The organism is Pectobacterium sp. CHL-2024 (assembly GCF_044751765.1).
GTDB lineage: Bacteria > Pseudomonadota > Gammaproteobacteria > Enterobacterales > Enterobacteriaceae > Pectobacterium > Pectobacterium brasiliense.
In genome coordinates, this window is the sequence record NZ_JBIXKO010000001.1 from 1 (window position 1) to 57,671 (window position 57,671).

The following is a 57,671-nucleotide window of genomic DNA, read 5'->3' on the forward strand; positions in this document are numbered from 1 at the left end:
CAGATTCACCCTGTTTCAGGTGATGGTAGCTAACCATCACCCACTACCTAGTTCAAGATACAAGGGATGTACTTGCAGCGTCTTTACGATCTACCCATTACCACCGCTCGACCGCCGCTGATCGTGAGCCGTGCTGAAAATCACGGTGCCGCAATCAGGAAGGATTTAAACTGTGGCGTCATTACCGCGCTAAAGCCCTTATCCGTTTTGGTAATCAGATAAACCGCTAGCCCCTGCTGTTCTGCCAGTTTTAACGCCTTCTCTGTTCCCAACACCATCAAACCGGTATCCCAGCCATCCGCTTCCAGCGCGGTCGGTGCAATCACGGTCGCAGAAACCAACTGATGAGTAATCGGTCTGCCCGTCTCGGGATCGATAACGTGAGAATAGCGTTTGCTGTCCTCTTCAAAATAATTCCGATAGCTGCCGGAAGTACTGATCGCATACCCCTGCAAATTCACCGCCGCCTGTGCGGCATTTTCCTGATCGGTGGGTTTCTGTATCGCCACGCGCCACGGTGTACCCTCGGCGTTCACCCCACGGCTGGAAATCGCACCACCGACGGAAACCAGATAATTGATGATCCCTTTACGCGTCATTAACTGCGCGAGAACGTCTGCGCCGTACCCTTCGCCCAGCGTGGAGAGATCGACATACAAATCCGGGAGATCTTTCTGAATCCATTCTCCTTTTTCGTCACCGATCAGCTTCAGATGACGCAGCCCGACATTTTGCCGCGCTACATCGATCTGCTGCTGGCTGGGAACCCGCGTAGGCTGCTTCTGCGGGCCGAATCCCCAGAGATTAACCAACGGGCCGACGGTGATATCCATCGCACCGTGTGTGGCTTTACCGATACGTAGCGCGGCCAGAATAATATCCGCCATGCCATTGCTGATGGGCTGGGGATCCGTTCCTTGGTATTGATTAAAACGCGACAGGACTGAATTGTCACGGTAGGTGGAAATCTCGTCATTGGCCTGTTCGAGCAGAACATCGATTTCCCGTTGCAACTGCTGTTTGTCTTCGGTGATGTCGCCGCTAATTTTTACGCTGTAAAACGTCCCCATGGTTTTGCCTTCAATGGTCAACAAAGGGCGCTGTGTCGTCGGCGTTGGATTATCGCAGGCTGTCAGAAGACTGAATAAACCACAGAGTAGCAATCTCTTCGCGGCAAGAGGCATCATGAAAAACTCCTGAAAAACTGAACTGAGGGTAGGCAGACAGGAGAGTAACAAAAAAGGGATGAAGCGTAATTGAATGGAAGACAAATGAAAGGAAAAAAAAGGCCCATCTCAGGGGATGGGCAAAGACTACACACAGCAATTCGTTACTAACTCTGACGAGGAGGAAACCTCATTGACAAACAGTAGGTTAATACTAGCTCCGGTATTTATCCTATGGATTATGCCCTATTCAGTCATTAAGAATCATCCTAATAGTTAATTATCTTTTAAGGATTGGCTTCTCAGAGTTTTTGTATTGTCAATAATATTGATGCATTAGAGAAATGATATCAAAATTTTTAGGACTAATCCCTAAGAATAGAGGGTTAATCATTAGCTATTTTTACCTATTGAAAAAGTAAGGGAATGATAGCGCCGAAAAATAATACCGAAGAAGCGATGCCGAGAGAGGGAATGCGTGGGCGGCGTACCGCCCATGGGAAGAGAAAACGGTGACTGCCGGTCTTACTCTTTATCTGGCGTGTTAGATGTATTAACAGAGAGGATGTTTTGCGGTTCGGGGATTTCACGCATCCAGGCAAACAGCAGACGATAGGAAACGGCGAGGACGACCGGGCCAATAAATATCCCTATCATGCCAAACGCCAGCAAGCCGCCAATCACGCCGGAAAGAATCAGCAACATAGGAAGATCGGCACCCATTTTGATTAATACCGGGCGGATAACGTTATCGATGGTGCCAACGACGCAGCTCCAGACCAGCAAAATGGTGCCCCAGGTGTTATCGCCCGTCCAATACAGCCAAATAATGGCAGGAATCAATACCGGAAGCGGCCCTAACTGTGCCAGACAACACAGAAACATCAGAACGGTTAATAGCGTGGTGTAAGGAATCCCAGACAGCCCCAGACCCACTCCGCCTAATACCGATTGCACGATGGCTGTTACCACCACGCCGAGCGCGACGGCGCGAATTGACTGCGCGGCCAGAATCACCGCGGCATCGCCGCGCTCCTGTCCCAGCCGGATAGCGAAATGTCGCACGGCCTTCGCGACGGCTTCACCCTTGTAATAGAGCAGGGCGCTGAAAATAAGCATCAGAGAACAGTGCATTAGAAAACGCCCAACATGCGCCGCCTGTGCAACCAGCCAGGTTGCGGTTTTACCAAAATAGGGTTGCACCTTGGCGAACAAACCGCTGCCGCCGCTTTGTAATAGCGCCTGCCAGCTGTTGAACAATTTCTCACCGACTAAAGGAATGGATGTCAGCCACTCCAGCGTTGGCGGCGAAAAGTTTTCCTGTCTGGCTCCCCAACTCATTAGCGCCGAACTGTTCTCCACCACGCTACTGACAAGAACGGCAATCGGGACAATAAATAGCAGGATGAGCAGCAGCGTCATCACGAGCACGGCCAGAGAACGTCTCCCCCATAATAACGCCTGAAATTTAATCAGCAGCGGCCAGGTGGCAATCACCACCATACACGCCCAGGCGAATCCCAGAATAAAAGGCTGTACCACCCAAAAACAGGCAATAATCATGATGGTAATAAACACCAGACTGAACAGGATTCTGGCCAGATCAAATCGTGGTGGCTGGGAATATTTGCTCAATGAATCATTCCTCAATAGCAAAAGAAAGGGCTTAGGCGAGGTCGCTTGGGTGAAACCATGTAGTCATCCGTCATCATGAGATATTTCCGGGGGTTTTGACAGCCTATTGAACATTTTGTTGGTGAAACGGCCATTAGCCAACACGCTGTATGTTTTTGCCGATCCGGGAGCGCACACGATTGCGAAATGTGATAAAACGTGATGTCCCCGATGACAGAGCGGCTATATCGGGCTCTTCACAGGCATATCACGACATATTGGCAAACACATCATGTACGGACAGGGTCAAAAAATAATGATCCCACAGATCACGCAATCTCCCGGGCTGGTCCAGCCGGTGCTTAATTTTCTGGAAGCATTGAAGAAAAATGGATTCACGGGCGATACGGCGACTAATTATGCCGATCGTCTGACGATGGCAACGGATAACAGCATCTATCAACTTTTGCCGGATGCGGTGGTTTTCCCCCGTTCAACCGCCGATGTCGCGATCCTCTCGCGGCTGGCGGGCGAGGAACGTTTTTCAGGGCTGACCTTTACTCCACGCGGTGGCGGGACAGGAACGAACGGGCAGGCGCTGAATCGCGGCATCGTGGTCGATATGTCGCGTTATATGAACCGCATTCTGGAGATCAATCCTGAGCAAGGCTGGGTGCGCGTCGAAGCGGGCGTCATTAAAGATCAGCTTAACCAGTACCTGAAGCCTTATGGTTACTTCTTCGCACCCGAGCTGTCGACCAGTAACCGGGCGACGCTGGGCGGCATGATCAATACCGATGCCTCAGGGCAAGGTTCGCTGGTGTACGGCAAAACTTCAGACCATGTGCTGGGGCTACGTGCTGTCCTGCTGGGTGGCGAAATGCTGGATACGCAGGCGATGCCGGTAGAGCTGGCAGAGAAACTGGCGTTAGAAGATTCCGCCATCGGCCGTATTTACCATACGGTGCTGCACCGCTGTCGCGAACAGCGTGCGTTGATTATCGACAAGTTCCCTAAGCTGAATCGTTTTCTGACGGGTTATGACCTGCGCCATGTGTTCAGCGACGATCTCCGCACCTTTGACCTGACGCGTATTCTGACCGGGGCGGAAGGCACGCTGGCGTTTATCACCGAAGCGAAGCTCGATATCACGCCGCTGCCAAAGAGCCGCCGTCTGGTCAATATCAAATACGACTCCTTCAACTCCGCGTTGCGCAATGCGCCGTTCATGGTGGAAGCGAAGGCGTTGTCCGTTGAAACCGTGGATTCCAAAGTCTTAAACCTTGCTCGCGAAGATATCGTCTGGCATTCCGTTAGCGAACTGATTACCGATGTGCCTAATCAGGAAATGCTTGGTCTGAATATCGTTGAATTCGCGGGTGATGATGAAGCACTGATTAACGGGCAGGTCGACGCGCTCTGTCAGCGGCTGGATACGCTGCTGGCAAACGGAGAAGGCGGAGTAATTGGTTACCAAACCTGTAACGACCTGTCCGGCATCGAGCGTATTTATGCCATGCGGAAAAAAGCCGTCGGGCTGCTGGGCAACAGCAAAGGGCAGGCGAAGCCCATTCCGTTTGCGGAAGATACCTGCGTGCCACCACAGCATCTGGCCGATTACATCGAAGAGTTCCGTGCGCTGTTAGATAGCCACAACCTGACGTATGGCATGTTCGGCCACGTTGACGCAGGAGTGCTGCACGTTCGTCCGGCGCTGGATATGTGCGACCCGCAACAGGAAATGCTGATGAAACAGCTTTCCGACCAGATTGTCGCGCTGACGGCCAAATATGGCGGTCTGCTGTGGGGAGAGCACGGGAAAGGCTTCCGCGCTGAGTACAGCCCCGAATTCTTTGGGCCGGAACTGTATGCCGAGCTGCGCCGCATTAAGGCCGCGTTCGACCCTGATAACCGACTTAATCCCGGGAAGATTTGTGCGCCGCTGGACGTGGATGCGCCGATGATGAAAGTTGATGCGGTCAAGCGCGGCACGTTCGATCGCACGATCCCGCTGACGGTGCGCACGGCGTTCCGTGGCGCGATGGAATGTAACGGCAATGGTCTGTGCTTTAACTTTGATGCCCGTAGCCCAATGTGCCCGTCGATGAAAATCAGCGGCAACCGTATTCATTCCCCGAAAGGCCGTGCGACGCTGGTGCGTGAATGGTTACGCCTGCTGGCGGAGCAGGGCGTCGATCCCGTCGCGCTGGAGAACGCGTTGCCGCAGCAGAAGCTGAGCCTGCGCGCCTTTATCCAGAAGACCCGTAATACCTGGCAGGCGAAGCAAGGCGATTACGATTTCTCGCACGAAGTCAAAGATGCGATGTCGGGCTGTCTGGCGTGTAAAGCGTGCTCAACGCAGTGTCCTATCAAGATTGACGTGCCCGGTTTCCGCTCTCGCTTCCTGCAACTTTATCACACGCGCTATCTGCGTCCGGTGCGTGACTATCTGGTCGCTGGTGTCGAAAGCTATGCGCCGCTGATGGCGCGCAGCCCGAAGACGTTTAACTTCTTCCTGAAAATGCCGCTGCTGAATAACCTGAGCCGCAGCCAGATCGGCATGGTCGATTTGCCTCTGCTGTCATCGCCGTCGCTGCGCCAGCAGTTTGCCGGGCATAGCGGCGTCAACACCACGCTGGAACAGCTGGAACAGTTGCCGGAAGCGGCGCGCCAGCAGTACGTGCTCATCGTGCAGGATCCGTTTACCAGCTATTACGATGCGCAAGTGGTGGCAGATTTCGTCCATCTGATCGAAAAATTGAAGCTGAAGCCAGTTCTGTTGCCGTTCTCGCCGAACGGGAAGGCGCAGCACATTAAAGGCTTCCTGCAACGCTTTGCCAAAACGGCTTCGAAGACGGCAGATTTCCTGAACCGCGTCGCTAAATTAGGGATGCCGATGGTGGGTGTCGATCCGGCGCTGGTGTTGTGCTATCGCGACGAATACCGTGAAATTTTGGGCGAGAAGCGTGGCGATTTCCAGGTGCAACTGGTGCATGAATGGCTGGTGACGGCATTGGCAGACAGCACGCCGCAGCCTGCCACTGGCGAATCCTGGTATCTGCTGGGGCACTGTACGGAAACCACGGCGCTGCCGATCAGCACGAAACAGTGGTCCGACATTTTCTCGCGCTTTGGTGCCAAACTGGAGAATGTCAGCGTCGGCTGCTGCGGCATGGCGGGAACCTACGGGCATGAAACCAAGAACCTTGCCAACTCGCAGGGAATCTATGCGCTGTCCTGGCAGCAGGTGTTGCAGAAGTTACCGCAGAAACGCTGCCTGACTACCGGCTATTCGTGTCGCAGTCAGGTGAAACGCATGGAAGGCAGCGCATTGCGCCATCCGCTACAGGCCTTGCTGGAGATTATCTGATGCTATGGAAACGACAGGTTACGCTTGAGCAGCTTAACGAACCGAGCCAAACGTGTATGGTGGGCCATGTCGGTATCCGCTATACCCACATCGCAGAGGATTATCTGGAAGCGGTGATGCCAGTGGATTCTCGCACGCGTCAGCCATTTGGCTTATTGCACGGCGGTGCCTCCGTTGTGCTGGCGGAATCACTGGGTTCCGTCGCGGGCTATTTGTGTTCTGAAGGCGATCAGCAGGTGGTGGGGCTTGAAATCAATGCCAACCATCTGCGAGCCGTGCGTGAAGGGGAAGTGCGGGGCGTATGCCGGGCGCTTCACGTTGGCCGCCGTAGCCAGGTATGGCAGATTGAGATTTTTGATAATCAGAATCGCCTGTGCTGCATTTCACGTCTGACGACGTCGGTCATTACGCCGTAAGCATGAAGCACGAAACCAGATTGCTGGTCGGTCTGGTTTCGTTGCTCCTTAGGGGAGAAACGGCACGCGCTTAACGAAGTCGGTCTGAAACGCGGTGGCTTTATCCCACGAGCCCTGCATGCTTAACTGATGGCAAATTGATTTCAGCGTGTTACGGGCAAAGTAGTAGCTTTGCACGCGAAACAGGTGGCAACGCCCTTCATTATTAATCTCTTTAATCAACCGATTGTGCAGCTTGACCAGCGCATGCAGATAGCTCTCGTCATCGCCATTTCTCAGACAGAGTTCAACCATGTCCATGCAGGCGTTATGATAGCGACGTAAATGGTCAATATTGCTTCCCGGACGGTTTAAGCGAGCTTCCGCCATATAGAAATCAACGGTGGCATCGCGAATCTGAAATTTATATTCGTCAATTTGATGGTGCAGCCAGGCATTCACGGAAAGCATGGTTATCGATCCTGAACATGAAATGATAATCATTATCATATTGATAAAAAAGGTCATGATCAATGGGCAAAACGTGCTTTAACGTCAAAAGTCCGATCGGAAATCACATAAATCTTCATATACCTTCCCTGTTTTACAAATAGGTATCGCCGATAAATGTTATAATAATGATAACGAGATGATAATTTTCGCCTTCCCGAAAGGGACCGAGGTGATACTATTAATTCATTTATTATCAATTGGTTAGTTGATTTATTGCCGCATTGTTTGGCGCGTCAGAGACGTGTAAAATAGCGCTATTGGCTCGCTAAAAACCGAAATGTTACGAATAGCCCTGCGAAACAAGAGGTTGAAGCTAGTTTCATTATCACTAACATTAGGGGAAACCAGCCTAAAACTGGTACCACACGCAATGAGGTATTCCATATGCAAGCGGAAAATGTAGGGACGTTTTCACTGGATGAAAATGTCTGGCAAGGATTGACGCTGACCGACAGCGCCGTGAAGCAGATTAAGAATCTGATGAAGCAGGATGAAGCCGTGCAAGGACTACGGCTCGGCGTTAAACAATCAGGCTGTGCAGGGTTTGGCTATGTGCTGGATCTGGTACAGGAGTTCGAGACCGACGATCTGGTATTCGAACGTGATGGTGCAAAACTGTATGTCCCACTGAAAGCGATGCCTTTCATTGACGGCACAGAACTTGATTTCGTCCGTGAAGGGCTGAATCAGATATTCAAGTTTAATAATCCCAGAGCGCAGCATGCTTGTGGATGTGGCGAAAGCTTTGGCATTTAAGTGATGAAAAATTATGGCACGTAGCACGGTAGATGTACCTGATGATGTCCAGATCTGGATGGGTGATGGACGCTATAAAGAAGGTTTCTTCACGCAGTTGGAAACCGATGAGCTGGCGCACGGCATCAACGAAGATGTCGTACGGGCGATCTCGGCGAAGCGTAACGAACCTGAGTGGATGCTGGAATTCCGTCTCAACGCCTACAAAGCGTGGCTGGAGATGGAAGAACCGCATTGGCTGAAAGCCCATTACGAAAAACTGGACTATCAGGACTATAGCTATTATTCCGCGCCTTCCTGCGGTAACTGCGACGACAGCTGCGGCTCTGAGCCCGGTGCCAAGCAGCAATCCGGGATTACGGACGTGAATAATTACCTGACCAGCGAAGTAGAGAATGCGTTTAATCAGTTGGGTGTTCCTGTCCGTGAAGGCAAGAAAGTGGCGGTTGATGCGATTTTTGACTCCGTCTCTGTTGCGACCACGTATCGGCATGAGCTGGCTGAAAAAGGCATTATCTTCTGCTCATTCAGCGAGGCGATTCAGGAGCATCCCGATTTGGTGCGCCAGTATCTCGGTACAGTCGTCCCAGCGAACGACAACTTCTTTGCGGCGCTGAACTCGGCGGTCGCCTCCGACGGCACGTTTGTGTACATCCCGAAAGGCGTGCGCTGCCCGATGGAACTGTCGACGTATTTCCGCATTAACGCGGCGAAAACTGGCCAGTTCGAGCGTACGATCCTGATCGCCGATGATGACAGCTACGTCAGCTACATCGAAGGCTGCTCCGCGCCCGTTCGTGACACCTACCAGCTGCACGCTGCGGTGGTGGAAGTCATCATCAACAAGAATGCCGAAGTGAAATACTCCACGGTGCAGAACTGGTTCTCCGGTAAAGATGACGCCGAAGGCGGGATTCTGAACTTCGTGACCAAGCGCGCGCTGTGTGCAGGCGAGCATTCGAAAATGTCCTGGACGCAGTCAGAAACTGGCTCCGCGATCACCTGGAAATACCCGAGCGTTATTCTGCGTGGTGACTACTCCGTCGGTGAATTCTTCTCTGTCGCGTTGACCAATGGTCGTCAGCAGGCCGATACCGGCACCAAGATGATTCACATCGGTAAAAACACCCGTTCGACCATCATCTCTAAAGGGATTTCCGCCGGATGTAGTGAGAACACCTACCGCGGTCTGGTGAAGATCATGCCGAGCGCGACCAACGCCCGTAACTTCACCCAGTGTGACTCCATGCTGATCGGCAGCGAGTGCGGCGCGCACACTTTCCCGTATGTGGAAGTGCGCAACAATACCGCGCAGTTGGAGCACGAAGCGACGACCTCGAAAATTGGCGAAGACCAGCTGTTCTACTGTCTGCAACGCGGTATCAGCGAAGATGACGCCATCTCGATGATCGTGAACGGATTCTGTAAGGACGTCTTCTCTGAATTACCGTTGGAATTTGCGGTAGAAGCACAAAAGTTACTGGCGATTAGCCTGGAACACAGCGTGGGTTAATTCGGCGGTTACCGGGATTTTCACAGAGAATAATGAGAATCATCGGTCCCGGAATTCATTAAGCGCTCGCCACATTGGGCGTTGGAAGGAATAAGCATGTTAAGCATCGAAAATTTAAAAGTCAGCGTAGAAGGCAAAGAGATCATCAAAGGGCTTAATCTCACCATTAAGCCGGGTGAAGTTCACGCAATTATGGGCCCGAATGGCTCAGGAAAAAGTACGCTCTCCGCGACGCTGGCTGGACGCGAAGAATATGAAGTGACCGACGGTTCGGTGAACTTCAAAGGGAAAGATCTGCTGGAATTGTCTCCAGAAGATCGTGCGGGCGAAGGCGTCTTCATGGCGTTTCAGTACCCTGTCGAGATCCCCGGCGTCAGCAACCAGTTCTTCCTGCAAACCTCCGTTAACGCGGTGCGTAAATACCGCGAGCAGGAACCACTGGATCGCTTTGACTTCGCCGACTTTATCGAAGAAAAGATCAAGTTATTGAATATGCCGGAAGATTTGCTGACCCGTTCGGTCAACGTGGGCTTCTCCGGCGGTGAGAAAAAGCGTAACGATATTCTGCAGATGGCGGCGCTGGAGCCGGATTTGTGCATTCTGGATGAAACCGACTCCGGTCTGGACATCGATGCACTGAAAATCGTCTCTAACGGCGTTAACTCCCTGCGCGACGGCAAACGTTCGTTCATCATCGTCACGCACTACCAGCGTATTCTTGATTACATCAAACCGGATCACGTCCACGTTCTGTATCAAGGGCGCATTGTGAAATCCGGTGATTTCTCGCTGGTGAAACAGTTGGAGGAGCAAGGCTATGGCTGGCTTACCGACGAGCAATAAGGTGACGAGCGATAACGCGACGGGTAAAACCAGCATCGCACAGAAACAAGAGCAGGCGCTGCAGCAATGGCATGGTCTGTTTGAACGCGATACATCGCGCCGTTCTGAAGGGGCGAACCAGCACTGGCAGGACGTGGTGCGCCTTGGCTTACCGCACCGTAAGCATGAGCACTGGAAATACACGCCGCTGGATGGCTTGCTGAGCAACGAATTTGTCGCACCACAGGCACCGTCTCTCGATCGTGCAGCGGTAGATGCCCTGGCTTTAGCGGTAGATAGCTGGCGTCTGGTGTTTGTCGATGGCGTATTCAACGCAGAACTCAGCGACAGCGCCTGGGGCCCTTATCAGGTTGACGTACAGGCGTCGCGTGCGCATGGCGTGCTGCCTGCGGCTATCCAGTCTGAAGTGTTCCTGCACCTGACCGAAAGTCTGGCTAGCACAAGTACGCTGATTCATCTGGCGGCCGGACAGCAGGCGGAAAAACCGCTTTACCTGTTGCACATTAGCAGTAGCCAGGAAGCCGCGTTGAACACGGTTCACCATCGTCATCACCTGAACGTTGAGCGTGGCGCGAGTGCGGAAATTATCGAGCACTACGTCAGTCTGGATGAGCATGCGCACTTTACTGGCGCTCGTCTGACGGTGAATGCGGCAGAAAATAGCCAGGTTAGCCATTATAAGCTGGCGTTTGAAGCGGCGGCTGGCTACCACTTCGCGCATAACGATCTGGTTCTGGCGCGTGATGCTCGGGTTCGTAGCCACAGCTTCTTGCTGGGGGCGGGTCTGACGCGTCATAACACCAGCGCCCAGTTGAATGGCGAAGGCACCAATCTGTCCATGAACAGCCTGATCCTGCCGGTTGGCAGCGAAGTGTGCGATACGCGGACGTATCTGGAGCATAATCAGGGCTATGGCGAAAGCCGCCAACTGCATAAAGTCATCGTCAACGATCGCGCCAGAGCGGTGTTTAACGGCATGATCAAAGTTGCGCCACATGCGCTGAAAACTGACGGGCAGATGACTAACAACAACCTGCTGCTGGGGCGACTGGCTGAGGTTGATACCAAGCCGCAGTTGGAAATCTACGCAGACGACGTGAAATGCAGCCACGGTGCCACGATTGGCCGTATGGACGAAGAACAGCTGTTCTATCTGCGTTCTCGTGGTATTACGCAGCAGGATGCACAACAGATGATCATCTTCGCCTTTGCGGCGGAAGTCACAGAAGCGATTGAAAACGAGTCTCTGCGAGATGTGGTTCTGGAACGTATCGCGCAGCGTTTGCCAAACGCGCTGGCGAATGCCGGCAAGGCGGTATGATGAGTTATCCTATTGAACGGGTTCGTGCCGATTTCCCGCTGCTGGCAAGTGAGGTTAACGGTCAACCGTTAGCCTATCTTGATAGCGCCGCGAGTGCGCAAAAACCGCACGCGGTTATCGATCGCGAAGCCGAATTCTATCGCCATGAATATGCTGCTGTGCATCGCGGCATTCACACGCTGAGCGCGCAGGCGACCAGCGCGATGGAAGCCGTACGCGAGAAGGTTGCCTCCTTTATTAATGCGGCCTCAGTGGAAGAGATTGTCTTTGTTCGCGGGACGACGGAGGCCATCAATCTGGTGGCTAACAGCTATGGCCGCACCTTCATCCAGCCGGGCGATAACCTGATCATCACCGAGATGGAACACCACGCGAATATTGTTCCCTGGCAGATGCTGGCGGAAGCGCGTGGCGTTGAGGTTCGCGTATTGCCACTGGCCGAAGATGGTTCACTGGATGTTGCGCAGCTTCCGGGATTACTGGATGAGCGAACTCGTCTGCTGGCAGTAACGCAAATCTCTAACGTACTCGGTGCCCTAAACCCAGTTAAGGCCATGATCGCACAGGCAAAAGCGGCTGGCGCGGTTACGTTGGTCGATGGTGCGCAGTCGATTATGCATCAGACGGTCGATGTGCAGGATCTGGACTGCGACTTCTTTGTCTTTTCAGGACATAAGATCTACGGCCCATCGGGTATTGGCGTGCTGTACGGCAAACGTGACCTGCTTCAGGCCATGCCGCCGTGGGAAGGTGGCGGGGCGATGATTCGTCAGGTGAGCCTGCGTACGGGCACCACCTATGCCGATTCGCCGTGGCGCTTTGAAGCCGGCTCACCCAACACGGGCGGTATCATGGGCTTAGGCGCTGCGTTGGACTACGTGACGGCGCTGGGACGTGAAGAGATTCAACGTTATGAATCTTCTCTGATGCAGTATGCGCTGGAAGCGCTCACGCAGGTGCCCGATCTGACCTTGTACGGGCCTGCTGAACGCCACGGTGTTATCGCGTTTAATCTTGGGCAGCACCACGCCTATGACGTTGGAAGTTTCCTCGATCGGTACGGTATTGCGATTCGCACCGGCCACCATTGCGCGATGCCGCTGATGGAACACTACGGTGTTCCTAGTATGTGCCGCGCCTCGCTGGCCGTTTATACTACACGCGAAGAAATTGACCGGCTGGTTGCCGGATTGCAACGTATCCATCGATTGCTGGGCAGCTAAGCGCCGCGCGCGGATCTGTTCGGGGAGGAAAACATGGCGAGTCTGCCAGAACCGCAGAAACTGGCGCGCAATTTTGCGCGCTGTAATGACTGGGAAGAAAAATATCTTTATGTCATCGAGTTAGGAGAGCGTCTTGACCCTCTGCCCGACGAGTGGCGTAATCCAGAGAACCTGATTTCGGGGTGCCAAAGCCAGGTTTGGATTGTGACACAGCCCGATGAACAGGGCATTATCACCCTACACGGCGACAGCGATGCCGCCATCGTGAAAGGGCTGATTGCCGTGGTTTTCAGTCTGTATCAGGGGCTGACAGCGCAGGAGATTGTTGAGCTGGATGTGCGGCCATTCTTCGAATCGCTGGCGTTGAATCAACACCTTACGCCATCCCGCTCTCAGGGGCTTGAGGCGATGCTGCGCGCGATTCGCGCACATGCCGCGGCACTGCTTTAATTTTCTTCTCTGTTTTCTGCTTTCCTGAAGTATAAAAAAGCGCTGTGACGGAAAAAACGTCCAGCGCTTTTTTGTTTTTTCATTTACTGATTTTTACCAACGGCACGTTATTGTTTTTTGGTAGATTTATTAACTCGCTGATATTTCAGAATTCGTCCCGTATATTTATTTCCCATTAAATTTTATGCTGGCTCTGCTTTGTAAAGAATTGAATATCAATGCTTTGATTTTTAAATAAAATATTCTTTTGTTACAACAATGCTAATATATACCCACGCTCGGTGGAAAGGGGCAACAATAGCCGCATTGACACCAGATATCCCCGAACCATTCAGGTTGCAGAAACGCGAATGCGCAGGCAGCTTGAGGGCATGGCGGGGTAAACAGGGTATAGCCAGCCGGATACTGCATTCTGGGTACAGAACCGGATGTTGTTGATAAATTACTTATGTTAGTTGTGATGTAGGGAACCTAATATGAAACGCGCGTTAACTTTACTTGGTATGGCCTTCGCGGCATATCTGGCCAGCACCGCCGCTAAAGCGACGGAATACCCGCTACCGCCACCCAATAGCCGACTTATTGGCGAAAATATCGCTTATACGGTCCCCAATGATGGTCGTCCGCTGGAGGCTATCGCTGCGGATTTCAAGATTGGTCTGTTGGGCATGATGGAAGCGAATCCAGGGGTGGATCCTTACCTGCCGACAGCGGGTTCCACGCTCACGATCCCAACGCAAATGCTGCTGCCGGATACCCCACGTGAAGGCATTGTGGTCAATCTGGCGGAGCTGCGCCTCTACTACTACCCGAAAGGGAAAAATACCGTCATCGTTTACCCGATCGGCATCGGTCAACTGGGGCGTAATACGCCACTGATGACGACCAGCATTAGCGAGAAGCGTGAAAATCCGACCTGGACGCCAACAGCGAACATCCGTAAGCATTATCTTGAAGAGCAGGGCATTAAACTGCCTGCCGTCGTTCCGGCTGGCCCAGATAACCCGATGGGATTACATGCATTGCGTCTGTCAGCGCACGGCGGCGTTTATCTGCTGCACGGTACGAACGCGGACTTCGGTATCGGTATGCGCGTAAGTTCCGGCTGTATCCGTCTGCGTCCGGATGACATTAAGGCGTTATTCGACAACGTGCCAGTCGGCACGCGAGTGCAGATTGTTAACGATGCGATTAAAACGTCCGTTGAACCAGACGGCAAACGCTACGTTGAAGTGCATCAGCCTCTGTCGAAAACCGATAAGGACGATCCACAAACCATGCCGATTCCGCTGACGGCGAAGACGCAGAAGTTTGTTAAGGATGCGGAGACGGACAGTAAAGCGGTTGCTGATGCGATTGTGCGTCGTTCAGGCATGCCAATCGTGGTTAGCGTAGGGCAAGACATCAATACCTACCAACCACCGGTAGAATCGGCTCCAGAAACGCCTAAGACGCATCAGGTTGCGCCGATCACGGCGATCAGTACCACCGCTCGGTAATACTGAAATAAATCGGCCAGATGCGTTTAGGGCGCATCTGGCTTGGCCAGGGATAGGGCAGAAGGATGAAGATACCTGACAAAGCGAAAAAGGGATTGAAAGAGAACGCTGAAAAGGTAAAATGCAGGCAAAAAAAATGGCGCACAGTGTGCGCCATTTTCACTACTTAACCAGTTCGATTACTTTTTGTAAGTACGAACTTGGTTGTCCAGACGCTGGTTAGCACGAGCTGCGTCATCTTTAGCAGCTTGTACGTCAGAGCGGATTGCGTTCACGTCGTTGCTCAGTTGGTCAACTTTAGCGTTCAGAGTCTGAACGTCAGAAGACAGCTGATCAATTTTAGCGTTGCTTGAACAACCAGCAAGCAGAGTAGAACCCAGGATTACCGCGCCCAGTACCAGTTTAGTACGATTCATTATTAATACCCTCTAGATTGAGTTAATCTCCATGTAGCGTTACAAGTATTACACAAACTTTTTTCTAATGAGAATAAATTTTTGATGAGAACATGCTTAATTTTGATCGTTCGCTCAAAGAAACAGCGAGTTTTACATATTCATTAAAAAAGTAAGGAAAACAGTGCTATTTTTATCGGATAACTCTGAGGCTTTAAGCTATTAAATGACGTGTTACACAGACGCATTAATTAGGTTATCGCACTGTAGAAAGTCGTTTCAGAATATAAAAAAAGCGCCATTAAGGCGCTTTTTACCGATCTGATCGTTGGGATTAGAGACGGTGTACGGAAGCGGTGTTGGTTGTGCCGCTGGAAACCAGTGCACCAGACACCATAACCACAACATCGCCAGCTTGCGCATGACCGCTGTTCAGCGCAGCTTCTTTACCGATACGGTAGAAATCATCAGTAGAAGCGATTTCCTTCACCAGCAGCGTATCAATGCCTTTGCTCAGCAGCAGCTGACGTGCAGTCACGTCGTTCGTCGTCAGTGCCAGAATACGGGCGTTCGGGAAATATTTACGGATAGACTTGGCAGACTTACCGCCGCTGGTCGCAACCACAATCAGTGGTGCATCCAGTTTCTCTGCAGTTTCAACTGCGCCACGGCAGACCGCTTCAGTGATACGCAGAACCGGAGGCGTCTTGATGGTATCCAGACGGCTTTTCATCACGGAGTCGGTACGCTGACAGATCGTTGCCATAATGGTAACGGATTCCAGCGGGTATTTACCTTTCGCACTTTCGCCAGACAGCATCACGGCATCGGTGCCGTCGATGATGGCGTTCGCCACGTCGCCAGCTTCAGCACGGGTAGGGCGTGGGTTTTTGATCATGGAATCCAGCATTTGCGTCGCGGTGATCACCACTTTGCGTGCCAGGTTACATTTTTCGATCATCATTTTCTGTGCGAAGATCACTTCTTCAACCGGGATTTCAACGCCCAGGTCGCCACGAGCAACCATGATGCCGTCGGACGCTTCCAGAATTTCGTCGAAATTGTTCAGACCCTCCTGGTTTTCGATTTTGGAGATGATCTGGATGTGCTCGCCACCGTGAGCTTTCAGGTGAGCGCGGATTTCTTCAACGTCAGAACGTTTACGAATAAAGGATGCCGCAACGAAATCGACGCCTTGTTCGCAACCGAAAATCAGGTCACGTTTGTCTTTTTCAGCCAGAGCAGGTAACTGGATGGAAACGCCAGGCAGGTTGACACCTTTATTCTCGCCCAGATCGCCATTGTTCAGTACTTTACAAACGACGTCGTTACCGTTGATTGCGGTAACCTGCATACCGATCAAGCCGTCATCAACCAGAACGGTGTTACCGACGCTCAGGTCTTCGGTAAATCCAGCGTAGGTTACTGCGACGCGATCTTTGTTACCCACGATGCTTTGATCGGTGGTGAACGTGAACGTTTGACCTGCGGTCAGCGTAACGTCAGCGCCGTTTTCCAGCTTCATGGTACGAATTTCTGGACCTTTGGTGTCAAGCAGGATTGCGGCTTTCTTGCCGGTTTTTTCCATAACGGCACGCAGATTCTTGATGCGCTGACCGTGTTCTGCGTAATCCCCGTGAGAGAAATTCAGGCGCATAACATTCATGCCGGCAGACAGCAGGTTGCCAAGCATTTCTTCCGATTCTGTTTTCGGCCCGATGGTACAAACAATTTTTGTCTTTTTCATACGATAGTTTCTACAAGTTGTGATGGATTAAAAAACGAGTGAACCAGTGGCAAGGCGAGACAGGCCGCTGGAAAGAATGTATGAGGAAACAGTATAGGAGGTAAGTATAGATGGTCGTCGTGAATGGGTGATGAAGTGCGCAGCCGCTCGTCGCATGAGATTAGCGGGAGTCGCGTTGGCGATGCCGTTGATAATAATGTTATTGATAGTGGCACGTTGTTTAGCTGAAACCATTCAATTGAAACGACGTTCCGTATTATAGTTATTAAGCGACGAGAAACAAGGTGGTAAAAGGGATGAAATTGAATATTTTGTCGTGTTTACGCAAAAAACTGATCGATTTGGTGTTTTTACCTAACTTTGTTGCGCAACTGCCTAAGAAACCCACCGTATCAATACGGTATGACGGCGACTGACGGCAAGTGGTTGATTCTTGTAACGGCACACAATAAATAAAGAAAACGCGTGTAAGCGGCATGTTTTTCTGTCGATCCGTATCACGTTTTTGTGTCATGCTCCTTGAGAAGATGAATGCAGATGGTAGTTTACCTGCCATTGCGGATTGTTACTGCGTAAGCAGGCAAAACCAGATGCTCGTTCTTGCTACGGGTGTCTGGTTTTTTTGTTTCCAGGGTTTGAAAAATGAAGATTGCCAAAATACTCAACAATAATGTCGTCACCGTAATCGACGAAAACAATAATGAGTCGGTTGTGATGGGACGCGGGCTGGGCTTCAAAAAGCACTCTGGCGACCTGCTGGACGAAACGCTGATTGAACGTGTGTTTGTGATGAAATCCGGCGAGCTGACATCGCGCCTGCAGGAGTTGCTGTCAGAGATTCCGATGGATGTCATCACGACGGCAGACAAGATCATTCTGCTGGCAAAAGACCGTTTGCCTGGGAAACTGCAAAACAGCGTCTACATCTCCTTAACGGATCACTGTCACTTTGCGATAGAGCGCCATAAGCAAGGGGTGGATATCCGCAATGTGCTGCTATGGGAAATAAAGCGCCTGTATCCAAAGGAGTTTGCTGTTGGTCTGGAAGCGCTGGATATTATTGAGCAGCGTCTTGCCGTGCGGTTACCGGAAGATGAGGCGGGGTTTATTGCGCTGCATTTGGTGAATGCACAGCTTGACAGTGAAATGCCGGAGGTCTTGCAGATTACCAAAATCATGCAGGAAATACTGAACATTGTAAAATATCAGCTGAGTCTGGATTATAATGAACAGGCGTTAAGTTATCATCGTTTTGTGACGCATCTGAAATTTTTTGCGCAGCGGCTAATAGGAAAAAGCACGGTATTTAGTGATGATGAATCATTACATGATGTCGTGAAGGAAAGATATCAATTATCTTATCGTTGTGCAGAGAAAATACAGATTCATATTGTTCAAAAGTATCAGTATACGTTAACGAAAGAAGAGTTGATGTTCTTAACGATTCATATTGAACGTGTACGGACAGAAGGTCAGGATAAAATAGAACCAGGTGATGGAGAATAATTTCTGTTAATTTGCTTTTCGTCACAAAATAACAGTATGGCAAGATAAATGTCCTTGCATACGGTGAAAGTGAAAGCATAAAGTATGTGGAAAGTAAATTATCAGATGAAGTTGGTTTTATTGTCGGCGTAGTAATCACGCTGGCAAACAAGCAGGATTGTTACTGTCAGGCTAGTCTAGGCGGACAGGCAAAACCTAAATCGTTTTCTCAATGCTTATTGGGAAAAGCGATTTAGGTTTTTTTTTGTCTCAAACACAGCTAGCAATCTTAAATTATTGATATTTAGGTCTGTTTAGTATTAAGGATAGACGATGGAATACAAAGTATTAGCAACAGAGATACTCGATGGTGTCGGTGGACGTGGCAACATCATTAGCGTGATGCACTGCGCAACCCGATTACGCTTTAAATTAAAAGACGACAAAAAAGCGGATTCCGCTGCGCTGAAAAGTAATTCAGGCGTGATCATGGTGGTTGAAAGTGGCGGGCAATTTCAGGTCGTCGTCGGCAATCATGTCAGTGACGTCTATCGTAGTTTACAGAATATTGCTGGATTGACGGATCAGGCCGACTCTTCAGGCAATGAAGACGGTGATGAGAAAAAAGGAAATATCTTCTCTCGTTTCATTGATATTATTTCTGGAATATTTACGCCGCTAATTGGCGTGATGGCGGCGTCGGGTATTTTAAAAGGTTTTCTGGCACTCAGTCTGGCGTGTGGTTGGATGGTTGAAAGCAGCGGAACTTATAAAGTTCTGTTTGCAGCAAGCGATGCATTATTCTTTTTCTTCCCGGTAGTATTAGGCTATACCGCAGGGAAGAAATTTGGTGGTAATCCATTTGTTACCATGGTAATTGGTGCCACGCTGGTGCATCCATCGATGATTGCTGAATTTGGTGCCATGCAAAATGCAGGTTACCAACAGCTGTATTTCCTGGGCATTCCTATCACGTTTATTAATTATGCCTCTTCCGTTATTCCGATTATTTTCTCGGCCTGGCTTGCTTCACGTCTGGAAAAACCGCTGAATGCCATTTTGCATATCAATATCCGCAATTTCTTCACGCCGTTGCTGTGCCTCTGCATTACCGTTCCCGTCACGTTCTTGCTGATTGGTCCGGCGGCAACCTGGCTTGGGCACATGCTGGCCAGTGGTTACCAACTGATCTACGGGCTGAACTCCATGATTGCAGGCGCGTTGATGGGGGCGCTGTGGCAGGTATTTGTTATTTTTGGTCTGCACTGGGGCTTAACGCCGCTGATGATCAATAACCTCAGCGTACTGGGGCATGACACCATGATGCCGCTACTGGTTCCTGCGGTGTTAGGGCAGGCAGGGGCGGTGCTGGGCGTGTTGCTGCGTACCCGTGATATGAAGCTGAAAGGGATTTCTGGTTCAGCGTTCTCGGCGGCAATCTTTGGTATTACGGAGCCAGCGGTGTATGGCGTCACGCTGCCGCTGAAACGTCCTTTCATCTTTGGTTGTGTGGGTGGCGCAATGGGCGCCGCCATTCTGGGGTACTTCCATACCACTATCTATTCCTTCGGCTTCCCGAGCATCTTTACCTTTACTCAGGTTATCCCGCCGACCGGTGTCGATAACACGGTCTGGGCTGCCATTATTGGTACGGTGATTTCATTTACCTTTGCCGCCGCCGCGAGCTGGGCATTCGGGATTCCCGCGCAAGAAAAAGCGACAGACGCAAATGCACCTGCGGCGGCACCACAAGCCACACAGCGTCAGAATGATGCAACGCGCAAGCAAGAGATAAACAGCCCGATCGACGGTATGGTTCTGCCACTTGAACACGTCGGCGATGAAACCTTCGCCAGTGGCTTAATGGGGAAAGGGATCGCGATTAAACCGCTGGCTGGGCGCGTGGTTTCCCCGGTAAACGGTACAGTTGCTTCGCTGTTTAAAACCAACCATGCGATTGGACTCGAATCGGAAGACGGAGCCGAGGTGCTCATTCACGTCGGTATCGATACGGTGAAATTGGACGGCCAGTATTTCACTGCACACATTAAGACCGGCGATGTCGTGAAGCAGGGCGATCTTCTGGTGGAGTTTGATTATCTGGCGATTGAGAAAGCCGGCTATGACACCACAACGCCCGTCATTATCACCAATAGCGAAGATTACGTTGATGTTCTGCCTACTGCCGGAGACACCGTGCAGGAGCAGGGCGCGTTACTGACGTTAATTCGCTGACATTGAAATTTACGACCCAATTGGGAGGAGAAAAGATGAGTCATCAGTTTCCGAAAGAATTTTTGTGGGGCGGCGCGATCGCAGCTAATCAGGTTGAAGGCGCGTATTTAACTGACGGTAAAGGGCTATCAACGTCCGATTTACAGCCACAGGGGATTTTTGGCGAGATCGTCACGCGCACGCCGGGTGACAGCGGAATCAAAGACACGGCGATCGATTTTTATCACCGCTATCCCGAAGATATCGCGCTCTTTGCTGAAATGGGTTTCAAATGCCTGAGAACCTCGATTGCCTGGACGCGTATTTTCCCGCAGGGCGATGAAACCCAGCCGAATGAGGCAGGGCTGGCATTTTACGATCGCCTGTTTGATGAAATGGCGAAGTACGGCATTCAGCCATTGGTGACGCTGTCCCACTATGAAATGCCGTATGGCCTGGTGAAGAATTACGGCGGCTGGGGAAGCCGTGAAACGATCACCTTCTTTGAACGTTACGCTCGCACGGTATTCCAACGCTATAAAGACAAAGTAAAATATTGGCTGACGTTCAACGAAATCAACTGCGCATTACATGCACCATTTACAGGTATTGGTTTACCTACCGAGAGTAGTAAGCAGGATATTTATCAGGCGATTCATCACCAGCTCGTTGCGAGTGCAAAAGCGGTGAAGGCGTGTCATGACATCATCCCTGATGCCAAAATCGGCAATATGATGCTGGGTTCCATGTTTTATCCATTAACCTGCAAGCCTGCGGATGTCATGGAAACAATGCAGCAGAACCGCGACTGGCTGTTCTTCGGTGATGTCCAAGCCCGAGGATACTACCCAGCATACATGAAGCGCTTCTTTGCACAGCACGATATTACGCTGACGGTAACGGAAGACGATCGCCAGTCGCTGAAAGAAACCATCGATTTCATTTCTTTCAGCTACTACATGACGGGCTGCGTAACCACCGATGAAGAAGTGAACCAGAAAGCCCGTGGCAATATTCTGAATATGGTGCCGAACCCGCATCTGGAAAGCTCGGAGTGGGGCTGGCAGATCGACCCGGAAGGGCTGCGCTATATCCTGAACTATCTGTATGACCGTTACCAAAAACCGCTGTTCATTGTGGAAAATGGTTTGGGTGCCAAAGATAAACTTGAGAGTGATGGCAGCATTAACGATGACTATCGCATCAAATACCTGAACGATCACCTGTATCAAGTTGGCGAAGCGCTGGAAGATGGCGTTGAGGTGATGGGTTATACCTGCTGGGGGCCTATCGATCTGGTTAGTGCATCAAAAGCCGAAATGTCAAAACGCTACGGATTTATTTATGTCGATCGTGATGATGAAGGGTACGGCACATTAGAACGTCGACGTAAGAAAAGTTTCTACTGGTATAAAGAGGTCATTTCCTCTAATGGTGAAACGTTGAAATAAACTCTCGCATCGATGAGTCATTTACGCATTCATTCTCAGAAAAATAAGCTCTGGAATGAATGCGAACTCTATTTTTTACTACCCATGGGAAAGATGGCGAGGAAATAATATGAAGCAGGAGGAAATGGACTAGCCATTAAATTGTATAAACGGTTATATGGATTTTACAAAAAGCTTTTTATAAATAGACGAACCATCGGCTGGCGTCGGAATGGTTTCGTTTTAAATCTAATAATGTACCCTACTCGGATAATAAATATGCGTAAAAAATTCCCTGTAAAGATGATGGTATTACTGATGTCCGCAGCGTTTTTGTCTAATGGTGCTATGGCCGCGAAATTGACCGTAGAAGAAAGGCTGGAACTATTGGAGAAAGAACTGGCGGCAAATAAAGCCGAATTGCAGTCAACGAAAAAAGAATTTCGTGAATATAAGACGAACGCAGAAAATAAAGCACGTCTTGCAGCAAACTCTGCGGCAAAAGATAAACCGCTGGTTGTTGCGTCTTCTGGCACATCATCGGCTAATCAGGTGGTTCTTTCGCCTGTTGTCCAACCCGCCACAAATACGACTGATGCCGCGACAAGTGCACAACAGAAGCCATTAACGTTAGCTGAAGTGAGTAAATTCGTTAAGGATGATATTGGCTTTAGCTATACGGGGTATTTCCGTTCTGGATGGGCAACGGCCGATCATGGCGCACCAAAATCGTATGCGATTGGTTCATTAGGGCGTTTTGGTAATGAGCACAGTGGTTGGTTCGATCTCATACTGAGCCAAAAAGTGTATGCAGAAGGGAATAAACGTGTCGATGCCGTCATCCAATTGGATGGTAACGTGGGTATGCAGTACAACAGCGCCTGGTTTGGCGAAGACGCCGATAATGAAAACAAACTGCAATTCTCCCAGATGTACGTCAATACAAAAGGGTTTTTACCATTTGCCCCAGAGGCTGATTTTTGGGTAGGTAAAAATACCCTGCCAGTCTATGAAATTCAGATGCTGGACTGGAAAAGCCACCGTTCAGAAGCGGCGGGCGGTGTAGGTATTGAGAACTGGCAGTTGGGCGTGGGTAAACTTGATGTCTCTTTGAACCGTGAAGACGTTAACGCACGGCGATTCGTATATAATGATCCGAAGAAAGATAAAAATCAGGTCAATACCAATGCGGTTGATATCCGTTATAAAGGTATTCCGCTGTGGGATGATGCTACACTGTCTCTGATTGGTAAATATGCGCAAGCCAATAAGAGCAATGTGCAGAATAATAATGAAATCGATGGTTTATCGTATAAATTGAAAGATGCCTGGACCGCGGGTGTCATTTTACGCCAAGGATTATATAACGGTGGATTTAATGAATTCACCGTGCAAGGCGCGAGTAATTCTATTGCTAGTGGTTTTGCTAATATCTCTGATGCTAATCCGACGTATAGCCGTAATGGTGACTACTATGGTAATCATTCAGGTAATGCCTTCCGCGCGATCTCGCAAGGAGAAATGTATCTGCGTGATGATGTCATTATGGCGAATGCGCTGGTTTATTCACAAGGTAATGACATATACAGCTATGACACGGGAGCGCATACCGATTTCAACAGCATCCGTGCGGTATTACGTCCTGCTTATATTTGGGATAAATTTAACCAGACTGGGGTCGAATTGGCATATTTTAACCAAACCAATAAGGCCAATGGTGTGAATTATCACGAGTCAGGTTATAAAACCACGCTGTACCATGCGCTTAAAGTTGACACGAGTATCCTGAATTCTCGTCCAGAGATTCGGTTCTATGGTTCTTACCTGAAAATTGAAGATAACGATATCAGTAAAGCCACCTTTAACGACAGTAAGAGCGATCAATTCTCCGTGGGTGTTCAAGCGGAAGTTTGGTGGTAATTGCTGTCACCACATCGGCATCGCTTCGGCGGTGCCGCTACATTTAGCAAAAACAGACTCGATAACGTGATATTCGGGATGGAATTATGCGAATGAACATGAAGAAAATATCTTTATCATTATTAGCTCTGGGTGTCTTAACGGGTGTTTCTATCAACGCTTCTGCGCTCCCTGCCGATTTTCCTGTTATGCCCGCGGCAACTGTCCCCATGAGTGAATACGTCACGGCGGTGAACGTGGATAGCAGCATCACTTTCCGCCTGTTTGCGCCGACGGCGAAGCAGGTCAGTGTTTTTACCGGTTCGACGCCCGATAGCATCGTGTCCCATGCGATGACGAAAGATGAATCTGGCGTATGGTCGTTCAAAACGCCAGCGCTGGCACCGAACCTGTATGAATATTTTTTCAGCGTAGATGGTTTTCGCACCATTGATACCGGTACGGCGTTTACCAAGCCGCAGCGTCAGGTGAATACCAGCCTGATTCTGGTGCCGGGAAGTATTCTGGACGTGCGTCAGGTGCCACACGGTGAGCTGAGAACGCTGACCTACCACTCGAAAGCCTTGAAATCAGAACGTCAGGTGTATGTCTGGACGCCGCCGGGCTATAGCGAATCGTCAAAACCGCTGCCGGTGCTGTACTTCTACCATGGCTTTGGCGATACGGGCGCATCGGCCGTGGTGCAGGGGCGGATACCGCAGATGATGGATAACCTGCTGGCAGAGAAAAAGATTGAGCCGATGCTGGTCGTCATTCCTGATACGGAAACGGATGTTCCTGGCATTATCCCGGAAGAGTATCCCCCGCAGGAGCGCCGCAATGTGTTCTATCCGCGCAATGCGTTAGCGGCGGACAGGGAACTCATTCATGACATCATCCCCGAAATCGGCAAACGCTTTAACGTCCGTCAGGATGCAAACAGCAGGGCGCTGGCCGGGCTGTCGCAGGGCGGCTATCAGGCACTGGTATCCGGCATGAGCCACTTGGATCATTTCGGCTGGCTGGCGACGTTCAGCGGCGTGACCACCGAAACGGTGCCAAACGCGGCCGTTGCTGCACAGCTTGAGCGGCCGGAGCAGATTAATCAGCAACTGAATAATTTCACGGTGGTGATTGGCGAGACCGACAACATTACGGGTAAGGATATTGCGGGTCTGAAAACGACACTGGAGCAGAAGAATATCCGGTTTGATTACCGCCATTATCCCGATCTTGGTCATGAAATGGATGTCTGGCGACCAGCCTACAGTGAGTTTGTTCAGAAGCTTTTTAAATAGCGTCTTCATGCTGCGGGCAGCGTCGTCGCATGCCCGCTTCTTTGATGGCAGCCCGAATCGCTGGGCTGCCATATCAACGACCGCCAAGCACCGTTAGCGTTAAGGATAATCATGTCTATTCGCAGATACTTTTCCCGTTTTGCCCTGTTGATCGCGGCATTGCCTTTCCTCAGTGCGTTCAGCGCACAGGCCCAAAATTCCCCTTTTGACGTTGCTGACCATAAGCAGATTCGCGTCATTATTAGCGCCGATGCTAAAAACGAGGCTGACGATGATTTTGCCGTGGCCCATGCGGTACTGACGCCGACGATGCAGGTGAAAGGGCTAATTGCTGCCCATTACTCCCGTACCGCGCCGTTGATGAAACGTGATGGCGAAAACAGCATGATGGAAAGCTACCACGAGCTTCAGCGCCTGATGAACGTGATGGGAAAAACGGACATTCCTGTTTATCGCGGTGCGACGCACGCCCTGAAAGCCGACGGTAGTGCGCCTGTGTTGAGTGAAGGGGCGCAAATGCTGATCAAGGAAGCGTTAAAAGACGACTCACATCCGCTGTTTGTGCTAGTCATGGGGCCGATTACGGATATCGCTGCTGCATTGCAGGCTGAACCAAAGATCGCCAGCAAAATGACGGTGGTGTGGATTGGCGGCATGCCTTATCCGAAAGGCGGCTGGGAATACAATATGTTCAATGATCCGGTTGCGGCGAACAGCGTATTCAAGTCTCAGGTGCCGTTGTGGCAGGTGCCGCATAATGTCTATATGTCCGTGCGCGTCTCGCTGTCTGAGCTTGCCGTGCGCGTTAAGCCGCAGGGGAAAGTCGGGGAGTACCTGTGGCAACAGTTGATCGAGTTTAACCGTGCGATTTCCGAAACCATCAAAGACGTTCCCTGGCCGAAAAGTGAAGTCTGGGTCTTAGGCGATAACCCCGCGGTTTCGCTGCTGCTGGATGACCATGAATACCACTACACGCTGGTCAACGCACCGCAACTAAACGACGATCTGACCTATGCACCGCAGGACAAGGCGCGCCAGATTCGGGTGTATAACGCCGTTGATGCCCGATTTACGCTGGAAGATTTCTACGCCAAGCTGGCATTGACCTATGGCCAAGGGAAATAAAAATTACATAAGGGCATACTCTGGGGCAATATTTTTCACTTAAGCCCCACTTATTGAGCGCCTAAACTTTTTCTATCAGGCAAAACGCCACGCTTTATCAGCAAATACACTGGGATGAATGATCGACATGGACACGTCATCCCAGTGCTCTCGCCACCTACCTTGATACGTAAGTACCCAGTTTTTAACTGCTTAATTTTAAAGCCATCAGCGTTTAAGTCCCTCATCCCACCTGGTGATATCCACTCTCCATGACTGAGATACGCCTCATATAACTTTCGATACGATTCATTACTTTTCTTTACCTTTGATCAAAAACAATATTTTGAATGCATCTTTTTGTTATTCATAGGGCGAGTAATGTCACGACAGTTGTTGTGGTTTCTGTCAAATGGATAACTAAAATGACCGCCGGTAGGCGGCTTAAATTGGACACAAACGCATGGTCAGGATAAGCATGTCAGTCTCCTATCTGTGGGGCATGGTAGCCAGTCTCTTTCTAATGATGCCAGCCTATTCCGCTGATGCTCCGGCGTCACCCCCTCCCGCCCCGATAGAAGCACGAAACTCCGTATTCACCAATCAACACCCCGATCAGTTCAACTCGTGGAAAGCAACCAGTGAACAGTCTGAGCGTCACGATGCGCTGGCAGAAGACCCCATGATGGTAATCCTCTGGGCGGGTTATCCCTTCTCCAGAGACTATAACAAGCCGCGCGGCCACGCCTATGCCATAACGGATGTGCGCGAAACGCTGCGTACCGGCGCACCAAAGACGGCAGAAGATGGCCCTCTGCCGATGGCGTGCTGGAGCTGTAAAAGCCCGGACGTCGCCCGCTTGATTCAACAGGAAGGTGAGGACGGTTACTTCAAAGGCAAATGGGCACGAGGCGGGCCGGAGATTACTAACGATCTCGGCTGTGCGGACTGCCATGATACCGCGTCCCCGGATTTTGCTCAGGGCAAACCGGCGCTGACGCTGTCCCGTCCTTACGCTGAGCGCGCAATGGAAGCGATTGGTAAGCCGTTTGATCAAGCCAGTCGGTTTGGCCAGCAATCTATGGTCTGTGGACAATGCCACGTTGAGTATTATTTTTCCGGTAAAGACAAGGCGGTGAAATTTCCATGGGATAACGGCACCAAAGTCGAAGACATGGAAAAATACTACGACGCGATCTCCTTCTCCGATTGGACCAACTCCCTTTCCCGCGCACCGATGCTGAAAGCCCAACATCCAGAATATGAAACCTGGAGCATTGGTATTCACGGTAAAAACAACGTGACCTGTATCGACTGCCATATGCCGAAAGTGAAAAACGCGGACGGCAAATTGTATACCGATCACAAGATAGGTAACCCTTTCGACAATTATGGCGAAACCTGTACCAATTGCCACACGCAGGATAAAGCGGCGATGCAGGCGGTTGTTGCTGAACGCAAAACGGCCATTCAGGACTTAAAACTGAAAGCAGAAGCGCAACTGGTTCACGCGCACTTTGAGGCGAAAGCGGCCTGGGATGCCGGTGCAACCGAAGCAGAAATGCAGCCGATTCTGATGGATATCCGCCATGCGCAATGGCGCTGGGATCTGGCGGTTGCCTCTCACGGTATTCACATGCATGCGCCGGATGAAGGCTTACGGATGCTTGGCACTTCGCTGAGTAAATCCGCCGAGGCGAGAACCAAGCTGGTGCGTCTGTTGGCCCAGAAAGGGATAACAGGAGAAATCAAGCTGCCGGATATCTCGACGAAAGAGAAAGCGCAGCAGGCAATTGGGCTCAACATGCAGCAAATCAAAGCCGAAAAACAGGATTTCCTGAATACGGTAGTGCCGCAGTGGGATGAGCAAGCGCGTAAAGCGGGACGACTGAACTAATAACCCCTCATCGCCCGTGGACGCGGGCGATCATAAAGTGGAGTGGATATGAGCGTATTACGTTCGTTATTGACTGCCGGGGTGCTGGTATCAGGCATGCTTTGGGCATTGCCAGGGCTGACACAGCCCGCACCTCAGGCGGAAAAAGGAGAGCGCTGGGAGGTCATGCCGCAGCGCAATCCTGATGAGGCTTGTCTACAGTGCCATAAACCGGAAGAGGATGGCATGCAGGGCAAGCATGCCTCCGCCGTCAACCCGCATAATCAAAAACAGCTGACCTGCACCAACTGTCACGGCAAGCCATCGCCGATGCACCGCGAAGGCGTTAGAGATGTCATGCGCTTTAACTTCCCGATGTACAAGGTGGAAGAGCAAAACAGCGTCTGTATGTCATGCCATACGCCGGAACAGTTGCAGAAATCGTTTTGGCCACACGATGTGCACGTCGCGAAAGTGGCCTGTGCCAGTTGCCATCAACTGCACCCCACGCAGGATAGTATGCAGACGCTGAACGACAAGAGTCGCATCAAACTGTGTGTGGATTGCCATAGCGATCAGCGCAATAACCCAGACTTCAACCCAGCCTCAGTTCATCTGGGTAATAAGAGGCAGCCATGAGTTGCTCTCGTCGTCAATTTCTTGCCCGTATGGGGGGGCTGATTGCCATCACCAGTACGGCGGGGCAGGTCGTCGCACAGACGCTGAATATCAACGGCGTCCGCTACGGCATGATCCACGATGAATCGCTCTGTATCGGCTGTACGGCGTGCATGGATGCCTGCCGGGAAGTTAATCAGGTGCCGGAGGGCGTCTCGCGCCTGACGATCGTTCGCAGCGAACCAATCGGGACGTTTCCTGACGTGAAATATCGTTTTTTCCGTCACTCTTGTCAGCACTGCGATCATGCACCTTGTGTTGACGTGTGTCCTACCGGGGCGTCGTATCGCGATGCGGCAAACGGCATTGTAGATGTGAATCCCGATCTGTGCGTAGGGTGCCAATACTGTCTTGCTGCCTGTCCTTATCAAGTGCGCTTTATCCATCCGAAGACGAAAACGGCGGATAAGTGCGATTTTTGCCGCAAGACCAACCTGAAGGCCGGAAAACTGCCCGCCTGTGTGTTGTCTTGTCCGACTAACGCGCTGACGTTCGGCAACCTTGACGATCCTGACAGCGAGATTTCCCGCTTGCTTCGTCAACAGCCGACGTATCGCTACAAAATCGCGCTCGGCACTCGTCCTAAGGTTTATCGCGTACCGTTTAAATACGGGGAGGTTCATCAATGACGCCCGTGTCTTCAAGCGCATTCCATTTTGATTCGTTAGTCTGGGACTGGCCGATTGCGATTTACCTGTTTTTGGTGGGCATTTCTGCGGGGCTGGTGACGCTGGCGGCCCTGCTGCGGCGCTACCACCCCGAGCAGGCAACCGCCGACAGTACGCTCATGCGCACAACGCTGATTCTTGCACCGTGCACCATCATCTTTGGATTGCTGATTCTGATCTTCCACCTGACGCGCCCCTGGACGTTCTGGAAACTGATGTTCCATTACAGCTTTACCTCGGTAATGTCCGTTGGGGTCATGCTGTTTCAGGTCTATATGGCGGCGCTGGCGGTCTGGCTGGTCAACATTTTCAGCGAGCAGGTTATCGTGCTGCAACAGCGCTGGCTACCGAAGCTGACCCTCGTTCCCAAGGTGCTCGGCTGGCTGGCACCGCTGCAGAAATCGCTGGATATCGTGATGTTGCTGCTGGCGGTGATGTTAGGGGCTTACACCGGATTTTTACTCTCCGCGCTGAAAACCTATCCGCTGCTGAATAACCCGATCTTGCCGGCTTTATTCCTGTTTTCGGGGGTGTCCTCCGGTGCAGCCGTGGCGCTGATCGCCATGGCCTGCCGCTATCGCGGCAATCCGCATAGTGAAGAAGCGCACTTTATCCATCGTGTCGAAACGCCAGTCGTGTGGTTAGAGATCTTCTTACTGTTCGCGTTCTTTATCGGCCTTGCTTTAGGGGACGATGGGAAGCAGCGGGCGCTGGTGGCCGCCGTGGGCGGGGGATTCTGGGCCGTGTGGTTCTGGCTGGGCGTGGTAGGGATTGGATTAGTTATTCCCTTGCTGCTCAAGTCATGGGCTAGCCGACAGCATTCACCTTATGGCGTGTTGGCGGTGTGCGGCCTGAGTCTGGTGGGCGTTTTGCTACTGCGCTTCTTTATCCTCTATGCGGGGCAGTTAACCGTTGTCTAATTCCCAGCAAAAGGCCCGTTGATGTTGCTATTGCCAGAATTTGGGTATGTCGCGCTGTCGCTGGCGGTTTGCGTCGGTGTGGCGACGGCGTTGCTGACATTTTCAGGTTACTCCCTGCGCTGGTCGGGCACTTACCGGCTGGCGCGGTGCTGGACGTTAGTACTGTTTGGCCTTGTGCTGTTCGCGTTTATCGCGCTGACGCTGAGCGTGGTGCAGGATGATTTCTCCGTTAACTACGTCGCCCAGCATAGCCATCGTGATTTACCGCTGGGGCTAAAAATTGCGGCGGTCTGGGGCGGGCATGAAGGATCGCTGCTGCTGTGGCTGTTATGTTTAACTGGCTGGAGTGCCGCGTTTGCCTGCCGCTATCGCAAGGCGACGAGCGATCTGTTTCCACTGACGCTGGCGATGCTGGCCGTGATTTCGACCGCGCTGCTGGTGTTCATTCTGTTCTTTTCCGATCCTTTTGTGCGTCTCTTCCCGCCAGCGGTGGCGGGGAGGGATCTCAATCCCATGTTGCAACACATTGGCCTCATCCTCCATCCGCCGTTGCTCTATCTGGGCTATGGTGGGTTAACCGTGAGTGCGGCGCTGGCGCTAGCCGCCCTGATTCACGGTGAGTTTACTGCGCCAGCCGCCTGGATTTGCTGGCGCTGGACGCTGCCCGCCTGGAGTCTGTTAACGCTGGGCATCATCCTGGGATCGTGGTGGGCTTATAACGAGCTGGGCTGGGGAGGGTGGTGGTTCTGGGATCCGGTAGAAAACGCCTCGCTACTCCCGTGGCTCACGGCCAGCGCGTTACTGCACAGCCTGTCTGTCACCCGCATGCGCGGCATCTTCCGCCATTGGTCGCTGATATTGGCGCTGCTGACGTTCATTTTATGCCTGCTGGGCACGCTGATTGTGCGCTCCGGGATACTGGTTTCTGTCCATGCCTTCGCCCTCGAACATGACCGCGCAGTGCCTCTCTTTATCCTGTTTGCCTGCTTAAGTATGGCGGCGCTGGCGGTTTACGGCTGGCGTGCTCAGCTTGTCCGCTCTGCTGCCCGCTTCTCCGGCTGGTCGCGGGAAATGGCGATACTGCTGGTGCTGCTGTTATTCAGCGCTGTCGCACTGGTGGTACTGCTCGGCACGCTTTACCCGATGATCTATGGGCTGTCGGGCTGGGGGAAAATCTCCGTCGGCGCGCCTTACTTTAACCGCGTGCTTTTGCCTTTCGGTGGCCTGATGCTGCTGCTCATCGGGGTAGCGGCGGGAGGCTACTGGAAACGTAGCACGCGATGGCCCGTCCGGCGTTTAGGCATGACGCTGGCCGTCGGCATTATTACCGCTCTGGTCTTATGGCCGTATGGGTATGCCGTTGCACTGGCTGCGGGTTTGATCGGTTGGGCTATGGCTGCGCAGTGGTTACAAGCGCTGTCGGCGATACGTCAGCAACTTCCTGCGCTGCTGGCGCATACGGGCGTGGCGCTATTTGCCCTGGGGATTGTGTTCTCTGCGGGCAGCAAGCAGGAAATCAGCGCCAATGTCGGTCAGGGAGAACAGGTCACGCTGGGCGACTACCATTTCCGATTTTTACAACTGGAGTTAGTGGCAGCACAGAACTACACCGCAGAGCAGGCCGTGATTGCGATTTATCGCGGCGATTCACCGATCGCTCAGGTCATGCCGGAACGTCGTTACTACAACGCACGCAAACAGCAGATGGTTGAGCCGGGCATTGCCTGGGGGCCGATCAGAGAATGGTATGCCGTGATGGGAGAGAAAACGGGCGAGAACCGCTATGCGATGCGTTTCTATGTGCAAACCGGTGTTCGCTGGGTGTGGGGCGGCGGTTTACTGATGGTCGCGGGTGCACTGCTGGGATGGTTCAGGGGGAGACGGGCCTATGACTAAATACCTGGCGCTCCTTTTCATGTTGCTGGCTTTTTCTGTGCCGGCTCAGGTGGTTGATACCTGGGCATTCTCCAGTCAGGCACAGCGGCAGGAAGCTATGGCGATTGCCGGTGAGTTACGCTGTCCTCAATGCCAGAACCAGAGCCTGCTGGAATCGAATTCGCCTGTGGCGGTCAGCATGCGCCATGAGGTCTTTTCCATGGTGGAGCAGGGCAAGAGCAAGTCAGACATTATGGCATTTATGAATCAGCGCTATGGTGACTTTGTTCAGTACAACCCGCCGATGAAAATGCAAACCGGCATCCTCTGGCTTACGCCACTGCTTTTGCTATTAGCGATTGCGGTTATCGCGTGGCGGGTGATACGGCGACAGAACCGTGGGGCAAGCCTATGAGCCTGTTAAGCGTGAACCTGTTGGACCTGAACGTATTAAGCATGGTGTTTGTCGCCATCGCGGTTGTCGTTCTGGCTGCCGGACTGTTATGGCCACTGTTGCCTCTGCGCAAGACGGAGGGGGATGACAAGCTACCGCGTTTAGCCGAGCGCATCTGGCATTTCCAGTGCGAGCAGGCAGAGAAGCACCTTTCTGAACATGAAGCCAGGATGCTGGGGCGCGAACTGTCTCACGACCTGCCGTTAACGTCATCCTCTTCTTCTGCACCGCGCCCAATGCCTGTCATCGCCGTTGTGGTCGCGATCGTCGCTATCCTGTTGGGCAGTGCGGCGTTCTACATGCTAAGTCCGCGTGCAGCGCTGGTTCAGACGGAACGCCTGCGGCTTGCCGATCCGCTACATGATTTTAGCGACGCACAGCAGCAGGAGAAACAGCTTGTTACCTTGCAGGACAACATTCGTAAAACGCCGGGCAACAGCGTCCTCTGGGCTGAGCTGGGTGAATATTATCTTTACCGTAACGCCTACGACAACGCGCTGCGCGCTTATCGGCAGGCGATTGCGCTGAAGGGCGACAGTGCTGAGCTGTATTCGGCGCTGTCGACGGTGTTGTATTACCAGGCGGGTCAGGCCGTCACGCCCCCAATGCAAGAGATGGTCGATAAAGCGCTGGCGCTGGATGCCAATGAAGTGACGGCGCTGATGCTGCTGGCGTCTGATGCGTTCCTGAAAGCGGACTATGCGCGCGCGATTACGATTTGGCAGCGCTTGCTGGATACGTACAGCCCGCGGGTTAATCGCGTTCAGTTGATCGAAGCAATCAACACGGCAACGCTGCTGAAGAACAGCCAGAAATAGTGCGTGATACCCCTTGAATCAGAGGGACAAGCGCGGCTTTTTGCACCGTCATGATGACGAGAATAACCGGAATCACCGGTTTTATTGATCTCAATAAAACAGATTAACTCTTTATGGTTAGGGTCCCCGAGAGGGGGAGTAAGGGCACCATGTTATTCTATAGCCGTCATACTTCAAGCTGCATGTGCGTTGGCTTTTCTCGCTCACCCCAGTCACTTACTTATGTAAGCTCCTGGGGATTCACTGCGTCGCCGCCTTCCTGCAACTCGAATTATTTAGGGTATATGGCATTAGAAAGTAGGAGTACACCCCGATGTTAGAAGCGCGCGATGTGGTTTGCATACGCGATGAGCATGTGCTGTTCAGCGCGTTGTCGTTTACGGCCAGCGCGGGAGAAATGGTGCAGATTGCCGGTGCCAACGGGGTGGGCAAAACGTCGCTGTTGCGCATGTTAAGCGGTCTGGCGACGCCAGAATCAGGGGAAATCTGCTGGCAAGGGCAACGCATCAACCGTATGCGCGAGCAGTTTAATCAGCAGCTTCTGTGGCTAGGCCATCAGCCGGGCATCAAGAGCGCCCTGACCGGTGAAGAGAACCTGCGCTTTTTCTATCCGCACCAGCAGCAGGATGCACTTTGGCAGGCGCTGGCCTCAGTCGGGCTGGCTGGGTATGAAGACGTGCCCGTGGCGCGTCTTTCGGCAGGGCAACAGCGTCGCGTCGCGCTGGCGCGTTTGTGGCTTACCGATGTTCCGCTATGGATTCTGGATGAGCCGCTGACTGCGCTTGATGTGGCGGGCGTCGACATGCTGACGCAGCGTATGGAACATCATACTGCGCGCGGCGGCATCATCATTTTAACCACCCATCAGCCGCTGCGTCCGTTCGCTCAGCGCATTCGCTGTATCTCGCTGACTCCAAGTGAGGGAACCCCATCATGCAGCGTCTGATTGCCCGAGAATTGCGCGTCGCGTTGCGCAATAACGCGGAAATTCTCAACCCGCTGTGGTTCTTCCTGATCGTCATCATTTTGTTCCCTCTGGCTATTGGGCCAGAGCCGCAGCTATTGATGCGCGTGGCCCCCGGCGTGGTGTGGGTGGCGGCGTTGCTCGCTTCGTTGCTGGGGATGGATCGTCTTTTCCGCGATGACTATCAGGACGGTTCACTGGAACAGTTGACGCTGCTGCCGTTGCCGCTGCCGTTAGTGGTGCTGGCGAAAGTGGTGGTGCACTGGATGGTCAGCGGGCTACCGCTGTTACTGCTTTCGCCGCTGGCGGCGCTGCTGTTTGGGCTGGACAGCCACGGCTGGCGGGTGATGGCGCTCACGCTGTTGCTCTGCACGCCAACGCTCAGTTTTCTGGGTGCCATTGGTGCGGGATTAACGGTCGGGCTGCGCCGCAGCGGCGTGTTGTTAAGCCTGCTGGTCTTGCCGCTCACCATACCGCTGTTGATTTTTGCGACGGCGGCGGTCGAGGCCGCCATGATGCAACTGCCGGTGGGCGGGTATCTGGCGATCCTCGGTGCCTTTCTGGCAGGCAGTGCCACTCTGAGCCCGTTTGCTACGGCGGCGGCGTTGCGGGTGAGCATACAGTAATTTTCCGATCTCAGGATCGCCTTCATCGTCCCGTTGGGATGAGTTTTACGCAGAGTGAGCACACGTTATGTTGAAAAAGAACTATCAGCTTACGCAGCCGGATCGCCTCTATGGCCTTTGCGGCAGGCTTATCCCCTGGTTTGCCCTGCTTAGCGCGGCGCTGTTGATCGGCGGTTGCCTACTGGGATTTGGGTTTGCGCCCGCGGATTATCAGCAGGGGCAAGGGTATCGCATCATGTACCTGCATGTGCCGGCGGCCGTGTGGTCGATGGGCGTCTATGCCGTGATGGCGATGTTTGCGCTGATCGGGATAATTCGGCAGTCAAAAACGGCGGAGCTTGCCGTAGCGGCAATGGCACCGGTCGGCGCGGTGTTTACTTTTATTGCGTTAACGACAGGCGCAACCTGGGGCAAACCAATGTGGGGAACCTGGTGGGTCTGGGATGCGCGTCTGACGTCGGAACTCGTTTTGCTGTTTCTGTACGTGGGCATCATCGCGCTCTACAACGCGTTTGACGATCGCCGTCTTGCCGGTCGTGCGGCGGCGATTCTGGTGTTGGTAGGCGTGGTGAATTTACCCATCATCCATTTCTCGGTCGAGTGGTGGAATACCCTGCATCAAGCATCGACAAAAATGCAGAAAACGATCGATCCCGCCATGCGTCTCCCGCTGCGAATCATGATGTTAGGATTTATGAGCTTATTCGTGACGTTGTCACTGATGCGGTTGCGTAACTTGATATTGGTACAGCAGCGCCGCGCCCCTTGGGTGGCTGCGCTGCTTAATAAAGGAGGAATAGCCCGATGAACATCGCTTTCACGAGTTGGCAGGATTTCTTTGCGATGGGCGGCTATGCCTTTTACGTCTGGCTGGCCGTGGTGCTAACGCTGTTACCGCTGAGTGCGTTGGTCGGTCATACCCTCTTGAATCGTCGCGCATTGCTGAGTGATATTCGTCGCCAGCAGGCGCGTGAGCAGCGCAAGAATACGGCTCGCCAGTCGGAAACGATGGAGGTGGCGCAATGAGTGCCCCGCGTAAAACTCGCCTCTATGCCATTCTGGCCGTCGTCTGCGGCGCGGTGTTAACGGTAGCGCTGACGCTCTATGCGCTGAGCTCAAATATCGATCTCTTTTATACGCCCAGCGAAATTCTTTACGGCAAGAACGAAACGCAGGAAAAACCGGCGATCGGGCAGCGTTTGCGCGTCGGCGGCATGGTGATGCCGGGCAGCGTGCGTCGCGACAGCCAAAGTCTGGAAGTTCGCTTCACCGTTTATGATGCGCAGGGCTCCGTGGATGTGACCTATAACGGAATGCTGCCGGATTTGTTCCGCGAGGGGCAAGGGGTTGTGGCGCAGGGCATTCTGGATACCGACGATCACATCATGGCGAAAGAAGTGCTTGCCCGACATGACGAAAACTACACGCCACCGGAAATTAAGGCGGCGATGGAAGGGCAAAACGGTCATGCAACGGCAGCGGGCACAGAGGGTAAACGGTTATGATGCCTGAAGTAGGCAATTATCTGCTCTGTCTGGCGCTGGGCGTCGCGCTGTTGCTCAGCGTGTATCCGCTGTGGGGCGCGTCGCGTCAGGATACGCGTCTGATGGCGCTGGCGCGTCCTCTTGCCTGGGCGCTGTTTGCATGCATTTTGGCTTCGTTCCTCGTGTTGGTGCATGCGCTGGTGATCAATGATTTCACCGTCCTCTACGTAGCCAACAACTCGAACCGCGCGTTGCCGGTGTGGTATCGCGTGGCGGCAGCGTGGGGCGCACATGAAGGATCGCTGCTGCTCTGGGTACTGTTGATGAGCGGCTGGACCTTCGCGGTGGCAGTATTCAGCCGCGGGATGTCGCTGGATGCGGTCGCCCGCGTGCTGGCCGTCATGGGGATGATTAATGTCGGCTTCCTGCTGTTCATCATTCTGACGTCTAACCCGTTTACGCGCACGTTGCCGGACTACCCGATTGACGGGCGCGATCTTAATCCGCTGTTGCAGGATGTCGGGTTAATCTTCCACCCGCCATTGCTCTACATGGGCTATGTCGGGTTCTCCGTGGCGTTTGCGTTTGCGGTCGCTTCGCTACTGGCGGAACGGCTGGACAGCGCATGGGCACGCTGGTCCCGACCGTGGACGCAGGCGGCCTGGTCGTTCCTGACGTTGGGTATCGTGCTGGGTTCGGGCTGGGCGTATTACGAACTCGGCTGGGGCGGCTGGTGGTTCTGGGATCCGGTGGAGAATGCGTCATTAATGCCGTGGCTGGTGGGCACGGCGTTGCTGCACTCGCTGTCGGTTACCGAAAAGCGCGGCAGCTTCAAGGCCTGGACGGTTCTGTTGGCTATCGGTGCGTTCTCGCTTTGCCTGCTGGGGACGTTTCTGGTGCGTTCCGGCGTATTGGTGTCGGTGCACGCGTTTGCCTCCGATCCGGCGCGCGGCATGTTTATTCTCGCGTTTCTGGTCATTGTTATCGGTGGTTCGTTGCTGCTGTTCGCCATCAAAGGCAACCGGGTCAGGGCGCGGGTCACGAACTCGCTCTGGTCGCGTGAGACTTTCCTGCTCGGCAATAATCTGATCCTGATGGCGGCGACGCTCGTGGTGCTGCTGGGAACGCTGCTGCCGCTGGTGCATAAACAGCTGGGCTTAGGCAGCATCTCGATTGGCGCACCCTTCTTCAACACCATGTTCACCCTGTTAATGGCACCGTTTGCCTTACTGCTGGGCGTGGGGCCACTGGTTCGCTGGCGGCGCGATGAACCGCAAAAGCTGCGTAAGCTGCTGTTGATTGCTCTGGCCGTGACCGCCGCGCTGTCGCTGCTGCTGCCGTGGTTGTTACAGGATTCCATTGTTGCCATGACGGTAGTTGGCCTGTCGATGGCGCTGTGGGTGTTCTTCTTAACGGTGTACGAGTTGCATACCAGCTCCACCCGTCGTCATGGTCTGCTGCGCGGTTTGACCACGCTCTCACTCAGCCAGTGGGGCATGGTGTGCGGTCATATTGGGCTGGCGGTGACGGTGGTGGGGATCGCCTTCAGCCAGAATTATAGCGTTGAGCGGGATGTGCGGATGCGGACTGGCGACAGCATCGCGATCCACGATTACCGTTTTACGTTTCAAGGCGTGCGTGATGTCGTGGGGCCTAACTGGCAAAGCGCGAAAGGGACGATTGAAGTGACGCGCAACGGCAAACCGGAAGCGACGCTGAAAGCGGAAAAACGCTTCTACAATACCAGCGGCGCGATCATGACGGAAGCCGCGATTGATGCAGGCGTGACGCGCGATCTCTATGCGGCCTTGGGTGAAAAGCTGGATGACGGTAGCTGGGCGGTGCGGCTGTATTACAAACCGTTTATCCGCTGGATTTGGTACGGCGGGGGGCTGATGGCGTTAGGCGGCATCCTGTGCATGTTTGATCCTCGCTATCGCCTGCGTCGCGCCGTTAGGGAGACAGCATCATGAGCCGTAAGATTTTGTTAATCCCGCTCGCCCTGTTTTTACTGCTGGCCGTGGCCTTGCTGTGGCAACTGGTGCGCAACAGCGACGGTGACGATCCGATGCGGCTGGAGTCGGCCCTGATCGGTAAACCGATTCCCGCGTTTCGGCTGGAATCGCTGGATCAGCCGGGAAAGATTTATAGCCAATCTGAGCTGAGCGATGGCAAACCGCTGCTGCTGAACGTCTGGGCGACCTGGTGCCCGACGTGCCGCGCGGAGCACCAGTTTCTCAACACGCTGGCGGCGCAGGGAATTCGCGTCGTGGGCATGAATTATAAAGATGAACGCCCCAAAGCGGTTGAATGGCTGAAGACGCTGGGCAACCCCTATGCAATGAGCTTATTTGATGGCGACGGCATGCTGGGGCTGGATCTGGGCGTGTACGGCGCGCCAGAAACCTTCCTGATCGACGGGAAAGGCATCATTCGCTATCGCCATGCGGGCGATCTCAACTTGCAGGTATGGCAAGAAACGCTGCAACCGCTGTGGGAAAAATACAGCAAGGAGGGCGGCGCATGAGAGTGCTGAGTTTCCTTGGTGCGCTGCTGCTGTCGTTCAGCGTGCTGGCGTCATCCGAAGTCTTGCGTTTTGACAACGACGCGCAGGAGCAGCAGTTTCGTGAGTTGACGATGCAGCTGCGCTGCCCGAAATGCCAGAACAACAGTATTGCCGATTCCAATTCGATGATTGCGTCGGATATGCGGCAAAAAGTGTACGAGCTGATGCAGCAGGGGCAAACGAAAGAGCAGGTTGTCGATTATATGGTGGATCGTTACGGTTATTTTGTGACGTATGAACCGCCGATCACGCCGTTTACCATTCTATTATGGCTGCTGCCTGCGCTGTTTCTGGCCGCAGGAGCGTGGATGATTATCCGGCGTGCACGCCGCATCAGAAGCGCCAAAGAACCGATGAGCGAACAGGATAAAAAGCGCTTGCAGACGCTGTTGGGACGTGAGGAGAAATCGGAATGATGTTACTGACAACCGTCATTGTGCTATCGCTGATTGCGCTTTCCGCGCTGCTGCTTGCACCGTGGTCGTCACGGGGCGAATACGATCGCGATGCGATCAATCAGGCGCTGTATCGTGACCGCCTGCGTGAGCTTACAGCGGATATTGCCAATGAGCAGGAGCGTGCTCAACTGGTTGAAGAACTCCAGCATACGCTATTGCAGGATATTCCCGGCGGCGCGAAGGCACAACAGCGTCCGCTGAACAGTTGGGTTTTGCTGCCTGGCGTGCTGTTGCTGGTCATTGTCAGCCTCGGTGTGTTTTGGAAAACCTCGGCGGTTAATCGCGTGCAGGAGTTGCAACAGGTTGTGGCGTTAACGCCGGACCTGATGAAGCGAGCGTTGGATGCTGATGCTGAACCGCTGACCATTGAAGAAGTCGCGCGTCTCGGTCTGGGATTACGTAGCCAGTTGGAGACGCAGCCGGACAATCCACAAGACTGGTGGATGCTGGGGCGTATTGCGGGCTTACTGAATAACTACGACATGTCCGTACAGGCGTTTGCCAAGGCGTTCCAGCTCGATCCGAAAAATACGGATCTGGCGCTGGACTATGCCGACCTGCTGTCGCGATCTACCGATCCGCGTGATAGCCAGCGCGGTGGTGAGATGCTGCGTGAACTGATGAATTCCGGCTCGACCAATGTGCGCGTGCTGAGCCTGCTGGCTTTCAATGCCTATGAAGCCCAGCGCTATCAGGATGCGATTGATGCCTGGCAAATGATGCTGAAACTGTTACCGCAAAACGACACACGCCGTGCGGTCATCGAGCGCAGCGTCGGACAGGCGAAAGCATCGCTGTCGGTGCAGGCGACAACAGGGAAGTAAATTCTTTTTATCTTCATCATCAATAGCAGAGGGGCGATATATCGCCCTTCAGACCGTTGACAAACCTATTTGCCGAATGAAAACGGGCGTAACGGAATAGAAGAGTAAAGCGTTTGCGCCATGGATGGCGCAATCCGAGCGTACAGGGATGTATTTACAGCGTCTTTACGATCTATCCGTTACTCCCGCTCTACGGACTGTGTCAGCAACTTCGCCCTTTTGTTGTTTCTGTTGTTACGGTGAAGGTTTCGTGCGCAATAAGCAGGGTAATTCTCTGCAACTGTTGCAGTGAAGACTTCGAGCGTAAAGAATTGCGCTGAGGTGAGCGTGGCCGCCGGATGAGCGGCATGGACGCCGCGAAAGTCTGCGCCGTGCTGGGAGCACGTCGCAGGCGGTCCGATCAGCGGATACGAGCGCCGAAGGCACCGCGAAGCGGCGTAATTCCCCGCGAAAAGCCAGGGGTCGCGGGGCGACGGCAATTGAGCCGCCCCGCGTCGGGCGCATGCGACGCGAGTTGCAGAAAATCACACGACTCAATTGCGCACGAAACCCTCACGGTACTTACAAGAATACGTTACTCCCGCTCGACGGACTGTGTCAGCAACGATAGGACGGCATATGCCGTCCCGAGTGTTACGAAGGGGGCGGGTTATAACCCGCTTTTGACGCCGTGCATGTCCGGCAGTTTGTGGGCGATGCCTTTGTGGCAGTCGATACAGGTTTGACCGAGTTTTATCGCTTCGCTGTGTTTCTCCGCCGCGACGGTTTTTTGCCCTGAGAAGTCCATGTAGTCAAAGTTGTGACAGTTGCGGCATTCCTGAGAATTGTTATTTTTCATGCGCCGCCATTCGCTCTGCGCCATCGTCAGCCGGTGTGCTTCAAATTTTTGTGGCGTATCAATCGTGCCCATTATTTTGCCGTACAGCTCTTTACTGGCCTGAATCTTACGCACCATTTTCGGCACAAATTCATGCGGAACGTGACAATCCGGGCAGGTGGCGCGCACGCCGCTGCGGTTGCTGTAGTGCGCGGTTTCCATATATTCCTGATAAACGGTATTGCGCATTTCATGACAGCTGATGCAGAACGCCTCGCTGTTGCTCATTTCCATGCCTTTCTGGGATGTTGCCAGAAAGAAAATACCGCCCGCGAAGCCGATAATAAGCAACGTTCCCAGCGCCAGCCGACTCGGGCGACGCCACCATTGCCACAACTGGCGCAACAACCGTCCCACTTTTCCTGGTTGTTTCATAGCAAACCTCACTGACCAAAGCCTTTAGAAGGGGCGAACGTGTTGCCGGTAATCGGCGAGCTGTCCGCCTGCGGCACGTGGCACTGCAGACAGAAATGGCGCGCAGGGGCGACATTGCTCAGTACTTTGCCGTCTCTGTCGACAAAATGGGTCGGGCTGACGCGGGGGGCGCTGGTGGAACGATAGCTCTCCACGCCGTGACACTGTAGGCAACGGTTAAAGGTCGGGGTGACCTGATAGCCATCCACGCTATGCGGGATCATCGGTGGCTGGTTGACATAGTTGAGCGCCATACGCTCCTGCTGCTTCGGCATCCGGCTATTTCCCGGCTGTGTCGCGGCGACTTCTGGCGATTGGCTTAAATCGACCTGTGCAGTAGCGATTGCACTACCTACTATTGTACTGCCCATTATCGCCAGGGCGGTGATCCAGCGAAACCATCCCATTCTCAGGCTTTTCATGACTTTGCTCCCGATTTCCATCTAAGGGTTATTTTAAAAACGTCTTCAGCGCAGACATCAATACAGCGTCCGCATGTTATGCAGTCTCGGTCAGTAACCTGTGCCGGACTGTGTTTATCAAGCAAGGGGGCGCGCAGCACCTGTGGCTCTGGACAGACATGAAAGCAGTCCATACAACGCGTACAGCGTTCACGCTCAGTGGCATCCACAGCCAGCGCGCCTTTACCGCCAAGCGCACCATACAGCGCACCGGTTGGACAAAGGTGTCCGCACCAGCCGTGTTCCACGACCCACACATCAAACAGAAATAGCGCCAGCAGCAGCCAGATACCTGCACCAAACCCGAAAATCAGCCCGCGACCCATCAGTGAAACCGGGTTGACCCATTCCCACAGCAGCCCGCCCGTCAGCGCACTTCCTGCCAGAATGAGGATCAGCAGCAGATAGCGCAGATTGCGGGGGATCGTTGCCGAGGCAGTGATGCCGAAACGACGACGTAGCCAGGCGGCTAAATCGGTAAGCGGATTAACCGGGCAGACCCAGCTACAGAACAGGCGCTTGCCTGCCAGCGCATAGCTCAGCGCGATAATCAGCGCACCGACCAGCGCGAGCGTGGCGGGCAGATGACCGCTAGCCAGACTTTGCAGCACCATCAGCGGATCGCTGAGCGGCACGGTGTCGAGCAAGCGGCTGGCGCTGTAGTTGCCGTGCAGGATCCAAAATCCAAAGAGCGGGCCGCTGAGGAACATGAGCAGCACCAGAGACTGGCTCAGACGGCGTAAGACCAGCCAGCGGTGACTGCGCCACCAGCCTTTTTTCGCCCAGGCTTCTCGTCCGGCGTCCTGCTTACGATTTGCCATCGCGTGTCTCCAGCCAACTGAAACGGTAGTGATGTCCGAGTTCGCCTTTTGCCAGTGCGCGCGGTAAGACCTTGATCGCCGGCTGTTCCAGCACGCAGGCTTTTTCACACTTGCCACAGCCGGTACAGACATCGCTATGCACGGTAGGCAGAAAGCGGGCATGTTTCCCGGTGCGGGTATTGCGCTCTGGCTCCAGTGTGATGGCGCTATCGATGAGAGGACAGACGCGATAGCAGACATCGCAACGCAGCCCCTGATAGTTCAGGCAGTTTTCCTGATCGAGCAGCACCGCTAATCCCATGCGGGCGTCATCAATAGCCTCCAGCGGCTGTAAGGCTCCGCTGGGGCAGGCGACCACGCAGGGAATGTCCTCACACATCTCGCACGGGATATCGCGCGCGACAAAGTAAGGACTACCGGCTGCGGAACCGGAAACCAGCGTTGCCAGCTTCAGCGTGTCGTACGGACAGGCCTGAACACATTGGCCACAGCGTACGCAGGCACCGGAAAACGCCGCCTCAGACAGCGCACCCGGTGGCCGCAGCCGGAGTTCGTCTGCCTGAGCGCGTCGCTGCTGAATGCCGAGAACCGTCACCGCTGCTGATAAGCCAGCAACGGCGCGGACGGCGTCACGCAGAAAGCGACGGCGAGCGGGTGATGCATTCTCCGGGCGTGCCATGCGTGTTACACCTTAGCCAGCTTGACGGCACATTTCTTAAAGTCCGTTTCTTTCGACAGCGGATCGGTCGCATCCAGCGTCAGGACGTTAGTCATCTGCGCAGCGTCGAAGAACGGCATATACACCAGCCCACGCGGTGGCTTATTGCGGCCGCGTGTCTCAACAATCGAGACGACTTCACCACGGCGCGAGATAATACGGACTTTCTCACCACGACGCAGATCGCGCGCTTTGGCATCCTGCGGGTGCATAAACAGCACGGCCTCGGGGAAGGCGCGATGCAGTTCTGGTACGCGACGCGTCATGCTGCCGGTGTGCCAGTGTTCCAGAACACGACCGGTGGAGAGCCAGAGATCGTATTCTTCGTCCGGCGCTTCGGCGGCAGGCTCGTACGGCAGCGCAAAAATCACCGCCTTGCCATCCGGTTTACCGTAAAAACGGTAGGCTTCTCCCGCTTTGACGTAAGGATCGTGCCCTTCGCTGTAGCGCCACTGCGTTTCCTTGCCATTAACCACCGGCCAGCGTAGCCCGCGCACTTTGTGGTAGTCATCGAACGGTGCCAGGTCGTGACCGTGCCCACGGCCAAACGCGGCGTATTCTTCAAACAGGCCTTTTTGCAGGTAAAAACCGAAGTCACGGGATTCGTCGTTCAGCTGATTTTCCGCTAATTCACTGAGCGGGAAGCGCGTGGTGACATCATTCGCAAACAGCACGTCGTAGAGCGTTTTGCCACGATAGGCGGGTTTCTGCGCCAGAAGTTCTTCCGGCCATACTTCCTCGATGGCGAAGCGCTTGGCAAAGCTCACCACCTGCCACAGATCCGATTTTGACTCGCCCGGGGCTTTAACCTGCTGACGCCAGAACTGCGTCCGGCGTTCGGCGTTACCGTAGGCACCTTCTTTTTCCACCCACATCGCAGTAGGCAAAATCAGGTCAGCGGACAATGCGCTGATCGTCGGGTAGGGGTCGGATACGACGATGAAGTTACGCGGATCGCGCCAGCCCGGCATACGCTCCTGATTGATGTTCGGGCCGGCCTGCATGTTGTTGTTACACATCACCCAATAGGCATTCAGCGTGCCGTCTTTCAGCGCCCGATCTTGTGCGACGGCGTGCAAACCGATCTTTTCAGGGATCGTGCCTGTCGGTAGCTGCCACAGTTTTTCCGCAATCGCGCGGTGTTTCTCGTTAGTGACGACCATGTCCGCAGGCAGGCGGTGGGCGAAAGTGCCGACTTCACGCGCGGTGCCGCAGGCAGAAGGCTGACCGGTTAATGAGAACGGCCCACAGCCCGGCTGAGAGATCTTGCCCGTCAGCAGGTGGATGTTATAAACCAGATTGTTCGCCCAGACGCCGCGCGTGTGCTGGTTAAAGCCCATCGTCCAGTAGGAGATCACTTTCTTTTTCGGATCGGCGTAGAGTTTTGCCAGTGCTTCCAACTGATCGGCGGGAACGCCGCTGATCGCGACCGTTTTTTCCAGCGTATAGTCGGCGACAAAGGCTTTGTATTCTTCAAAACTCATCGGCTCAGACGCATCGGAACCCGGATTTTTCGCCGTTTTTTCCAGCGGGTGCGTCGGACGCAGTCCGTAGCCAATATCGGTCACGCCTCGGCGCAGGTTCACGTGGCGGGTAAAGAAAGCCTCGTTCATCGCATTGTTTTGGATAATGTAGTTGGCGATGTAATTGAGAATGGCCAGATCGGTTTGTGGCGTAAACACCATACCGTTATCGGCCAGCTCAAAACTGCGGTGCTGATAGGTGGACAGCACGGCGACCGTAACATTGCTGTTCGACAGGCGGCGGTCGGTGATGCGTGACCAGAGAATCGGGTGCATCTCCGCCATGTTGGAGCCCCACAGGACAAACGCATCGGTCTGCTCTATGTCGTCGTAGCAGCCCATCGGTTCATCCATACCGAAGGTACGCATAAAGCCGACGACCGCTGATGCCATACAGTGGCGCGCGTTGGGGTCAATATTGTTGGAGCGGAAGCCCGCTTTGAACAGTTTGGCGGCCGCATAGCCTTCCCAAATAGTCGATTGCCCAGAGCCAAACATTCCTATCGCGTTCGGGCCTTTTTCCTTCAGGGCGGTTTTGAATTTCTCCGCCATGATGTCAAACGCCTGATCCCAAGAGATCGGAGTAAATTCGCCTTCTTTATCGAATTTTCCGTCACGCATACGCAGTAAAGGCTGGGTCACGCGATCCTGCCCGTACATGATTTTTGGCAGGAAATAGCCTTTGATGCAGTTTAATCCGCGGTTAACTGGCGCTTCGGGATCGCCCTGACTGGCGACGATGCGGCCATTTTGCGTTCCCACCAGCACACCGCACCCTACGCCACAGAAGCGGCAAGGCGCTTTATCCCAGTGGATAGCATCGGACTGTTCGGTCACGGCACGAACCGCGGTGGGTATGGTGATGCCTGCGACCGCGGCTGCCGCTGCGACCGCGTTCGCCTTCATAAAGTGTCGTCGACTGAGTTTCATGGTATTTCCTCACCCTGAGCTTGTTGATCAAGAGGTTGTTCATCGAAAGCAAAAGATTGTTCATCACAAGACGGTTCATCAAGCTGGTGATAAACCAGCGAAACCGCCAGTACGCCTGTAAGCTCGCGCATTGACGCTATTTGTTTTAACAGTGCGTCTTCTGAATCTGACTCCAGCACCACGACCATTTTTCCGGTATCGCTATCGCTGGCACCCACTTCTACATTGGGCAGCGTCGCTAACGCCTCGCTAACGGCTGCCATCTGCGCCGTGTTGACGTGAACCACTACACTGCAAACATGCCAGACTGTGCTCATCGGTTTTCCTGTTGCGTCGGGAGACGCGCTGGCGCGGTTTGATATCCCGCGGTGATTTTTTTCATCGACATGGCACCGACAGGGCACCCGGAAATGCATGCACCACAGGTGGTACAGGCGTCGTCATCGATGGACGGTGCGGCAACGCGCCCAATAGTGGGGCGGAATCGTATCGCGCCTGTTTCACATGCATCCTGACAGCTGCGGCATTCCACCTGATGCAGCGATAAACAGGCATCCTGAATCGTCAGGTGGTATTCCCACGGCGTGGTGTGGCTCTCCGCGAACAGCGCTTGTGGACACGCACGTGCGCAGTCGTAGCAGAACGTGCATTCGCCGTGCTGAAAATCGATGGTGGGAAAACCGCCCGAACCACGCTGGATAATCCCCGATCCGCAGGCATCTACGCAGACGTTGCAGCGCGTGCACTGGCTCAGGAACTGGCTTTCTGCACCGCTCCACGGCGGACGCAACGCGTTATTTGCTCGCTGTAGGCCACCAGTCAGTAGGGAACGCCGGGAAAGGTTAGTCATGGCAGTTTTTCGCTCTGGCACGCAATGAAATATCCAATAAAAAACACGCTGTTTTTGTAGGGGTTACACTATTCCTCTTAGGCTGTATGCGATAATCACCCTTTAGAGGTAAATGGTGGTGCCGGATCAAGCTTATGTGGGATTCGCGTCTCATTGGCTTGCGGGAGCGTGTGGGGATCGTGATAGTAAATACCCGTCATACTTCAAGTTGCATGTGCGTTGGCTGCGTTCACTCACCCGAATCACTTACCTGAGTAAGCTCATCGGGACTCATTCTCTTGCCGCCTTCCTGCAACTCGAATTATTTAGGGTATTAGAGTCTGTATGATGCCAAAGAGGATTATTCGTTGTGATGGTTAAACGTCCTGTTTCTACCAGCCTGGCTCGCGCGTTTTTTTATATCGCGTTGCTTTCATTTCTGACGACGGGCATTGCGCTACTGACGTTAGCCAGCGGTTTACGCGATGCAGAAGCGATCAACGTTGCCGGTTCCATGCGAATGCAAAGCTATCGCATGGGGTATGACCTACAGGGCGATCGTGCAGAATTAGCATCGCATCGCCGCCTCTATGCGCAAACGCTGGATTCCCCGGTTTTTCACCTACTGGATCGCTGGTATGTGCCGCGAGATGTGCGCGATCGTTATGCGGCCCTATTGCAGAGCTGGAAAACAATGGATGAGCGCCTGAACGTGGGGGATCGCGTGTGGTATCAGGACAATATTGTCGGCTACGTCACGCAGATCGATCGCTTTGTACTGGCGTTGCAGCATTATTCCGAACGCAAGATGATGATAGTCGTTGTGACATCAATAATTGGCTCGATCACTATCTATATACTGATCTTCTTTACGCTGCGTCGCATTCGCCGCCAGGTGGTGGTGCCGTTGAATAAGCTGATGGCGGCCTGTGCGTCCATTGAGAAGGGGCGTTTTACCCATTCGCGGCTGGACGTCAATCTGCCTAACGAATTGGGATTACTGGCGCAAACCTTCAGTAGCATGACTGACGAACTGCAAAAGCTCTATCGTTCTCTGGAAGACAAAGTCCGGCAGAAAACGCTGCGCTTGCAGGAAGTGAACCGCATGCTGAAGGTGCTGTACAACTGCTCTCAGGCGATGAACGTCAGCACGATCGACAGACATTGTTTTCAGCAGATTCTGCAAATTGTTCGCCGCTATGAAACGGTCGGCTGTCTGGAAATGCGGGTCGGGGAGAACTGGCGGTTATGTGAAGGCCAGCCAGATGAACAGACGGCGTGGCAGGCCTTGCCCATCTGTTTGCAAGACGTTGAGTTTGGGCAACTACGGTGGCAGGCATCAACGCAGCAGCCGTCGGCGCAGCTGATGGAAAGCGTCGCGAATATGCTGGGTCGCGGCCTCTATTTCAATCAGGCACAGAAGCACTACCAGCAGCTGTTACTGATGGAAGAACGTGCCACGATTGCGCGTGAACTGCATGACTCACTGGCTCAGGTGCTTTCTTATCTGAATATCCAGATGACGTTATTAAAGCGTGCGGTAGCGGAAGAAAATGCGCAGGCCCGGCAGATCATCACCGATTTCGAGCAGGCGCTCAGCGATGCGTATCGTCAACTGCGTGAACTGCTGGGCACATTCCGACTGACGCTGCAACAGGCCGATTTGCCGGCGGCGATGCAGGAAATGATTGAGCCGTTGCGTGCGCAGACCCCGGCGACCATTACAATTGACTGCCGGATCCCTACGCAGGCGTTGGATGCATCACAGCAGGTTCACCTGCTGCAAATCATCCGTGAAGCGGTGCTGAACGCCATTAAACATGCGCAGGCGACGGTGATTACCGTCAACTGCCGGACGCAGCCCGATGGTCGTCACTGTGTAGATATTCGTGATGACGGCTGCGGCATTATCAATCAGGAGGAACCTGCGGGACATTACGGCTTAAATATTATGCAGGAACGCGCTGAACGGTTAGGAGGAAAGCTCTCTATTGGCCTTCACCCTGAAGGGGGGACGCAGGTTAGCGTCTGTTTTTCGACGCCGACGACCGCGCGTGAACGCGATAAAACGAACAATCTCTACCCGGAATAAGTTGAGTGGGAAGCAGGCCGCTTGCAGTATGACGGGGATAAATCATAAATAAAATAATAAGATCCATATTACATTGGGGCTGGGCATGTCAGAAAAACCATCTTATCGCGTGCTGATCGTTGACGATCATCCGCTTATGCGCCGGGGAATCCGTCAGCTACTCGCAACCGATGCCATTTTTGATGTGATCGGGGAAGCCAGTAATGGCATGGAGGCGCTGAGCCTCGCGAATCGGGATTCGCCCGATATCATCTTGCTCGATCTCAACATGAAAGGATTGAGCGGGTTGGATACGCTTCACGCGCTGCGGCGCGATGGGATCTGCGCCCGCGTCATTGTGCTGACGGTCTCCGATGCGCCTAGCGATATTTATGCGCTGATGGATGCGGGGGCCGATGGCTATCTGCTTAAAGACAGCGCCCCGGAACATTTGCTGGATGCTATTCGTAACGGTGATGCTTTCAGCGAACAGGTGCGGGACGTGCTGCGCCACCGTATCGCGATACAGGACACGCCGTCGCCCTTTACCGTATTGACGGAGCGCGAATTGGATGTGTTGCAGGAAGTGGCCTCTGGGCTATCCAACAAGCAAATCGCGAGTGTGCTGTATATCTCAGAAGAGACGGTAAAAGTGCATATCCGCAACATGCTGCGCAAACTCAACGTACGCTCCCGCGTCGCCGCCACGGTGCTGTATCTGGAAACGCGCGGCCAGTAAGGCCGCGGTTCTTTTGTCTGAAAAATGAGGAGCTACTTTAGCTTGGCGTAATTTAACTAATGAGGTAAAAGGATTTAAATGTAATTTACAATCACATATTCTTATCATGCATGAAGTGATTAACTTACATTTAAGATAAATTATTTTCACTAAAACTTGATGTCATCATCAATTTTTTTTGAAACTGGATGATTTACCTTTTCACTAATTTTTTGCAGTATATCTTCGTTTTCCAATAAGTAGTCTATTCCATCAGCAGTTATAGAAAATGTGTAATACTCAATGTTATTGTACTCGTGATCTATGGCAATACTCTTATCTAAAAATCCGACCCTTTCTAATTTAATTGCTGCTAAACTAAGTATTCCTTTTTCTACAATCTTAATATCATCAAATGTACTCCAAACAGAAACGCCATCAGGAGAACTTGCATAACTTTCTAGGACTTTAGCTAATAGGTGATGTTCAATGTCACCAAGTTTATAGTTATACCCAGCCTTTTTTCGGGATTTTGTTTGTATATTTAAATCTTGAGAGAGCAGACCTAAACTAGCTACTTCCTTTTTTATTAGAATACAGGGATGGTTTACGGCTGCCTCCAGATTTCCATCTGTTCTCTCGCCGTTATAATCAGCAGGTGTTAGTCCTAAGAGGTCAGTGGGAAAATGTAAATCCGTGTCTCTTGGCTTTACGATAAAGCATCTTTCTTTCCCTAGAGTTCCAACAAAAAGGCCAAGTTCGAAAACCACATTATCTCGAACAATATTCTTTTGTTGGTTTCGAATTTCTGCGATGTCATCTGGTGTGAAAATGAAAATAGCAAAATCTACTGACTCTGCCATTTTAACTAATGAGTCAATTGTATTTTGAGAAAGATTAAACCCATGCTTCCAAACTGTTACCTCAGCTTGGTGATCTAGGTTTACATTAAATGCATCAGCCACATTTAAGCTCTCTAGGGCCGAAGCTATAAATATTCTTGGTTTTCTCATATAGTTTCCTTAAACTCGTATATAAGATGCCTAACACCGCTCTAAACTGCGGTCTATTTAATAATCTACAAGGAGTGAAGTGATTTGTTAAATTTCCTTTTTGTTTTTATGTCGGAGCCTAGGCTTTCTGCCAAATGCAGTTCTTAATTCTTTGATACCCTTTCCTAAAGGAGGTAATTTGGCCGACAAAGGTCCCATTTTTAAAGTACCTCCTGAAATTATTACTGCCGTAGTTAATGCTACAGCTATGCCAGAAAAAACTATAATTAGTGGATTTCTACGATTAATATTTATAATACCAAGTTTATTATCCCCCAATTCTGCATGAGCGTAATTAGATATTTCCCTCCAATCTAAATCATTAATTCCATCTCGGATGGATCTTTGAAAATCTGATTCAATTGAATAATTTTTTTTCTCCATTTCTTTAATTGCTACTGAGTATACTGCTCTAAAGTGATAGAGAAAATCGGTAAGCTCCTCTACATCAATTGGTGACCCATCAGTATCGATTACTATCTCTATATCCATAAAACTTGACATGATAATTTCCTGCATTGTAATTATTTCCTATCTGATGTTTATTTTCATTTGAATCGTGTTAAAAATTATCTAAATTTCACATTAAATGGGATGGCGATAATTAGGCTGTTAATAATAAATCCCCTATAGTTAATATGAATTAGGATTTTAGTGAAAAATATCAAAAAGAGCTTTCTAACAAGGGGCTAAATAATTTTGAAAGAATCTATACATAGTCATAGATAGGATTTACTTAAGTAAGCCCTCGCTTCTTACATTTAGCTTATGGTCTGGTTTCCAGAGTAACAGAGGATCATGTTAATTACGAGCCAGTATCCCTTGATAATTTAATTAGCGTAGATAATTATATCTACTTTACTTCAAGCTGTTCGTGCGTGATTGCTCTTACTCACCCGTCATTTACCAGTGTAAGCTCCTATGGGGTAGATATAATAACCGTTATAACCGGCAATCCCTCGTAATTCATCAATCCGTTCAGACGTTTTAAATGATAGCCAAGTATTTATTAGGTAACTGATAGTATTAAATTTTTCTTTTTATTCTGTCTCTATAAGGGAGAGATGAAAGGTGGTGGTATTGTTCTGAATAGCGGAGCCATACTACGAGATAGGAGCACACTCTCAGTGAATTCGCCAGCTTCTTTCCAGGCTGGCTGCACCAGCACTGCATTTGGGTTTTGGTCCGTTTCGGTTAGCTGTAAGAACCCGAATTAATCAGCAGATGAAAAAATTGGATTTAGTTTGATGTCGATGAAATTAACAAGATACGAGTAGGGAGAATTTCAATTCACATTCATTAACCTACGGGCGTAGGGTAATATTTACAGAATATGAATTGGTACGACCGAGTGGACTCGAACCACCGACCCCCACCATGTCAAGGTGGTGCTCTAACCAACTGAGCTACGGTCGTACAGTAGATAACATCTTAATCAGTAACGTTTTGATTAGAATGCTTTTCTTCATTCCAGCGTTTGGAATGGGCGCTATTATGGACGGCTCCGGGGCTGGTGGCAAGTGCTTTGTTTATCATGTTCTTCCAAGTGTCGAATGTTTAGCCGGATTTGCGTTCGGAGGTTAACTATTTACTGCATTGAAGCAAAATCCGCGAGACCTGGGACGGTTGAGGACATACAGGCTTTACTCCCTGATAGCACAACGCTATCGTATCGCGGCATAGCATCCTGACAGGGGACGACCCCTGACGCGAAAAGGATTCACGGGACGACCCCTATTCGATGTTTAAGGAGAGCAGGGTATGGCCTGGTTTCTATTAGCGCTTGCCGGTTTGTTTGAAATTGTCTGGTCTTACAGCATGAAACTGTCTGATGGCTTCACGAAAGTAGGCGCATCGGTTGTCACAATTGTCGCCATGATTATCAGCTTTGCGCTGTTATCCATGGCGATGAAATCTCTTCCTCTGGGCACCGCCTACACCATCTGGACAGGAATTGGCGCGGTAGGGGCGTTTGTGGTGGGATTGGTCTTCCTCAATGAACCCGCAAATGCGATGAGGATTATCGCTGCGCTGTTGATCGTCAGCGGCTTGATCCTGATGAAGCTGTCCTCATAGCGTATATACCCGTCATACTTCAAGCTGCTTGTGCGTTGGCTGCCCTTACTCACCCCAGTCACTTACCTGAGTAAGCTCCTGGGGACTCGCGCGGTTGCCGCCTTCACGCAACTCGAATTATTTAGGGTATAGTTTTTGAATAACACATTGCGTCTGAACGTCAGGTTCGTCTTCATTTGATCATCTGGCGTGTGGCAGAGCCATCGTCACCTGGCTCTGCCACTTCCTCTCACTTCCTTACTGCTCATTATTGGTTAATTTTGCTTCTTGTTGCTTATTGTCAATAAATGCTATGCTGATTTCTGCGTAATATCTCAATGAATTTGGCGTAAAGTGATTTATGTTGCGCGTTATATGCTCTTTTTAGTGTGTTTATTGCTTGATCGAGCTTAAGCGAGCATTGGCGATTAATCATCACGTCAGTCATCTAACACACCGCACAAAAACGATATCTCTTGGTTCAGGCAGGTTACGGCCTGACTCGCGGCTATCTGTATACGTACAATCTGAAAGGGGAGTGGAATGATCAAGTTGGTAATTACCGATCTGGACGGCACGTTTCTTCACAGCGATGGCGATTACAACAGAGCCTTGTTTGCCGACGTTTATGCGCTAATGAAAGAGAAGGGCGTGCGGTTTGCTGTCTGCACAGGCAAGCAGTGTGAGCGGGTCGAAGCGCTTTTTGGCGATGATGCGAAAGATATCTGGATTCTGGGAGACAGCGCGACACGCATCAAGTATCAGGGAGAGTACGTTTACCAGTCACTTATTAAAAACCGTCTTGCCTTGAGCCTGATTGGCGTGCTGGAAAGCGTAGACGATCGGCACGTAGTCATCGGGTGTACGCCACACGGTGCTATGGTGAAGGAAACGATCGATCCTGCCTTACTGGAAAAGGTGAAAAAGTCGTACACCAATGTGACGCTGATCCCCAGCTTTGCTGCCGTGACCGATGACTTTGTGAAAATCACGGTTTATGACCCAGAAGGACACTGCCACGAGACGGCGAAGTACCTTGATGCGTTTCACGATCATGCCTATATCGTGGTCTCTGAAGCGTCTTGGATCGACATTGCTGATGTCGGCGTACACAAAGGGCACACCGTAGACATCCTTCAGGAGAAATTGGCGATTACGCCAGAGGAAACGATGGTGTTCGGCGACGGGCTCAATGATATTGAGCTAATGAGCCGCGGGGCTTACAGCTTTGCGATGCGCAATGCGTTTGAGGAAACCAAAGCGGCGGCGAATTTTATTGCCCAGAGCAATGATGACGATGGGGTACTGAAAACGATAAAGCTGCTGCTTTCATAAAGTGAACGGCATGAGGCAAACCGGCAGCCGCTGTGGCTACCGTCGCATTATCGGGCAACAATCAGTTCCAGATTTTTTTCGCTTAATGCGCTTTGGCAGGCAGGTGAGATTTCATCATCGGTCACCAGCGTGGTGATTTCATCACATGCAGCCACGCTATAACGAGCCAAAGCGGAGATCTTATTGGCGGTCAGCGCGACGATCACTTCGCTGCTACGGGTGACCAGGCACTTTTTGAACTCTGCATCGTCATATTCAAAAACGGTCAGGCCTTCATTGGCGTCAAAGGCACAGCCTCCCAACAGGCATTGATCGAAATACATCTTCTCTAGCTGCCTGAGCGTATCGATACCAATCGCGCCGCCGACCTCTCTCTGGATCCTTCCGCCAAGAAAGATCACTTCTACATCCTGATGTTGCATCAGCTCTGTTGCGATAATGGGCGAATTGCACACGGCAGTAAACTTCAGGCCCTGCGGGAGCTGCTTCGCCACGGCCAGATTGGTGGTACCGGTGTCAAAGAAAACGCAGCCATTAGGCTTTATCAGCGGGATAACGGCCTGAGCGATGCGGTCTTTCTGAACAGCGTCAATACTCGCTCGACTGGCAAAATCGATGGCCTCTGGCGGCATACTAACCGCACCGCCGTAGACGCGCTTGCAGGCACCGGATTGCGCCAGTTCTTTCAGGTCACGCCGTATGGTGTGCTCGGATACGTTCAATTCACGTGAGAGCTGGGCGCAGACGACTTTGCCTTCCTCGCTGAGGATCTGCCTGATTTTGGATTGCCGTTGCTCGGGAAAGTCGGTGTAATCGAACATATATGTCCTTGGTTAATCAAAATGATGCACAACCTGCCGCCAGCGAGCAGGCTTCATTCTGGTCAATGATGTGTACAGCATGGAATTGCGCCATGTTAATCTGCACCTTCTGGCAACACAACACCTCTACCGCGTTGATCTGCAATGCGTGAGTCATGGTGTAAAATTTACGCGTTACTATACCGACATCACCGATAAAGAGAGAAAAATAGCCGTGTTTCATGTCATTACCGGGCTTATCGCCCTCTATGTTATCTGGCGTCTGGTCTGGCGCTTGCGTGTCGGTGTGTCTGTAAAGCGCATTTTGGCGGTGTTAGTGCTGCTGGCTTCGCAGCATCATCTGATTACGCGCACCTTTTTTGGCACGATGGCGTCGCCGGAAGTGCCCGCATTTGTCTTGATGCTTCTGGGATGGACGTTTGGCGCGCTGCTGATATCCGCATTCCTGCTGTTGGCCGTCGATCTGCTCGGTGTTGTGGGACGTTTGTTATCCCGCTCGGTTGGACAGGTTCTGCTGAACAATATGACGCTGCGTGGTGGCATTGCCGTGGTGGCGATGGGGCTGGCGGCGATAGGCGTTTGGGAAGCGGTGCGCGTTCCTGAAGTACGTACGGTCGAAGTCGAGTTAAAACAACTGCCGCCTGCGCTGGATGGCTTCCGGCTGGTGCAGCTCACGGATTTACATGCCAGTCGCCTGTTACAGCGCCCCTGGATGGAAGCCGTAGTGGCAAAAACCAACGCGCTTAAACCTGATCTGACGGTAATTACAGGCGATCTGGCCGACGGCACTGTGAATGCCCGTCATGATGACATGGAACCGCTGCGTAACCTGACCGCGCCACACGGCGTGTTTGCCATTGTGGGCAACCATGAATATTACGTGGAATATACGCAATGGGTGCAGCGACTGAATGCGCTGGGTTTACGCATGTTGCTTAATGAAAATGTATCGATTGGTCGCGATAATGCCGCGTTTGTGCTAGCAGGGATCACCGATCGTACCGCCGCTGATTTTCAACAGCTGCTGCCAGATACGGGTGCTGCGCTCAACGGAATAGCGCCGGATACCGCTGTCGTTCTGCTCAGCCATCGGCCAACGGGAGCGCAAGAGAATGCGCGTGCTGGAGCGGATTTACAGCTCTCCGGCCATACGCACGGCGGTCAGGTGTTGGGCATGCATTGGGTGACGCAGATGGCGAATGAAGGCTATGTCTCCGGCAGCTATGACGTGGATGGCATGCATCTGTACGTGAGCAATGGCGCGGGTCTGTGGAACGGCTTTCCGATCCGCTTAGGGAAACGTGCCGAGATTACTCAGTTCATACTCCGTTCGCCGTCGCTGTAGTTTTTAAGGTAGCAAAAGAATCCGCGGCCTCTTGAAAGAGGCCGCGATGACAAGCGGACTCATTATCACAAGCTGTGCTATCGGCGAGATTATTGATGCAGATAGGAAAAATGTGCGATTGAACCGCTTTTCATCAGGTTAAGCTATCGCAGAAGTTAGCATATACAATTATAAATTATAGGGAGACTCTGGCACTGTCTTGCATCAAGAAGAAGGAATCGGTGAAGCGCTCTGTTGCCATAAGGCAAGGCTATCGGAGAACGACCCACCTTCTTGCGCAGCGATTAAGGCAATGTAACATACTGGGAGATAACGATGGACGAGAATAAAACGAAACCAGCCGGCAAATGTCCGGTTATGCACGGCGGAAACACTTCTACTGGCTCATCAAACACCGACTGGTGGCCAAATGCCCTCAATCTCGACATTCTTCATCAGCATGATACCAAGACCAACCCGTTAGGCAGCGATTTCAGCTACCGCGACGCCCTCAAAACCCTCGATGTCGATGCCCTCAAAAAAGATCTGCATGCACTGATGACCGATAGCCAGGAGTGGTGGCCAGCGGACTGGGGTCACTACGGCGGCCTGATGATTCGTATGGCCTGGCACTCGGCGGGCTCCTACCGTACGACCGATGGTCGCGGCGGCGGCGGAACGGGTAACCAGCGCTTTGCACCGCTTAACTCCTGGCCGGATAACGTCAGTCTCGATAAAGCGCGCCGTTTACTGTGGCCCATCAAAAGAAAATACGGCAATAAACTCAGCTGGGCTGACCTGATTATTCTGGCGGGTAATATCGCGTATGAATCCATGGGGCTGAAAACATTTGGCTTCGCCTTTGGTCGTGAAGATATCTGGCACCCGGAAAAAGACACCTACTGGGGCTCGGAAAAAGAGTGGCTGGCGAAGAGCACCGGTCGCTATGGCAGCGACGATCGTACCTCGCTGGAAAACCCGCTGGCAGCCGTGCAAATGGGGCTGATTTACGTTAACCCAGAAGGTGTTGATGGCAATCCCGATCCGCTGCGTACCGCACAGGATATGCGCGTGACGTTCTCCCGTATGGCGATGAATGATGAAGAAACCGTTGCCCTGACGGCGGGTGGGCACACGGTGGGTAAAACCCACGGTAATGGCGATGCCAGCCTGCTGGGTGCGGCACCAGAAAGTGCGGATGTTGAGGAACAAGGTCTTGGCTGGCATAACCCGACGGGATCGGGCAAAGGGCGCTATACCGTCACCAGCGGGCTGG

At 52.4% G+C, this 57,671-nt stretch carries 52 protein-coding genes, 1 tRNA gene and 1 other RNA gene (1 of these 54 running past the window's edge); 37 read left to right on the top strand and 17 right to left on the bottom strand.

Annotation, left to right across the window (positions count from 1 at the left end; genetic code table 11):
- Positions 1-140: 140 nt before the first annotated feature.
- From apbE to ydiK, 3 genes are all read right to left on the bottom strand, one after another.
- Entirely contained in the window at positions 141-1,187 is a 1,047-nt protein-coding gene (gene apbE / locus ACIPUG_RS00005) for an FAD:protein FMN transferase ApbE (RefSeq protein WP_400336774.1), read from the bottom strand.
- Between the two features lie 91 nt (positions 1,188-1,278).
- An RNA gene (rprA, locus tag ACIPUG_RS00010) (antisense sRNA RprA) lies at positions 1,279-1,390 on the bottom strand.
- 301 nt (positions 1,391-1,691) lie between these two features.
- Positions 1,692-2,801, bottom strand: a complete 1,110-nt coding sequence (gene ydiK / locus ACIPUG_RS00015; RefSeq protein WP_014915800.1) for an AI-2E family transporter YdiK — start codon at positions 2,799-2,801, stop codon at positions 1,692-1,694.
- Positions 2,802-3,096: 295 nt separating this feature from the next.
- On the opposite strand from ydiK, the gene ACIPUG_RS00020 reads away from it, so the two are divergent.
- Both ACIPUG_RS00020 and menI read left to right on the top strand, forming a co-directional pair.
- Positions 3,097-6,150, top strand: a complete 3,054-nt coding sequence (locus ACIPUG_RS00020; protein WP_400276803.1) for an FAD-binding and (Fe-S)-binding domain-containing protein — start codon at positions 3,097-3,099, stop codon at positions 6,148-6,150.
- Positions 6,150-6,566, top strand: coding sequence for a 1,4-dihydroxy-2-naphthoyl-CoA hydrolase (menI, locus tag ACIPUG_RS00025; protein WP_010276356.1), 417 nt, complete (start codon positions 6,150-6,152; stop codon positions 6,564-6,566). The genes ACIPUG_RS00020 and menI overlap by 1 nt, the downstream gene beginning before the upstream one ends.
- 48 nt (positions 6,567-6,614) lie before the next feature.
- On the opposite strand, the gene ACIPUG_RS00030 is transcribed toward menI, so the two are convergent.
- Positions 6,615-7,016, bottom strand: coding sequence for a hypothetical protein (locus ACIPUG_RS00030; protein WP_039286032.1), 402 nt, complete (start codon positions 7,014-7,016; stop codon positions 6,615-6,617).
- Between the two features lie 426 nt (positions 7,017-7,442).
- Here ACIPUG_RS00030 and sufA point away from each other — a divergent pair, with 426 nt between their 5' ends.
- The 7 genes from sufA (at position 7,443) to ACIPUG_RS00065 (ending at position 14,663) form a co-directional block, all read left to right on the top strand.
- Entirely contained in the window at positions 7,443-7,814 is a 372-nt protein-coding gene (sufA, locus tag ACIPUG_RS00035) for a Fe-S cluster assembly scaffold SufA (RefSeq protein WP_005970398.1), read from the top strand.
- A 13-nt stretch (positions 7,815-7,827) separates the two neighbouring features.
- Entirely contained in the window at positions 7,828-9,327 is a 1,500-nt protein-coding gene (gene sufB, locus ACIPUG_RS00040) for a Fe-S cluster assembly protein SufB (protein WP_400336776.1), read from the top strand.
- Between the two features lie 96 nt (positions 9,328-9,423).
- Positions 9,424-10,170, top strand: a complete 747-nt coding sequence (gene sufC, locus ACIPUG_RS00045) for a Fe-S cluster assembly ATPase SufC (RefSeq protein WP_014915795.1) — start codon at positions 9,424-9,426, stop codon at positions 10,168-10,170.
- Positions 10,145-11,491, top strand: a complete 1,347-nt coding sequence (gene sufD, locus ACIPUG_RS00050; RefSeq protein ID WP_400336779.1) for a Fe-S cluster assembly protein SufD — start codon at positions 10,145-10,147, stop codon at positions 11,489-11,491. Before sufC ends, sufD begins: the two co-directional genes overlap by 26 nt.
- A complete protein-coding gene (gene sufS / locus ACIPUG_RS00055; protein WP_039551941.1) occupies positions 11,491-12,714 on the top strand; it encodes a cysteine desulfurase SufS in 1,224 nt (407 codons plus the stop codon). Before sufD ends, sufS begins: the two co-directional genes overlap by 1 nt.
- A 33-nt stretch (positions 12,715-12,747) precedes the next feature.
- Positions 12,748-13,164 carry a cysteine desulfuration protein SufE gene (gene sufE, locus ACIPUG_RS00060; RefSeq protein ID WP_010276404.1) on the top strand — a complete coding sequence of 139 codons (417 nt, stop codon included), beginning with the start codon at positions 12,748-12,750 and terminating at the stop codon, positions 13,162-13,164.
- A 476-nt stretch (positions 13,165-13,640) separates the two neighbouring features.
- A complete protein-coding gene (locus tag ACIPUG_RS00065) occupies positions 13,641-14,663 on the top strand; it encodes a L,D-transpeptidase family protein (RefSeq protein WP_039525936.1) in 1,023 nt (340 codons plus the stop codon).
- Between the two features lie 179 nt (positions 14,664-14,842).
- Here ACIPUG_RS00065 and ACIPUG_RS00070 read toward each other — a convergent pair whose 3' ends face one another.
- Together ACIPUG_RS00070 and pykF are read right to left on the bottom strand one after the other, a co-directional pair.
- Positions 14,843-15,079 carry a major outer membrane lipoprotein gene (locus ACIPUG_RS00070; protein ID WP_005970385.1) on the bottom strand — a complete coding sequence of 79 codons (237 nt, stop codon included), beginning with the start codon at positions 15,077-15,079 and terminating at the stop codon, positions 14,843-14,845.
- Between the two features lie 313 nt (positions 15,080-15,392).
- Positions 15,393-16,805: a pyruvate kinase PykF gene (gene pykF, locus ACIPUG_RS00075; protein WP_014915791.1), complete on the bottom strand. Its 1,413-nt coding sequence runs from the start codon at positions 16,803-16,805 to the stop codon at positions 15,393-15,395.
- A gap of 642 nt (positions 16,806-17,447) precedes the next feature.
- Between pykF and licT the strand changes: the two genes are divergently transcribed.
- The 22 genes from licT to ccmI all read left to right on the top strand — a co-directional run bounded on the left by licT (position 17,448) and on the right by ccmI (position 40,446).
- On the top strand, positions 17,448-18,311 hold the full coding sequence (gene licT, locus ACIPUG_RS00080) for a BglG family transcription antiterminator LicT (RefSeq protein ID WP_205561240.1): 864 nt from the start codon (positions 17,448-17,450) through the stop codon (positions 18,309-18,311).
- A 312-nt stretch (positions 18,312-18,623) separates the two neighbouring features.
- Positions 18,624-20,525, top strand: a complete 1,902-nt coding sequence (bglF, locus tag ACIPUG_RS00085) for a PTS beta-glucoside transporter subunit IIABC (protein ID WP_400336782.1) — start codon at positions 18,624-18,626, stop codon at positions 20,523-20,525.
- Between the two features lie 35 nt (positions 20,526-20,560).
- Positions 20,561-21,955, top strand: coding sequence for a glycoside hydrolase family 1 protein (locus tag ACIPUG_RS00090; protein WP_400336784.1), 1,395 nt, complete (start codon positions 20,561-20,563; stop codon positions 21,953-21,955).
- 258 nt (positions 21,956-22,213) lie between these two features.
- Positions 22,214-23,854: a carbohydrate porin gene (locus tag ACIPUG_RS00095; RefSeq protein ID WP_400336786.1), complete on the top strand. Its 1,641-nt coding sequence runs from the start codon at positions 22,214-22,216 to the stop codon at positions 23,852-23,854.
- Between the two features lie 92 nt (positions 23,855-23,946).
- Entirely contained in the window at positions 23,947-25,131 is a 1,185-nt protein-coding gene (locus ACIPUG_RS00100) for an alpha/beta hydrolase (protein WP_400336788.1), read from the top strand.
- A 111-nt stretch (positions 25,132-25,242) separates the two neighbouring features.
- Positions 25,243-26,256, top strand: coding sequence for a nucleoside hydrolase (locus ACIPUG_RS00105; RefSeq protein ID WP_400336790.1), 1,014 nt, complete (start codon positions 25,243-25,245; stop codon positions 26,254-26,256).
- A 457-nt stretch (positions 26,257-26,713) separates the two neighbouring features.
- Positions 26,714-28,132: an ammonia-forming nitrite reductase cytochrome c552 subunit gene (nrfA, locus tag ACIPUG_RS00110; RefSeq protein WP_400336792.1), complete on the top strand. Its 1,419-nt coding sequence runs from the start codon at positions 26,714-26,716 to the stop codon at positions 28,130-28,132.
- Positions 28,133-28,180: 48 nt separating this feature from the next.
- Complete coding sequence (nrfB, locus tag ACIPUG_RS00115; protein WP_010305738.1) at positions 28,181-28,750, top strand: cytochrome c nitrite reductase pentaheme subunit; 570 nt, start codon at positions 28,181-28,183, stop codon at positions 28,748-28,750.
- The gene (gene nrfC, locus ACIPUG_RS00120; RefSeq protein ID WP_039276549.1) at positions 28,747-29,418 is read left to right on the top strand and encodes a cytochrome c nitrite reductase Fe-S protein; all 672 of its coding nucleotides are present in this window, start codon (positions 28,747-28,749) and stop codon (positions 29,416-29,418) included. The genes nrfB and nrfC overlap by 4 nt, the downstream gene beginning before the upstream one ends.
- The gene (gene nrfD, locus ACIPUG_RS00125; protein ID WP_039467870.1) at positions 29,415-30,377 is read left to right on the top strand and encodes a cytochrome c nitrite reductase subunit NrfD; all 963 of its coding nucleotides are present in this window, start codon (positions 29,415-29,417) and stop codon (positions 30,375-30,377) included. The genes nrfC and nrfD overlap by 4 nt, the downstream gene beginning before the upstream one ends.
- 21 nt (positions 30,378-30,398) lie before the next feature.
- The gene (locus ACIPUG_RS00130) at positions 30,399-32,273 is read left to right on the top strand and encodes a heme lyase CcmF/NrfE family subunit (protein WP_400336794.1); all 1,875 of its coding nucleotides are present in this window, start codon (positions 30,399-30,401) and stop codon (positions 32,271-32,273) included.
- Positions 32,266-32,667 carry a heme lyase NrfEFG subunit NrfF gene (nrfF, locus tag ACIPUG_RS00135; protein ID WP_400336796.1) on the top strand — a complete coding sequence of 134 codons (402 nt, stop codon included), beginning with the start codon at positions 32,266-32,268 and terminating at the stop codon, positions 32,665-32,667. The genes ACIPUG_RS00130 and nrfF overlap by 8 nt, the downstream gene beginning before the upstream one ends.
- Positions 32,664-33,524: a heme lyase NrfEFG subunit NrfG gene (gene nrfG, locus ACIPUG_RS00140; protein ID WP_400336798.1), complete on the top strand. Its 861-nt coding sequence runs from the start codon at positions 32,664-32,666 to the stop codon at positions 33,522-33,524. The genes nrfF and nrfG overlap by 4 nt, the downstream gene beginning before the upstream one ends.
- A gap of 313 nt (positions 33,525-33,837) precedes the next feature.
- Positions 33,838-34,470, top strand: a complete 633-nt coding sequence (ccmA, locus tag ACIPUG_RS00145; RefSeq protein ID WP_039276564.1) for a cytochrome c biogenesis heme-transporting ATPase CcmA — start codon at positions 33,838-33,840, stop codon at positions 34,468-34,470.
- A complete protein-coding gene (gene ccmB / locus ACIPUG_RS00150; protein ID WP_014915774.1) occupies positions 34,458-35,114 on the top strand; it encodes a heme exporter protein CcmB in 657 nt (218 codons plus the stop codon). Before ccmA ends, ccmB begins: the two co-directional genes overlap by 13 nt.
- 67 nt (positions 35,115-35,181) lie before the next feature.
- Positions 35,182-35,922: a heme ABC transporter permease gene (locus ACIPUG_RS00155; protein WP_039314388.1), complete on the top strand. Its 741-nt coding sequence runs from the start codon at positions 35,182-35,184 to the stop codon at positions 35,920-35,922.
- Entirely contained in the window at positions 35,919-36,140 is a 222-nt protein-coding gene (gene ccmD, locus ACIPUG_RS00160) for a heme exporter protein CcmD (protein WP_010276482.1), read from the top strand. The genes ACIPUG_RS00155 and ccmD overlap by 4 nt, the downstream gene beginning before the upstream one ends.
- On the top strand, positions 36,137-36,619 hold the full coding sequence (gene ccmE, locus ACIPUG_RS00165; RefSeq protein ID WP_039314390.1) for a cytochrome c maturation protein CcmE: 483 nt from the start codon (positions 36,137-36,139) through the stop codon (positions 36,617-36,619). Before ccmD ends, ccmE begins: the two co-directional genes overlap by 4 nt.
- Entirely contained in the window at positions 36,616-38,571 is a 1,956-nt protein-coding gene (locus ACIPUG_RS00170) for a heme lyase CcmF/NrfE family subunit (RefSeq protein ID WP_400336801.1), read from the top strand. The genes ccmE and ACIPUG_RS00170 overlap by 4 nt, the downstream gene beginning before the upstream one ends.
- Positions 38,568-39,125, top strand: a complete 558-nt coding sequence (locus ACIPUG_RS00175) for a DsbE family thiol:disulfide interchange protein (protein WP_014915770.1) — start codon at positions 38,568-38,570, stop codon at positions 39,123-39,125. The genes ACIPUG_RS00170 and ACIPUG_RS00175 overlap by 4 nt, the downstream gene beginning before the upstream one ends.
- Positions 39,122-39,580, top strand: coding sequence for a cytochrome c-type biogenesis protein (locus ACIPUG_RS00180; protein WP_014915769.1), 459 nt, complete (start codon positions 39,122-39,124; stop codon positions 39,578-39,580). The genes ACIPUG_RS00175 and ACIPUG_RS00180 overlap by 4 nt, the downstream gene beginning before the upstream one ends.
- Positions 39,577-40,446 (top strand): c-type cytochrome biogenesis protein CcmI, encoded by an 870-nt coding sequence (ccmI, locus tag ACIPUG_RS00185; protein ID WP_400336803.1) that lies wholly within the window; start codon positions 39,577-39,579, stop codon positions 40,444-40,446. The genes ACIPUG_RS00180 and ccmI overlap by 4 nt, the downstream gene beginning before the upstream one ends.
- A 649-nt stretch (positions 40,447-41,095) precedes the next feature.
- On the opposite strand, the gene napC is transcribed toward ccmI, so the two are convergent.
- The 7 genes from napC to napF are packed head-to-tail and all read right to left on the bottom strand — an operon-like array spanning position 41,096 to position 47,040.
- Positions 41,096-41,698 carry a cytochrome c-type protein NapC gene (napC, locus tag ACIPUG_RS00190; RefSeq protein ID WP_010276503.1) on the bottom strand — a complete coding sequence of 201 codons (603 nt, stop codon included), beginning with the start codon at positions 41,696-41,698 and terminating at the stop codon, positions 41,096-41,098.
- A gap of 8 nt (positions 41,699-41,706) precedes the next feature.
- Complete coding sequence (gene napB, locus ACIPUG_RS00195; RefSeq protein WP_039289043.1) at positions 41,707-42,159, bottom strand: nitrate reductase cytochrome c-type subunit; 453 nt, start codon at positions 42,157-42,159, stop codon at positions 41,707-41,709.
- On the bottom strand, positions 42,156-43,019 hold the full coding sequence (gene napH / locus ACIPUG_RS00200; protein ID WP_400336805.1) for a quinol dehydrogenase ferredoxin subunit NapH: 864 nt from the start codon (positions 43,017-43,019) through the stop codon (positions 42,156-42,158). The genes napB and napH overlap by 4 nt, the downstream gene beginning before the upstream one ends.
- The gene (gene napG / locus ACIPUG_RS00205) at positions 43,006-43,698 is read right to left on the bottom strand and encodes a ferredoxin-type protein NapG (protein WP_400336807.1); all 693 of its coding nucleotides are present in this window, start codon (positions 43,696-43,698) and stop codon (positions 43,006-43,008) included. The genes napH and napG overlap by 14 nt, the downstream gene beginning before the upstream one ends.
- 5 nt (positions 43,699-43,703) lie before the next feature.
- Positions 43,704-46,190, bottom strand: coding sequence for a nitrate reductase catalytic subunit NapA (gene napA / locus ACIPUG_RS00210; RefSeq protein ID WP_400336809.1), 2,487 nt, complete (start codon positions 46,188-46,190; stop codon positions 43,704-43,706).
- Positions 46,187-46,507, bottom strand: coding sequence for a chaperone NapD (gene napD, locus ACIPUG_RS00215; protein WP_014915763.1), 321 nt, complete (start codon positions 46,505-46,507; stop codon positions 46,187-46,189). Before napD ends, napA begins: the two co-directional genes overlap by 4 nt.
- Positions 46,504-47,040, bottom strand: coding sequence for a ferredoxin-type protein NapF (gene napF, locus ACIPUG_RS00220; protein ID WP_400336811.1), 537 nt, complete (start codon positions 47,038-47,040; stop codon positions 46,504-46,506). The genes napD and napF overlap by 4 nt, the downstream gene beginning before the upstream one ends.
- Before the next feature lie 352 nt (positions 47,041-47,392).
- Here napF and narQ point away from each other — a divergent pair, with 352 nt between their 5' ends.
- Entirely contained in the window at positions 47,393-49,111 is a 1,719-nt protein-coding gene (gene narQ, locus ACIPUG_RS00225; RefSeq protein ID WP_400336813.1) for a nitrate/nitrite two-component system sensor histidine kinase NarQ, read from the top strand.
- 85 nt (positions 49,112-49,196) lie between these two features.
- Positions 49,197-49,829, top strand: coding sequence for a nitrate/nitrite response regulator protein NarP (narP, locus tag ACIPUG_RS00230; RefSeq protein WP_010307767.1), 633 nt, complete (start codon positions 49,197-49,199; stop codon positions 49,827-49,829).
- 149 nt (positions 49,830-49,978) lie between these two features.
- On the opposite strand, the gene ACIPUG_RS00235 is transcribed toward narP, so the two are convergent.
- The 3 genes from ACIPUG_RS00235 to ACIPUG_RS00245 form a co-directional block, all read right to left on the bottom strand.
- The gene (locus ACIPUG_RS00235; RefSeq protein WP_203449151.1) at positions 49,979-50,821 is read right to left on the bottom strand and encodes a TIR domain-containing protein; all 843 of its coding nucleotides are present in this window, start codon (positions 50,819-50,821) and stop codon (positions 49,979-49,981) included.
- A gap of 87 nt (positions 50,822-50,908) precedes the next feature.
- Positions 50,909-51,364 (bottom strand): hypothetical protein, encoded by a 456-nt coding sequence (locus ACIPUG_RS00240; RefSeq protein WP_203449150.1) that lies wholly within the window; start codon positions 51,362-51,364, stop codon positions 50,909-50,911.
- An 835-nt stretch (positions 51,365-52,199) separates the two neighbouring features.
- A tRNA-Val gene (locus ACIPUG_RS00245) sits at positions 52,200-52,276 on the bottom strand.
- Between the two features lie 345 nt (positions 52,277-52,621).
- Here ACIPUG_RS00245 and ACIPUG_RS00250 point away from each other — a divergent pair.
- Together ACIPUG_RS00250 and ACIPUG_RS00255 are read left to right on the top strand one after the other, a co-directional pair.
- A complete protein-coding gene (locus ACIPUG_RS00250; protein ID WP_010276539.1) occupies positions 52,622-52,936 on the top strand; it encodes a multidrug efflux SMR transporter in 315 nt (104 codons plus the stop codon).
- A 522-nt stretch (positions 52,937-53,458) separates the two neighbouring features.
- Positions 53,459-54,250, top strand: coding sequence for an HAD-IIB family hydrolase (locus ACIPUG_RS00255; RefSeq protein WP_400336816.1), 792 nt, complete (start codon positions 53,459-53,461; stop codon positions 54,248-54,250).
- 47 nt (positions 54,251-54,297) lie between these two features.
- Here the strand turns inward: ACIPUG_RS00255 and ACIPUG_RS00260 are convergent, their stop codons facing one another.
- Positions 54,298-55,071, bottom strand: a complete 774-nt coding sequence (locus ACIPUG_RS00260) for a DeoR/GlpR family DNA-binding transcription regulator (protein ID WP_014915756.1) — start codon at positions 55,069-55,071, stop codon at positions 54,298-54,300.
- A gap of 79 nt (positions 55,072-55,150) precedes the next feature.
- Between ACIPUG_RS00260 and ACIPUG_RS00265 the strand changes: the two genes are divergently transcribed.
- Positions 55,151-56,416 (top strand): metallophosphoesterase, encoded by a 1,266-nt coding sequence (locus ACIPUG_RS00265; RefSeq protein WP_400336818.1) that lies wholly within the window; start codon positions 55,151-55,153, stop codon positions 56,414-56,416.
- Positions 56,417-56,731: 315 nt separating this feature from the next.
- Positions 56,732-57,671, top strand: partial view of a catalase/peroxidase HPI gene (katG, locus tag ACIPUG_RS00270; protein WP_039553727.1) — the beginning only. It continues 1,235 nt past the right edge of the window; 940 of the gene's 2,175 nt are visible here — the first part of the coding sequence; the start codon lies at positions 56,732-56,734; the stop codon falls past the right edge of the window.

What these genes read in the sequence shown, in the direction of transcription:
- ACIPUG_RS00095 (WP_400336786.1), top strand. Translation starts at nt 22,214, where the DNA reads ATGCGTAAAAAATTCCCTGTAAAGATGATGGTATTACTGATGTCCGCA.
- pykF (WP_014915791.1), bottom strand. Translation starts at nt 16,805, where the DNA reads ATGAAAAAGACAAAAATTGTTTGTACCATCGGGCCGAAAACAGAATCG.
- apbE (WP_400336774.1), bottom strand. Translation starts at nt 1,187, where the DNA reads ATGATGCCTCTTGCCGCGAAGAGATTGCTACTCTGTGGTTTATTCAGT.
- nrfG (WP_400336798.1), top strand. Translation starts at nt 32,664, where the DNA reads ATGAGCCTGTTAAGCGTGAACCTGTTGGACCTGAACGTATTAAGCATG.
- ACIPUG_RS00235 (WP_203449151.1), bottom strand. Translation starts at nt 50,821, where the DNA reads ATGAGAAAACCAAGAATATTTATAGCTTCGGCCCTAGAGAGCTTAAAT.
- nrfA (WP_400336792.1), top strand. Translation starts at nt 26,714, where the DNA reads ATGTCAGTCTCCTATCTGTGGGGCATGGTAGCCAGTCTCTTTCTAATG.
- ACIPUG_RS00020 (WP_400276803.1), top strand. Translation starts at nt 3,097, where the DNA reads ATGATCCCACAGATCACGCAATCTCCCGGGCTGGTCCAGCCGGTGCTT.
- ccmA (WP_039276564.1), top strand. Translation starts at nt 33,838, where the DNA reads ATGTTAGAAGCGCGCGATGTGGTTTGCATACGCGATGAGCATGTGCTG.
- ACIPUG_RS00255 (WP_400336816.1), top strand. Translation starts at nt 53,459, where the DNA reads ATGATCAAGTTGGTAATTACCGATCTGGACGGCACGTTTCTTCACAGC.
- menI (WP_010276356.1), top strand. Translation starts at nt 6,150, where the DNA reads ATGCTATGGAAACGACAGGTTACGCTTGAGCAGCTTAACGAACCGAGC.
- ACIPUG_RS00155 (WP_039314388.1), top strand. Translation starts at nt 35,182, where the DNA reads ATGTTGAAAAAGAACTATCAGCTTACGCAGCCGGATCGCCTCTATGGC.
- napH (WP_400336805.1), bottom strand. Translation starts at nt 43,019, where the DNA reads ATGGCAAATCGTAAGCAGGACGCCGGACGAGAAGCCTGGGCGAAAAAA.
- licT (WP_205561240.1), top strand. Translation starts at nt 17,448, where the DNA reads ATGAAGATTGCCAAAATACTCAACAATAATGTCGTCACCGTAATCGAC.
- sufS (WP_039551941.1), top strand. Translation starts at nt 11,491, where the DNA reads ATGAGTTATCCTATTGAACGGGTTCGTGCCGATTTCCCGCTGCTGGCA.
- napA (WP_400336809.1), bottom strand. Translation starts at nt 46,190, where the DNA reads ATGAAACTCAGTCGACGACACTTTATGAAGGCGAACGCGGTCGCAGCG.
- sufC (WP_014915795.1), top strand. Translation starts at nt 9,424, where the DNA reads ATGTTAAGCATCGAAAATTTAAAAGTCAGCGTAGAAGGCAAAGAGATC.
- sufA (WP_005970398.1), top strand. Translation starts at nt 7,443, where the DNA reads ATGCAAGCGGAAAATGTAGGGACGTTTTCACTGGATGAAAATGTCTGG.
- nrfF (WP_400336796.1), top strand. Translation starts at nt 32,266, where the DNA reads ATGACTAAATACCTGGCGCTCCTTTTCATGTTGCTGGCTTTTTCTGTG.
- ACIPUG_RS00090 (WP_400336784.1), top strand. Translation starts at nt 20,561, where the DNA reads ATGAGTCATCAGTTTCCGAAAGAATTTTTGTGGGGCGGCGCGATCGCA.
- ccmB (WP_014915774.1), top strand. Translation starts at nt 34,458, where the DNA reads ATGCAGCGTCTGATTGCCCGAGAATTGCGCGTCGCGTTGCGCAATAAC.
- narQ (WP_400336813.1), top strand. Translation starts at nt 47,393, where the DNA reads ATGGTTAAACGTCCTGTTTCTACCAGCCTGGCTCGCGCGTTTTTTTAT.
- ACIPUG_RS00250 (WP_010276539.1), top strand. Translation starts at nt 52,622, where the DNA reads ATGGCCTGGTTTCTATTAGCGCTTGCCGGTTTGTTTGAAATTGTCTGG.
- ACIPUG_RS00175 (WP_014915770.1), top strand. Translation starts at nt 38,568, where the DNA reads ATGAGCCGTAAGATTTTGTTAATCCCGCTCGCCCTGTTTTTACTGCTG.
- ACIPUG_RS00065 (WP_039525936.1), top strand. Translation starts at nt 13,641, where the DNA reads ATGAAACGCGCGTTAACTTTACTTGGTATGGCCTTCGCGGCATATCTG.
- narP (WP_010307767.1), top strand. Translation starts at nt 49,197, where the DNA reads ATGTCAGAAAAACCATCTTATCGCGTGCTGATCGTTGACGATCATCCG.
- nrfC (WP_039276549.1), top strand. Translation starts at nt 28,747, where the DNA reads ATGAGTTGCTCTCGTCGTCAATTTCTTGCCCGTATGGGGGGGCTGATT.
- ccmE (WP_039314390.1), top strand. Translation starts at nt 36,137, where the DNA reads ATGAGTGCCCCGCGTAAAACTCGCCTCTATGCCATTCTGGCCGTCGTC.
- ACIPUG_RS00105 (WP_400336790.1), top strand. Translation starts at nt 25,243, where the DNA reads ATGTCTATTCGCAGATACTTTTCCCGTTTTGCCCTGTTGATCGCGGCA.
- napC (WP_010276503.1), bottom strand. Translation starts at nt 41,698, where the DNA reads ATGAAACAACCAGGAAAAGTGGGACGGTTGTTGCGCCAGTTGTGGCAA.
- ACIPUG_RS00265 (WP_400336818.1), top strand. Translation starts at nt 55,151, where the DNA reads ATGGAATTGCGCCATGTTAATCTGCACCTTCTGGCAACACAACACCTC.
- napF (WP_400336811.1), bottom strand. Translation starts at nt 47,040, where the DNA reads ATGACTAACCTTTCCCGGCGTTCCCTACTGACTGGTGGCCTACAGCGA.
- ACIPUG_RS00260 (WP_014915756.1), bottom strand. Translation starts at nt 55,071, where the DNA reads ATGTTCGATTACACCGACTTTCCCGAGCAACGGCAATCCAAAATCAGG.
- napG (WP_400336807.1), bottom strand. Translation starts at nt 43,698, where the DNA reads ATGGCACGCCCGGAGAATGCATCACCCGCTCGCCGTCGCTTTCTGCGT.
- bglF (WP_400336782.1), top strand. Translation starts at nt 18,624, where the DNA reads ATGGAATACAAAGTATTAGCAACAGAGATACTCGATGGTGTCGGTGGA.
- ccmI (WP_400336803.1), top strand. Translation starts at nt 39,577, where the DNA reads ATGATGTTACTGACAACCGTCATTGTGCTATCGCTGATTGCGCTTTCC.
- napB (WP_039289043.1), bottom strand. Translation starts at nt 42,159, where the DNA reads ATGAAAAGCCTGAGAATGGGATGGTTTCGCTGGATCACCGCCCTGGCG.
- ccmD (WP_010276482.1), top strand. Translation starts at nt 35,919, where the DNA reads ATGAACATCGCTTTCACGAGTTGGCAGGATTTCTTTGCGATGGGCGGC.
- ACIPUG_RS00240 (WP_203449150.1), bottom strand. Translation starts at nt 51,364, where the DNA reads ATGTCAAGTTTTATGGATATAGAGATAGTAATCGATACTGATGGGTCA.
- nrfD (WP_039467870.1), top strand. Translation starts at nt 29,415, where the DNA reads ATGACGCCCGTGTCTTCAAGCGCATTCCATTTTGATTCGTTAGTCTGG.
- sufB (WP_400336776.1), top strand. Translation starts at nt 7,828, where the DNA reads ATGGCACGTAGCACGGTAGATGTACCTGATGATGTCCAGATCTGGATG.
- nrfB (WP_010305738.1), top strand. Translation starts at nt 28,181, where the DNA reads ATGAGCGTATTACGTTCGTTATTGACTGCCGGGGTGCTGGTATCAGGC.
- ACIPUG_RS00180 (WP_014915769.1), top strand. Translation starts at nt 39,122, where the DNA reads ATGAGAGTGCTGAGTTTCCTTGGTGCGCTGCTGCTGTCGTTCAGCGTG.
- sufE (WP_010276404.1), top strand. Translation starts at nt 12,748, where the DNA reads ATGGCGAGTCTGCCAGAACCGCAGAAACTGGCGCGCAATTTTGCGCGC.
- sufD (WP_400336779.1), top strand. Translation starts at nt 10,145, where the DNA reads ATGGCTGGCTTACCGACGAGCAATAAGGTGACGAGCGATAACGCGACG.
- napD (WP_014915763.1), bottom strand. Translation starts at nt 46,507, where the DNA reads ATGAGCACAGTCTGGCATGTTTGCAGTGTAGTGGTTCACGTCAACACG.
- ACIPUG_RS00130 (WP_400336794.1), top strand. Translation starts at nt 30,399, where the DNA reads ATGTTGCTATTGCCAGAATTTGGGTATGTCGCGCTGTCGCTGGCGGTT.
- ACIPUG_RS00030 (WP_039286032.1), bottom strand. Translation starts at nt 7,016, where the DNA reads ATGCTTTCCGTGAATGCCTGGCTGCACCATCAAATTGACGAATATAAA.
- ACIPUG_RS00170 (WP_400336801.1), top strand. Translation starts at nt 36,616, where the DNA reads ATGATGCCTGAAGTAGGCAATTATCTGCTCTGTCTGGCGCTGGGCGTC.
- ACIPUG_RS00070 (WP_005970385.1), bottom strand. Translation starts at nt 15,079, where the DNA reads ATGAATCGTACTAAACTGGTACTGGGCGCGGTAATCCTGGGTTCTACT.
- ACIPUG_RS00100 (WP_400336788.1), top strand. Translation starts at nt 23,947, where the DNA reads ATGAACATGAAGAAAATATCTTTATCATTATTAGCTCTGGGTGTCTTA.